The 57,671-nt window shown below is 63.4% G+C and carries 43 protein-coding genes (1 of these 43 running past the window's edge); 15 read left to right on the forward strand and 28 right to left on the reverse strand.

Features of this window, described 5'->3' with window-relative positions:
• Positions 1 to 1,249 precede the first annotated feature (1,249 nt).
• Positions 1,250 to 2,416: a fumarylacetoacetate hydrolase family protein gene (locus tag K288_RS0125990; RefSeq protein ID WP_027582200.1), complete on the reverse strand. Its 1,167-nt coding sequence runs from the start codon at positions 2,414 to 2,416 to the stop codon at positions 1,250 to 1,252.
• 308 nt (positions 2,417 to 2,724) lie between these two features.
• Here K288_RS0125990 and ppk2 point away from each other — a divergent pair, with 308 nt between their 5' ends.
• Entirely contained in the window at positions 2,725 to 3,645 is a 921-nt protein-coding gene (gene ppk2 / locus K288_RS0125995) for a polyphosphate kinase 2 (protein WP_027582201.1), read from the forward strand.
• A gap of 308 nt (positions 3,646 to 3,953) precedes the next feature.
• Entirely contained in the window at positions 3,954 to 4,745 is a 792-nt protein-coding gene (locus tag K288_RS0126005) for an outer membrane beta-barrel protein (protein ID WP_043160725.1), read from the forward strand.
• 309 nt (positions 4,746 to 5,054) lie between these two features.
• Here K288_RS0126005 and K288_RS0126010 read toward each other — a convergent pair whose 3' ends face one another.
• From K288_RS0126010 to K288_RS0126025, 4 genes are all read right to left on the reverse strand, one after another.
• Complete coding sequence (locus K288_RS0126010) at positions 5,055 to 8,171, reverse strand: autotransporter domain-containing protein (protein WP_244443257.1); 3,117 nt, start codon at positions 8,169 to 8,171, stop codon at positions 5,055 to 5,057.
• A 177-nt stretch (positions 8,172 to 8,348) separates the two neighbouring features.
• Complete coding sequence (locus tag K288_RS0126015; RefSeq protein ID WP_027582204.1) at positions 8,349 to 9,305, reverse strand: DMT family transporter; 957 nt, start codon at positions 9,303 to 9,305, stop codon at positions 8,349 to 8,351.
• A 284-nt stretch (positions 9,306 to 9,589) separates the two neighbouring features.
• Positions 9,590 to 10,429 (reverse strand): aldo/keto reductase, encoded by an 840-nt coding sequence (locus K288_RS0126020; protein WP_027582205.1) that lies wholly within the window; start codon positions 10,427 to 10,429, stop codon positions 9,590 to 9,592.
• 111 nt (positions 10,430 to 10,540) lie between these two features.
• Positions 10,541 to 12,025 carry an aldehyde dehydrogenase family protein gene (locus K288_RS0126025; protein WP_027582206.1) on the reverse strand — a complete coding sequence of 495 codons (1,485 nt, stop codon included), beginning with the start codon at positions 12,023 to 12,025 and terminating at the stop codon, positions 10,541 to 10,543.
• Between the two features lie 116 nt (positions 12,026 to 12,141).
• Between K288_RS0126025 and K288_RS0126030 the strand changes: the two genes are divergently transcribed.
• From K288_RS0126030 to K288_RS0126060, 7 genes are all read left to right on the forward strand, one after another.
• Entirely contained in the window at positions 12,142 to 13,227 is a 1,086-nt protein-coding gene (locus K288_RS0126030; protein ID WP_027582207.1) for a substrate-binding domain-containing protein, read from the forward strand.
• Positions 13,228 to 13,307: 80 nt separating this feature from the next.
• Positions 13,308 to 14,054, forward strand: coding sequence for a glutamine amidotransferase (locus K288_RS0126035; RefSeq protein ID WP_027582208.1), 747 nt, complete (start codon positions 13,308 to 13,310; stop codon positions 14,052 to 14,054).
• A 48-nt stretch (positions 14,055 to 14,102) separates the two neighbouring features.
• Complete coding sequence (locus tag K288_RS0126040; protein WP_027582209.1) at positions 14,103 to 15,530, forward strand: NAD-dependent succinate-semialdehyde dehydrogenase; 1,428 nt, start codon at positions 14,103 to 14,105, stop codon at positions 15,528 to 15,530.
• A gap of 317 nt (positions 15,531 to 15,847) precedes the next feature.
• Entirely contained in the window at positions 15,848 to 16,279 is a 432-nt protein-coding gene (locus K288_RS0126045) for a CBS domain-containing protein (RefSeq protein WP_027582210.1), read from the forward strand.
• 497 nt (positions 16,280 to 16,776) lie between these two features.
• Positions 16,777 to 17,523 carry a gluconate 2-dehydrogenase subunit 3 family protein gene (locus K288_RS0126050; protein ID WP_027582211.1) on the forward strand — a complete coding sequence of 249 codons (747 nt, stop codon included), beginning with the start codon at positions 16,777 to 16,779 and terminating at the stop codon, positions 17,521 to 17,523.
• A gap of 3 nt (positions 17,524 to 17,526) precedes the next feature.
• Positions 17,527 to 19,305 (forward strand): GMC family oxidoreductase, encoded by a 1,779-nt coding sequence (locus K288_RS0126055; RefSeq protein ID WP_027582212.1) that lies wholly within the window; start codon positions 17,527 to 17,529, stop codon positions 19,303 to 19,305.
• Positions 19,298 to 20,545, forward strand: a complete 1,248-nt coding sequence (locus K288_RS0126060; RefSeq protein WP_027582213.1) for a cytochrome c — start codon at positions 19,298 to 19,300, stop codon at positions 20,543 to 20,545. The genes K288_RS0126055 and K288_RS0126060 overlap by 8 nt, the downstream gene beginning before the upstream one ends.
• A gap of 20 nt (positions 20,546 to 20,565) precedes the next feature.
• Here K288_RS0126060 and K288_RS0126065 read toward each other — a convergent pair whose 3' ends face one another.
• From K288_RS0126065 to urtA, 7 genes are all read right to left on the reverse strand, one after another.
• The gene (locus K288_RS0126065) at positions 20,566 to 20,907 is read right to left on the reverse strand and encodes a zinc ribbon domain-containing protein (protein ID WP_027582214.1); all 342 of its coding nucleotides are present in this window, start codon (positions 20,905 to 20,907) and stop codon (positions 20,566 to 20,568) included.
• Between the two features lie 89 nt (positions 20,908 to 20,996).
• Complete coding sequence (gene fmdA / locus K288_RS0126070) at positions 20,997 to 22,226, reverse strand: formamidase (protein ID WP_027582215.1); 1,230 nt, start codon at positions 22,224 to 22,226, stop codon at positions 20,997 to 20,999.
• A 28-nt stretch (positions 22,227 to 22,254) separates the two neighbouring features.
• The gene (gene urtE, locus K288_RS0126075) at positions 22,255 to 22,944 is read right to left on the reverse strand and encodes an urea ABC transporter ATP-binding subunit UrtE (protein WP_027582216.1); all 690 of its coding nucleotides are present in this window, start codon (positions 22,942 to 22,944) and stop codon (positions 22,255 to 22,257) included.
• A gap of 188 nt (positions 22,945 to 23,132) precedes the next feature.
• Positions 23,133 to 23,888 (reverse strand): urea ABC transporter ATP-binding protein UrtD, encoded by a 756-nt coding sequence (urtD, locus tag K288_RS0126080; RefSeq protein WP_027582217.1) that lies wholly within the window; start codon positions 23,886 to 23,888, stop codon positions 23,133 to 23,135.
• A gap of 11 nt (positions 23,889 to 23,899) precedes the next feature.
• On the reverse strand, positions 23,900 to 25,039 hold the full coding sequence (gene urtC / locus K288_RS0126085) for an urea ABC transporter permease subunit UrtC (RefSeq protein ID WP_027582218.1): 1,140 nt from the start codon (positions 25,037 to 25,039) through the stop codon (positions 23,900 to 23,902).
• A 17-nt stretch (positions 25,040 to 25,056) separates the two neighbouring features.
• Positions 25,057 to 25,983 (reverse strand): urea ABC transporter permease subunit UrtB, encoded by a 927-nt coding sequence (urtB, locus tag K288_RS0126090; RefSeq protein WP_027582219.1) that lies wholly within the window; start codon positions 25,981 to 25,983, stop codon positions 25,057 to 25,059.
• 124 nt (positions 25,984 to 26,107) lie between these two features.
• Positions 26,108 to 27,370 carry an urea ABC transporter substrate-binding protein gene (urtA, locus tag K288_RS0126095; protein WP_027582220.1) on the reverse strand — a complete coding sequence of 421 codons (1,263 nt, stop codon included), beginning with the start codon at positions 27,368 to 27,370 and terminating at the stop codon, positions 26,108 to 26,110.
• Between the two features lie 175 nt (positions 27,371 to 27,545).
• Here urtA and K288_RS0126100 point away from each other — a divergent pair, with 175 nt between their 5' ends.
• On the forward strand, positions 27,546 to 30,914 hold the full coding sequence (locus tag K288_RS0126100; RefSeq protein WP_027582221.1) for an ATP-binding protein: 3,369 nt from the start codon (positions 27,546 to 27,548) through the stop codon (positions 30,912 to 30,914).
• Positions 30,904 to 31,830 (forward strand): response regulator, encoded by a 927-nt coding sequence (locus K288_RS0126105; protein WP_027582222.1) that lies wholly within the window; start codon positions 30,904 to 30,906, stop codon positions 31,828 to 31,830. The genes K288_RS0126100 and K288_RS0126105 overlap by 11 nt, the downstream gene beginning before the upstream one ends.
• A gap of 140 nt (positions 31,831 to 31,970) precedes the next feature.
• On the opposite strand, the gene K288_RS0126110 is transcribed toward K288_RS0126105, so the two are convergent.
• The 8 genes from K288_RS0126110 to K288_RS0126145 form a co-directional block, all read right to left on the reverse strand.
• Complete coding sequence (locus K288_RS0126110; protein WP_027582223.1) at positions 31,971 to 32,873, reverse strand: SMP-30/gluconolactonase/LRE family protein; 903 nt, start codon at positions 32,871 to 32,873, stop codon at positions 31,971 to 31,973.
• 166 nt (positions 32,874 to 33,039) lie between these two features.
• A complete protein-coding gene (locus K288_RS0126115; RefSeq protein ID WP_027582224.1) occupies positions 33,040 to 35,739 on the reverse strand; it encodes a nitrate reductase in 2,700 nt (899 codons plus the stop codon).
• Positions 35,736 to 36,944, reverse strand: a complete 1,209-nt coding sequence (locus K288_RS46585; protein ID WP_051334728.1) for an FAD-dependent oxidoreductase — start codon at positions 36,942 to 36,944, stop codon at positions 35,736 to 35,738. Before K288_RS46585 ends, K288_RS0126115 begins: the two co-directional genes overlap by 4 nt.
• 10 nt (positions 36,945 to 36,954) lie before the next feature.
• On the reverse strand, positions 36,955 to 37,380 hold the full coding sequence (locus K288_RS0126125; RefSeq protein ID WP_027582225.1) for a globin family protein: 426 nt from the start codon (positions 37,378 to 37,380) through the stop codon (positions 36,955 to 36,957).
• Positions 37,381 to 37,518: 138 nt separating this feature from the next.
• Positions 37,519 to 38,313 carry an ABC transporter ATP-binding protein gene (locus K288_RS0126130; RefSeq protein ID WP_027582226.1) on the reverse strand — a complete coding sequence of 265 codons (795 nt, stop codon included), beginning with the start codon at positions 38,311 to 38,313 and terminating at the stop codon, positions 37,519 to 37,521.
• 11 nt (positions 38,314 to 38,324) lie between these two features.
• Positions 38,325 to 39,221, reverse strand: a complete 897-nt coding sequence (gene ntrB, locus K288_RS0126135; protein WP_027582227.1) for a nitrate ABC transporter permease — start codon at positions 39,219 to 39,221, stop codon at positions 38,325 to 38,327.
• A 62-nt stretch (positions 39,222 to 39,283) separates the two neighbouring features.
• Complete coding sequence (locus tag K288_RS0126140; protein WP_027582228.1) at positions 39,284 to 40,600, reverse strand: CmpA/NrtA family ABC transporter substrate-binding protein; 1,317 nt, start codon at positions 40,598 to 40,600, stop codon at positions 39,284 to 39,286.
• Between the two features lie 415 nt (positions 40,601 to 41,015).
• Entirely contained in the window at positions 41,016 to 41,939 is a 924-nt protein-coding gene (locus K288_RS0126145) for an intradiol ring-cleavage dioxygenase (RefSeq protein ID WP_027582229.1), read from the reverse strand.
• A 134-nt stretch (positions 41,940 to 42,073) separates the two neighbouring features.
• On the opposite strand from K288_RS0126145, the gene K288_RS0126150 reads away from it, so the two are divergent.
• The gene (locus K288_RS0126150; protein ID WP_027582230.1) at positions 42,074 to 43,348 is read left to right on the forward strand and encodes a serine hydrolase domain-containing protein; all 1,275 of its coding nucleotides are present in this window, start codon (positions 42,074 to 42,076) and stop codon (positions 43,346 to 43,348) included.
• 182 nt (positions 43,349 to 43,530) lie between these two features.
• Positions 43,531 to 44,853 (forward strand): dicarboxylate/amino acid:cation symporter, encoded by a 1,323-nt coding sequence (locus tag K288_RS0126155; protein ID WP_027582231.1) that lies wholly within the window; start codon positions 43,531 to 43,533, stop codon positions 44,851 to 44,853.
• 136 nt (positions 44,854 to 44,989) lie between these two features.
• On the opposite strand, the gene K288_RS0126160 is transcribed toward K288_RS0126155, so the two are convergent.
• Positions 44,990 to 45,313, reverse strand: a complete 324-nt coding sequence (locus tag K288_RS0126160; protein ID WP_152535676.1) for a hypothetical protein — start codon at positions 45,311 to 45,313, stop codon at positions 44,990 to 44,992.
• 545 nt (positions 45,314 to 45,858) lie between these two features.
• Between K288_RS0126160 and K288_RS0126165 the strand changes: the two genes are divergently transcribed.
• The gene (locus tag K288_RS0126165) at positions 45,859 to 46,254 is read left to right on the forward strand and encodes a helix-turn-helix transcriptional regulator (protein WP_130581961.1); all 396 of its coding nucleotides are present in this window, start codon (positions 45,859 to 45,861) and stop codon (positions 46,252 to 46,254) included.
• 355 nt (positions 46,255 to 46,609) lie between these two features.
• On the opposite strand, the gene K288_RS0126170 is transcribed toward K288_RS0126165, so the two are convergent.
• From K288_RS0126170 to K288_RS0126180, 3 genes are all read right to left on the reverse strand, one after another.
• Positions 46,610 to 47,692: an isocitrate/isopropylmalate dehydrogenase family protein gene (locus K288_RS0126170; RefSeq protein WP_027582234.1), complete on the reverse strand. Its 1,083-nt coding sequence runs from the start codon at positions 47,690 to 47,692 to the stop codon at positions 46,610 to 46,612.
• Between the two features lie 176 nt (positions 47,693 to 47,868).
• Positions 47,869 to 48,939 (reverse strand): alcohol dehydrogenase, encoded by a 1,071-nt coding sequence (locus tag K288_RS0126175; RefSeq protein WP_027582235.1) that lies wholly within the window; start codon positions 48,937 to 48,939, stop codon positions 47,869 to 47,871.
• Positions 48,940 to 49,191: 252 nt separating this feature from the next.
• Positions 49,192 to 50,373, reverse strand: a complete 1,182-nt coding sequence (locus tag K288_RS0126180; protein WP_027582236.1) for a CoA transferase — start codon at positions 50,371 to 50,373, stop codon at positions 49,192 to 49,194.
• Between the two features lie 229 nt (positions 50,374 to 50,602).
• Here K288_RS0126180 and glgA point away from each other — a divergent pair, with 229 nt between their 5' ends.
• Complete coding sequence (gene glgA, locus K288_RS0126185; RefSeq protein WP_043160729.1) at positions 50,603 to 52,030, forward strand: glycogen synthase GlgA; 1,428 nt, start codon at positions 50,603 to 50,605, stop codon at positions 52,028 to 52,030.
• 92 nt (positions 52,031 to 52,122) lie between these two features.
• On the opposite strand, the gene K288_RS46590 is transcribed toward glgA, so the two are convergent.
• The 4 genes from K288_RS46590 to K288_RS0126205 all read right to left on the reverse strand — a co-directional run.
• Complete coding sequence (locus K288_RS46590; protein WP_043160737.1) at positions 52,123 to 53,358, reverse strand: MFS transporter; 1,236 nt, start codon at positions 53,356 to 53,358, stop codon at positions 52,123 to 52,125.
• A 97-nt stretch (positions 53,359 to 53,455) separates the two neighbouring features.
• Positions 53,456 to 53,923: a PRC-barrel domain-containing protein gene (locus tag K288_RS0126195; RefSeq protein ID WP_027582238.1), complete on the reverse strand. Its 468-nt coding sequence runs from the start codon at positions 53,921 to 53,923 to the stop codon at positions 53,456 to 53,458.
• Between the two features lie 57 nt (positions 53,924 to 53,980).
• Positions 53,981 to 56,182: an amylo-alpha-1,6-glucosidase gene (locus K288_RS0126200; RefSeq protein ID WP_027582239.1), complete on the reverse strand. Its 2,202-nt coding sequence runs from the start codon at positions 56,180 to 56,182 to the stop codon at positions 53,981 to 53,983.
• 64 nt (positions 56,183 to 56,246) lie between these two features.
• Positions 56,247 to 57,671: the 3' portion of an ABC transporter ATP-binding protein gene (locus K288_RS0126205; RefSeq protein ID WP_027582240.1), read on the reverse strand. 339 nt of this gene lie beyond the right edge of the window; only the last 1,425 of its 1,764 coding nucleotides appear in the window; its start codon lies beyond the right edge, outside the window; it ends in the stop codon at positions 56,247 to 56,249.

The following is a 57,671-nucleotide window of genomic DNA, read 5'->3' on the forward strand; positions in this document are numbered from 1 at the left end:
AGACGGCATAGCCTCCAGTCACGCAACCAGGGCCCGCCGGCTCTACGCCGCGCGCCCCGTACAGGATGGATGATGACCGTGCCACCCAGGGGCTGAACAAAGCCGTTTTGTAGATGGGTCTCATCCTCTCAGGCTTCCTCGCCGCAAGCATGCGGAAGGTGGGTACGGATCAAACATCCGACCGGATATGAGGTGATGCAGTGAGCTGCAGAAATCTTCGGAAGCCAATCCTCGCCCGGGGGCCGGTCGTCGCGCTGCGCTATGCATGGCTTCGCGCGCCGCCCTCTCACCGCAAAAAACCGACCCATGCTTGTTCGTTGAGAGCCTTGACTCACAAAGCCCCATATGAGGGTGGGCAAAGGAGCGTAGCGACGTGCCCACCATCCAACACGGTGCTCGCGATGGTGGGCACGCTTCGCTCTGCCTACCCTACAACGTCGTCGCCATCTCTGATTCAAATTTCAAACAGCTCTCCGCTGTCATCGTCCGCGAAGGCGGACGATCCAGTATTCCAGAGGCGCCTGAGCTTAAATTCAGGGGCCGCGGGTTACTGGATGCCCCGCCTTCGCGGGGCATGACGGTGGAGTGTGTGGATGCGAGTCTGCGTTCTCGCGGCACGAACTGCCCGAGCTTTGCGTCTCGTTCCACCCTCGTCGATATCAGAGGGCGCAGGGAAAGCCGGGTGCTGGTTGCACCCGTGGGTCCCGTGCAACAAAAAGCACGGGGGTAGGACCACAGGTTCAACCGAAGCATTCCGGCTTTCCCTGCGCGATGGTGTTACGGCTTACTTCGTGCTCTCCCCGGTGACCGGGCTCTTTTGCCACCGTCACCCTTAGGGATGTTTCCATCCCCCAGGACTTAGCGCCAGCGTCGGGGCGCCAGGACCACACGACTTCGCCGTCCGCTGATGTTGCGTTCGTCTGTCGCAACACCTGCGTCCACCGCATCTCACCGCAACGTTCGTGACGATCGCGACCCGCCCCTCTCTTGGGTGAGACGCGCGGAGTCATAGTGCTGATTTGCCCGACGACGGAAGCGGAATGTTTTTTCCGCGAGGGATGGACAGACTTTTGGGTGATTTGCCCGTCGGGTTGATTTGTCGCACCCGTTGCATCCACATCGCCATTGCGAGCGCAGCGAAGCAATCCATAGCGCCACATATGGAGGCGTGGATTGCTTCGCTCGCAATGACGGCGGAGTTTGAGGCTCGAGAAACGGTGGGTTACGCTTCGCTAACCCACCCTACGAATTATCTGCGCTGCGCGAGGCTCTTCATCAAGGCGGAGATGCCAAACGTCCAGGGTTCGCATTCGTCGCTTGAGCGCATGCGGTTGACGAGTTTGCCGAGCTCGGGGGCAGCGATCGTGACGATGTCGTCGCGCTTGTGGGTAAAGCCCTGGCCCGGCGCATCGCGGTCTTTGACGGGGGCGAACATGGTGCCGAGGAAAAGCGCAAAGCCGTCGGGATATTGATGGACCGGTCCGATGGTCTGCGCCACGAGGTCGGTGGGATCGCGGCTGATCTTGCTGATCGACGAATGGCCCTCGAGGATAAAGCCGTCCGGTCCCTTCACGGTCAGGCCGACATCCATGTTGCGCACATTGTCGAGCGAGAAACTGCGGTCGAACAGGCGAAGCAGCGGGCCGACGGCGCAGGAAGCGTTGTTGTCCTTGGCCTTGGAGAGCAGCAGCGCCGAGCGTCCTTCGAAGTCGCGCAGATTGACGTCGTTGCCGAGCGCGGCGCCGACGATGTTGCCGCGGCTCGAGACCACGAGCACGACCTCCGGCTCCGGATTGTTCCAGGTCGATTTCGGATGCAGGCCGGCATCCATGCCGGTGCCGACCGAGGATAACACCGGCGCCTTGGTGAAGACCTCCGCGTCGGGGCCGATGCCGACCTCCAGATACTGGCTCCAGGCCTGCTGCTCGATCAGCACCTGCTTCAGCCGCATCGCCTCCTCCGACCCAGGCTTGAGCTTGGAGAAGTCGTCGCCGACCAGCCGCACCACCTCTTTGCGAATGGCCTCGGCGGAAGCCGGATTGCCGCGCGCCCGCTCCTCGATCACGCGCTCCAGCATCGAGATGGCGAAGGTGACGCCCGCGGCCTTGAGCACCTGCAGATCGAGCGGCGCGAGCAGCCACGGCTTTTGCGGATCGCGTCGGTCCGGCGGGGTGTTGGCCACGATGCTGTCGAGATCGCCGAGCGGCTCGCCCTTGACGCCGCGCAGCGCCGCGGCCGGATCGCTCTCCTCGCACAATGCGCTGACGGTCGGAAAGCGCGCGGTCACATCGAACACGCCCTCGCCGCGGATCGCGACCACGGCCGGGCCTTCAAGCTGCGGCAACCAGACGCGCCCGACCAGCGTGCCGTTGGTGCCGTCCTCCGGCAGGATGTCTTTGGCGGTCAGCGTGATCATCGAACTATCTCCCATCTCTTTTCGTTGTTGGCCGGCCACAACGGCTGAGGCTTCCCCAGCCGCCGCCTCCACTCCGCCGTCATCGTCCGCGCAGGCGGACGATCCAGTAAACTCCAGCCTCTCAGCCAAGCCACAAGCGTCCGCGTTTACTGGATGCCCCGCCTTCGCGGGGCATGACGGGCAACAGCGGCGCTTCTTAGCACGCCTGCGGCGCCAGTGTAGAGGCGCTCGTCATCCCGATGTCACAGAAGCAGCGTCAATTCCGGCACTCTACATCCCGTCTGTGAGCAGCCGAGAGACAGCACTCCATGACCACATCCAACCCGATCGACGAAGCCGCCCTGCGCGAGCGCATCAACCAGGAAATCGCCGACAATCTCGATGAGGAACTCGAGCTCGAACTCGACGACACGCGGCTGGACGACCTCGACGACGCCGCGCGCGGCGGCATGCCGGCGCTCGATCGCAAGCTCTATTTCCGCGAGCTGTTGCGGCTACAGGGCGAGCTCGTGAAGCTGCAGGACTGGGTGCAGCACGAGAAGAAGAAGGTCGTGATCCTGTTCGAAGGCCGCGACTCCGCCGGCAAGGGCGGCGTGATCAAGCGCATCACCCAGCGCCTCAACCCGCGCATCTGCCGCGTCGCGGCCCTGCCGGCGCCCAGCGAGCGGGAGCGGACCCAGTGGTACTTCCAGCGCTATGTCGCGCATCTGCCGGCCGGCGGCGAGATCGTGCTGTTCGACCGCAGCTGGTACAACCGCGCCGGCGTCGAGCGCGTGATGGGCTTCTGCACCGAAGAGCAATACCAGGAGTTCTTCAAGTCGGTGCCGGAGTTCGAGCGCATGCTGATCCGCTCCGGCACCATCCTGATCAAATACTGGTTCTCGATCACCGATGACGAGCAGCAATTCCGCTTCATGATGCGGATCCAGGATCCGCTGAAGCAGTGGAAGCTGAGCCCGATGGACGTCGAGGCGCGGTCGCGGTGGGAGCAGTACACCAAGGCCAAGGAGACGATGCTGGAGCACACCCACCTGCCCGACTCGCCCTGGTGGATCGTCGATGCCGTGGACAAGAAACGCGCCCGGCTGAACTGCATCTCGCATCTGTTGACCCAGATTCCGTATCAGTCGGTGCAGCACATCCCGGTTGTGCTGCCGCCGCGCGTCCGCAATCCCGACTATCACCGCGGCCCGGTTCCACCGGAGATGTACGTTCCGCCGGTGTTTTAGAGCAGTAATGGCGTTGCCCTGGAGCATGATCCGGAAAAGTGGCCACCGGTTTTCCCTCGCGACAAACCCAAAGCGTTTGCGCGGAGATCATGCTCAAACAAAGAGCTAAAGCGTGACGGCGATTCGAAGAAAAGTCATCACGCTTAGCCGACTAAAACGCTTTCCGCAAAGGAAGAGGTTACCGACGTAATCCATCTGGAAGGAGACGAAATCGTCGTGTAACGCACGAGCCATACACCCAAGTGTGGCAGCGACAGCATCATTGGGGATCTGCGGGCTGCCCGACGTCAAAAACTTGGGGATTTCAGATGAACAGGTATGGTGTTGTGCTCGTGGCCGTCGCCACGACGCTAACGAGCGGCGTTCGCGCCGCGGATCTTCCGGTGCACAAGGCACCCCCGCTCGCGGCCTATCCCGAGGTCTTCACGTGGACGGGCTTCTATGCCGGCATCAACGCCGGATATAAGTTCGACGGCGCCGACGATGTGCATACGGAAGGCCAAGCTGTTCCCAACATCGCTAATATTGCGGGTGGCGCACGGCCAGGCATCGTGTCGCTCAATCGGGACGGCTTCATCGGCGGTGGACAGATTGGTTACAACTACCAAATCGGACAGTTTGTCGCCGGCGTCGAAACCGACATTTCATATACGGACTTTCAGGATTTCAACTCGGTAACGACGGCTCAATTGGTGACCGGCCTTCCGCTCAACAACACTTTCAGGTCCCGCCTGGAATATCTTGGCACTGTTCGCGGTCGTGTCGGCTACGCCTATGAACGCTACCTGTTTTACGCGACCGGCGGTTTCGCCTACGGCAAGTCCGAACATCACGTCGATATGCTCGGCGCGACGGGCAACCTTCAGTTCTCGGGGGACTCAAGCGACGTCAAGACCGGCTATGTGGTTGGCGCCGGCGTGGAATACGCCATCACCAACAACTTTACCGTAAAAGGAGAGTACCTTTACTTCGATCTCGGCGACGACTCGGTGAACGTCGCCGTCATTCCGGGGTCAGGTGGCGCAGGAACCGGCTACAATTCGCATTTCTCCGACAACGGACAGATCGTTCGAGTTGGCTTCAACTACAAGATCAACTGAGCAGTCGGGTCGCATCCGGCCTCTATCCCGAGAGGCCGGATGGAAACCGGTCGAACGGAACCAGGCGATCAACGCTTCCAGCTCGCTCGCCACTTTGGCTTCCCGCGCGATCTTGCCTTGGCATCAACGACACACACGCTCGAGCATTCCGATGACACGTCGATTCCGGCGTAGTGGTTCATGATCGTCTCGCCGCGATGCTCGGAGCAAGCGTTGTAAGGTGAGCAAAGGCGCATAGCGCCGTGCCCACCGTCCACACTCCGCTCTGGATGGTGGGCACGCTTCGCTTTGCCCACCCTACCCTTCTGGCTACCAGGAAAGCCGCACCACGCCCTTGCCGGCATAGGATTGGCTGATGCCGGAGAATTCGCCTTCGAAGGTTCCTGCCGCGGACCAGCCGTTCAGCCACTTCATCTCCAGCGATGCCGTGGTGAGCGCGGAATCATGCGCCTGCGCCGCGCCGTTGACGACGAAGGCTGCACCCGGCAGCGTCTGGAACACGGCGCTCGCGGCGCGGTCCGGATTGAAATCATGCGCCCAGGCGGTGCGGCCGCGCAGCGTCACCACTCCGTCCTCCACGGCGAAGGATTTGTCCGCGCGCAGGCCGAGCTCGGTGCGCATGTCGCTGACGCTCTTGGCGGTGTAGTTCAGCGCGAAGGTGTTGGCGCCGGACACCACGGCTTCAGCGTAGTTCGGCAGATCAAATGTCGTCACCTGCGCCGCGGCGTAGGGCGTGAGGCCCAGCCACGGCGTGGCGTAGCGATAACCAGTCTCGAGCCGGCCGGAATAGGTGTTGGCGTTGAACTCGGCGCGGAGATGATCGACGCCTGCGACGGTGACGAAGCGGTCCGTGGTGACGTCCTGCCAGCCATAGGCCAGCGCCGCCGAGAGATAGGCCGGGCCTGCGGTATAGCGCGCGAACGCGCCGGCCTGGAACAGATCGGAGCGGCCCCAGCCGAGGCCGTTGACGCTGAAATTTGTGCCGCCACCGGCAAGTGCAAAGCCCGCAAGCAGCGACGGCGAGACGCGATAGTCGAAACCGACCGCGGTGCCATAGACGCTGCTGCTCGCGTTATTGGAGCCGAGCACGGCGTTGCCGTCCGTCGTCTGCGAACCGCCGAAGCCTGCGGCCCACACGCTCCAGCGCTGATCGAGGTTCGGTGGCGCAGCGGGCGCCTTGCGATAGACGGCGGCATAGGCATCGCGTTCGCGCTTGCTGCGCGCCGTGCGCGTTGAGGCGTAGGCGTCAGCGCCGTCCATGTCGGCGAAAGGCACGGCGGCCGCGCTGTCGCCAAAGCCGCTATTGCGGCCCGCAACGAATGGATCAGTCAGCAATCCCAGGAACAGGTTCATCGCGTTGAAGGTCGCCTGCTGCGATCCCGTCGCCACCTCGCCGGAGGCTTGTGTCAAGCCGGCCGGCGTCAGCGATGCGAATGACAGGGGAATGCTGCCATTGGCATTGAAGAGATTGGTCAGCGCGTTGGCGACGTTCTGCTGGTTGATGTTGAGATTGGATTTGGCGCCGAAGTCGAGGCCGAACGTCAGATAGACATTGGTCGCATCATAGCTCAGCGCCGCCGTCAGCCCGCCGGGCAAGCCGGCCATGCTGAGGCCGCTGAATGTCGTCCCGCCAAGGCCGCCATCTGCGGTCAGGATCGTATAGGGCCGCTTCGAAACCGAGCTGCCGGGCGCAAGGGCGGCGCCGACGGCGCCGGCGAGCGTTGCGCTGCCGGTCACATGGGCGAAGGAGGACGTGGTGGAGCTGACCTGCACCAGATAGAGCGCGCCGGACTGGAACGCGAGATTGCCGGCGATGGTGGTGGAAGCGCCCGGCACCGCATTGCCCGGCATGAATGCGCCGCCGCTTGCGATCGTGGTGTTGCCGACCGTGCCGATGCCCGAGAGCACGCCGCCCGCACTGACAGCCACGCTGCCGTTGATGACGCCATCGACCGCGAGCGTGCCGCCGAGCACGTTCCAGTCCTGCGCGCCGGTGCCGGTCACGGTCCATTTCGAGCTGTCGATCTTGTTGAATGTCGAGAAGCCATCATACTGATTGCCCGGCCCGATCAGGCTGAGGTCGAACCTGCCTGTGCCGGTGCCACCGAGCTGGAACGTGTCGCCGCCGTTGGCGAGCACCAGGCCGTGGATGACGCTGCCCGGACCGAGCGTCAGCACATTGGGGGTGCCGGGGCTGCAGCCGCAGAATTCGATCGCCGCGAAACCGTTCGCGGCGTTGATGGTGCCTGAGTTGAAGACGGAGCCGCCGCCGCCAACCGCGATGCCGACGGCGTCGCTGCCGACATTGATAGTCCCGGTGTTGATGACCTGGTTGGCTCCGGCAGGTCCGAAAGTCGACACGTCGATGCCGGCGGCGGCAAACGTGCTGTTTCCGACTGTGATTGTGCCCGCATTGACGATGGTGAGGGAATCGCCGACCGCGAAGATCCCTTTGGTGTCGTCGCCGCCGACAATGCTGCCTGTGTTGGTGATCGCGCCGGACGCGCCGAGGGAGAGGGGGAACAAGGCGATGCCAGCACCCAACATGCCGACGTTGATCGTGCCGCTGTTGGTGATCTTCGCGTTGTCGCCGGCTACGCCGATAGCCATGCCCACATCGCCGGTCGTGATCGAGCCGGCGTTGCTGACCAGCGCGTTGTTGCCCTGCACGGAAATGCCCGCGGCTCCCTGGCCAACGGCGATGCTGGCGCCTGCGGTGTTGGTGATCGTGTTGTTGTCGTTGATCGCGAAGATGCCGGCCGCGGGCGAAAAGCTGAAGCCTGTCGTGATCGTGCCGGCGTTGGTCACGGTGCTGTTGCCCGCGACGAAGATGCCGTTGCCGGTGTTGCCGACCGTGATGGAGCCGGCAACGGTATTGGTGATCGTGTTGTTCTGGCCCGCGAAGATGCCGGTGGCTCCGTTTCCGCCGGACAGCGTGCCGCTGTTGGTCACGACGTTGCCGTCGCCGACCGAGATAGCGAATCCGTCCGAGCCGGCGGAGATGGTCCCGTTGTTGGCGATGCTGTTGTTGTTGACGGCGCCGATGCCGATCGCGCTTTCGCCGACCGAGATAATGTCGTTGTTGATAACGGTGTTCGAATTGCCGACGTTCAGGCCGGTCAGGAACGCATCCGCGTTCAGCGTGCCGTTGTTGGCGACGGTGTTGGAATCGTTGAGGCCGATCGCCGCCGTGCCGTTGTCGCCAACGGTCGCTCCTGACTGCACATTGACGGTGAGGTTGTTGACCCCTGCGCCGGCCTCAAAGCCGCCGGGGACGAGGCCGTCGCAGCTGACGGTCTGGCCGCTCGTTGCCGGATCGAGCACGCATTGCGCATTCGCCGCTACGGTGGACAGACACAGGCTCGCCAGAATCGCCACCGCGGCGGCCGTGCGCGCGCCGAGACCAGCAGGCAACCGAAACCACACGCCACGCCCCCTCATTCCCCCGCGCCTTACGGCGCTTCCCTGGAACTCAGGTAGCATGCGGTTTCGCGACGGGTGGCAAGATTCCGGCGGAAGGCGGTTGATCGCTCAGCTTTCGCGGCGCCACTGTGGCGCTGTCGCAACGATTGCGCAGCGATACGTCTCACTCCGCGCACGAAGTCAGGCGTTCGGCGAAGGCTCGCCGGGCACGGTCAAGAGTTGCGAGCGACGGATTCGCTCACGGTGGGCAGTGTAAAGGCCGGAGGCAACGATGAAGGCGGCGCCGGTGATGGTCCAGACGCCGGGCACCTCGCCGAAGATGAAGAAGCCGAGCAGACTGACCCACAGCAATTGCGTGTAGGAGAACGGCGCCAGCACCGAGGCGTCCGCATAGCGGAAGGCCAGCACCACGATCCACTGGCCGGCAGTCGAGGCCACGCCGACCAGGATGCCGAGAAGAATGTCGTGCCAGGTCGGCGTGACCCAGGCGAACGGCACCATGACGGTCATGATGGCGAAGCCTGTGATCGCGGAATAGGTCATCGTGGTGATGGCGGCATCGCGGCCGCTGATCATGCGCGTCATGATCAAGGTCGACGCCCAGCAGAAGGCCGACAGCAGCGGGAAGAACGCGGCGACGTGGAACGCGCTGGTGCCGGGCCGCAGGATGATGAGGACGCCGATGAGACCGAGCGCGGTCGCGATCCAGCGCCGCAGGCCGACTTTCTCGCCGAGGAAAACGATCGACAGCGCCGTGACGAACAGCGGCGACACGAAGCCGGTGGCGGAGGCTTCCGCGATCGGGAGGAAGCGCAGGCCCGAGATGAAGAACAACGACGAACCGAGCAGCGCTGCGCCACGGAGGAATTGCAGCCCGACGCGACCGGTCCGCAGCGCAAAGAGCGGCGAGCCCGGCAGCATCGCCGGCGACATGATCATCGCGAATACGAAGAAGCGGATCCAGGTGATCTCGATCGATGGCAGCGTCGCCGACAGATATTTCGAGGTGACGTCGGACGTGCCGAGGAAAATCGTCGACAGCAGGATCAGCGCGATCCCCTTGAACGGCCGGTCGGCACGAGCGGGCGCTTTACGGAAGGCGGATTTCGTTGCAGACGAAGATTTCTTTGCAGGCAATGGCAACGGAGCGCTGTCCAGCCTGGCGGCTGCGGCGGGGGGCGGTGTCACGGCAATCTCGGAGGCAAAATCCAGCAAATCTGGCGAGGTGTCAGAGAACTCCAATTGAAGCACAACCACAAGGGCTGAAAACAGGACTCCGATATGCGCGAATGTGCGCGGCAGCACGCCACCGCCACTCGCCGTCGCAGGTGCAACACTTTGTTAAGAATCGTGTCCGTGACTTTGTTTTTTAAGCATGATCCGCTTCAGAAAACCGGTGCCCACTTTTCCGGGATCATGCTCTACAGCATTGGCAGGCTTCGCGGCTTCGGGCCGCGCGGAAAAGCCCTATCCAGAGCCTCGATCTCGCCGGCACTGAGCACGAGGTCGCCGGCTGCGGCGTTGTCGGCGGCGTGCGCGTCACTCGACGCTTTGGGAATCGCGAACACGGAAGCCGCACGCGTGAGGAAGGCCAGCGCGACCTGGCGTGGCGTGGCGTTGTGCGCCTCGGCGATCTTCTGCAACACCTCGCCGCCCTTGCTCCGCGGCGAGGGAAAATCATTATGGCCGAACGGCGAGTAGGCGACGACCGCGACGCCATGCTTCTCGCACCAGGGGATCACCGCATGCTCGATCGCGCGCTCCTGCAGGTGATAGAGCACCTGGTTGCAGGCGATCCTGCCCTTGCTCGAGACTTCCAGGATCTCGCCGAGATCATCGGCGTCGAAATTGCTGACGCCCCAGGACCGTATTTTCCCGGAGGCGACCAGTTCCTCGAACGCCGCAACGGTGTCTTGCAGCGGATAGGACCCGCGCCAGTGCAGCAGATAGCAGTCGAGCCGGTCGGTCTTCAGCCGCTTCAGCGAGCGCTCGCAGGCGGCGATGGTGCCGCGGCGCGAGGCGTTGCTGGGCAGCACCTTTGAAACCAGGAACAATTCGTCACGCCGGCCTTGTATCGCATCAGCGATCACGAGTTCGGCGTCGCCATACATCTCTGCAGTGTCGATGTGGGTCATGCCGAGCTCGATGCCACGGCGCAGCGCCGCCACCGCCGCCTTGCGGTCGCCGCGGTCGAGATACCAGGTGCCCTGCCCGATCACGGAGACATTGGGGCCATGGTGGCCAAATTTTTTGGTGCGCATGATCGCCTCGTTCGTCCAGGTGCCGCGGAGCGCGGACCTTAGACGAAACCGACGGCGATGTCGCGGCGGAAGCGGAGGACCTTCCGCCGCGATCACCAACCTCTCACGCCATCAGACGTTGAGGTTCATCCAGACCGCCTTGGGCTCGGTGAAATTGTCGATCGCGGCGGTGCCGTGCTCGCGGCCGAGGCCGGAATCGCGCTCGCCGCCCCAGGGCAGCCGCACGTCGGTGTAGCCATAGGTGTTGATCCACACCGTGCCGGCCCGCGCACGCTTGGCGAAGCGCTGCACGCGGCCGATGTCGCTGCTCCAGACGCCGGCGGCGAGGCTGTAGGCCGTGCCGTTGGCGATCCTCAGCGCATCCGCCTCATCCTTGAACTTGATGACGCTGACGACGGGACCAAAGATCTCCTCCTGCGAGATCCGCATCTCGTGCTTCACATTGGCGAACACGGCGGGGCTGATGAAATAGCCGCGATCGCCGACATGCTCGCCGCCGGTCACGAGCAGCGCGCCTTCCTGCTTGCCGATGTCGACATAGTCGAGAATGGTCTTCATCTGCTTGTCGGAAATCACCGGTCCGAGCGTCGTGGCGCGGTCCTGGGGATCGCCGATGCGCAGTGCGCTCGCACGTGCGGCCAAGCGCTCCACCACCTCGTCATAGACGCTCTCCTGCACCAGCACGCGCGAACCGGCCGAGCAGACCTGTCCGGCGTTGAAGAAGATGCCCGCGGCGGCCGCTTTCGATGCAGCATCGAGGTTCGCGTCGTCGAAAATCACATTGGCCGACTTGCCGCCGAGCTCCAGCGATACCCGTTTGAAATTGCCGGCCGCGCCGCGCATGATTCCGCGCCCGACACCGGGCGAGCCCGTGAACGTGACCTTGTCGACATCAGGGTGATTGACCAGCGCCTCGCCGGCGATACGGCCCGGTCCGGTGACGATGTTGAGCACGCCGCGCGGCAGGCCGGCTTCAAGCGCGAGCTCGCCGATCCGAAGCGCCGACAGCGAGGTCAGCTCGGCCGGCTTCATGACGACGGTGCAGCCGCACGCCAGCGCCGGCGCGAGCTTCCACATGCCGACCATCAGCGGAAAATTCCAGGGCACGATCGCCGCCACCACGCCGACCGGCTCGCGGACGGTGTAGGTCAGCGCATCGTCGCGGGTGTTCACGACGTCGCCGCCGATCTTGTCGGCCCAGCCGGCGTAATAGGTCAGCGTGTCGATCGCCGCCGGAAAATCCTGCCGCAGCACGGCCGCGATCGGCTTGCCGGCATCGAGGCTTTCGAGCTCGACGATCTCCTCGGCATGCTGTTTCAAGAGCTCGGCCCATTTCAAGAGGATGTGGCCACGCTCGGCGGCGCGCATGGTGCGCCACGGTCCCTCGAAAGCGCGGCGCGCGGCGGCAACGGCGCGGTCGACATCCGCCGCTCCGCCTTCCGAGATCGTCGCGATCACTTCCTCGGTCGCGGGGTTGAGAGACTTGAATGTGCGCCCGGAGACGGCCGGGACGCGGGCGCCATCGATCAGCAGCAACTCGTCCCTGAGCGCGGAACGGCCGGGAGCCTCCCGCGCATAGTCATATGCAATCGACATCATATTTCCTCCTGTCTGGTATACCAAAGCTAAGAGGATATGCCGTGCAGTAAATATGATATCTTCTGCCGATGACTAACGATAATATGAATTCAATTTCATAAGAGGATACGCCGATGCTGCACATCGAAATCGAGACCATCTGGCGATTTCACCGCGAAGGCAGCCCGCAGACGGCGGTGGTGCTGCTCGGCATCCTCAACGAGATCCGCAAGACCGGGAAAATCTCCAGTGCGGCCAATGACGCGCATCTCTCCTATCGCCACGTCTGGAACCTGATCGACCAATGGTCGGAGTTCTTCGGCGTGCCGCTGGTGGAGACCCAGCGCGGCAAGGGCTCGAAGCTGACGCCGTTCGGCGAGAAGCTGGTCTGGGCCGGCGAGCGCATGCAGGCTCGCCTCGGCCCGCAACTCGAAAACCTCGCGCAGGAACTGGCCACGGAGATCAAGCCGTTCCTGCACCAGCGTCCCTCGGTGATCCGCGTTCATGCCAGCCACGGCTTTGCCGTCTCCAAGCTGCGTGAATTCCTCGACCGCGAGCCCGGCATGGGTGTCGACCTCCGCTATGTCAGCAACCAGAACTCGCTGGTCTCGCTGGCGCAGGGCGCCTGCGACCTCTCCGGCGTGCACCTGCCGCACGGCGAATTGCGCGCGCAAGGCATCAAGGCGTGCCGCGAATGGCTCGATCCGCGCGAGGACCGCGTGATCAATTTCGTCACGCGCGAAATGGGCCTCATGGTCAAGCGCGGCAATCCGCTCAAGCTCAACTCACTGAAGGATCTGGTCGATCGCAAGGCGCGCTTCGTCAATCGCGATCACGATTCAGGCACCAGGCAGCTCTTCGATCAGCTCCTGGCGCTGCACCGGATTCCTGAAAGCCGGATCAACGGCGCGCAGCAGATGGAGTTCACCCATGCCGCCGTTGCCGCCTATGTCGCCAGCGGCATGGCGGATGCGAGCTTCGGCGTGGAAGCGGCCGCCCGTCAATTCGGCCTCGATTTCATCCGGCTGCTTACGGAAGACTATTTCTTCGTCTGCAAGAAGGCGTTCCTTGAAACAGAGCCGATGCAGCGCGTGCTTGAGATCATGAAGAGCCGCAACTTCCATGAAGCGATCGACGCCCTTCCCGGCTACGTTGCCTCCGAAACCGGCAAGGTCAGCGGCGTGAAGGATTTCCTGGAGCGGATGCACAGCGATCGCTGAGGCATACCTCCCGTTCGCTGGACTCCTCCGGCCCGGATACGTTATATTTGTGATTACATAACGCGTACTCGGATTCCCGGATGTTTCGACAGCGTCGTTCCGCCATCGCCATACGCCATGTGGCTTTCGAGGATTTGGGGCTCCTTGCCCCGATCATGGAGCGCGAAGGCTGGAGCGTGTCGTTCTGTGATGCACCGGTCGACGACCTCTCGGATCGATCGATCAGGAACGCCGAGCTCCTGATCGTGCTGGGCGGGCCGATCGGAGTCTACGAGGCCGACAACTACCCGTTCCTGAACGCCGAACTTGCGCTGCTCGAGCACCGGCTGCAGCGCGATCTGCCGACGCTCGGGATCTGCCTCGGCGCCCAGCTGATGGCACGCGCGCTCGGCAGCCGGATGTTCGCCGGCCCCGCCAAGGAGATCGGCTGGGGGACCATCGACCTTACGCCTGAGGGCGTGTCGTCCTGCCTGCGCCGCCTCGGGAAAGATCCGACCGTGCTGCACTGGCACGGCGACACCTTCGACCTTCCGCAGCAAGCCTCAAGGCTCGCCTCGAACGCCAATTACGAGAACCAGGCCTTCGCCTACCGGCAGAACGCTCTCGCGCTCCAATTCCATCTCGAGGCGGACCCGCGCCAGTTGGAAGAATGGTATGTCGGCCACGCGGTCGAATTGTCGGCGGCGAAGATATCGATCCCTGACCTCAGGGCCACAACGCTGAAGCTTTCGAAGACCGTCGCCGCGCAAGCTGAGCAGGTCTTCACCGAGTGGCTGCACGGCATCCCGCAAGCCGGCGTCACGCTTCAATCCGGCGCGAGCGCATAACGCGCCAGCTTCCGCACGTCTTGCCGCCAAGAACAACAGGGAACCACCATGGCAAACTATCCCGAGATCGAGCTCTATATCGACGGCCGCTGGAAACGCTGCAGCGGGCAGCCTGTCATCAATCCTGCCGACGAAACCACGCTCGGCACGGTGCCCACGGCGACGCGAGCCGATCTCGACGACGCGCTGGACGCCGCCGAGAAAGGATTTGCGATCTGGCGCAAGACGGCGCCGCTCAAGCGCGCGCAGATCATCCTGAGGGCAGCCGCCCTCATTCGCGAACGCATCAATGAGATGGCTGTCGCGATGACGCTCGAGCAGGGAAAGCCGATCGAGCAGGCAAGGCTGGAAATCCTGCGGGGTTGCGACATCATCGAATGGGATGCAACGGAAGGACAGCGGCTCTACGGTCGCGTGATCCCAAGCGAGCCCGGAATGCGGCACACCGTGCTGCGGCAGCCGATCGGTCCGGTAGCAGCATTCTCGCCCTGGAATTTTCCGATGAGCTCGCCGGCGCGCAAGGTCGCCGGTGCGCTGTCGTCGGGATGCTCGATCATTCTCAAGGCGTCCGAGGAGACGCCGGCCGGCGCCGTCCAGCTCGTGCGCGCCTTCCACGATGCGGGCCTGCCCGCGGGCGTGCTGAACCTCGTTTTCGGCAATCCGGCGGAGATATCAGACTATCTGATCCCGCAATCGCGCATCCGGCTGGTGACGTTCACGGGCTCGATCCCGGTCGGCAAACATCTGGCCGCGATGGCAGGAACTCACATGAAGCCGGCCATCATGGAGCTGGGCGGCCATGCGCCCGTGATCGTCTGCGACGACGTCGATCCGGTTGCGACGGCCGCGACCTCGGTGATCGGCAAGTCGCGCAATGCAGGACAGGTCTGCGTCGCGCCGACGCGCTTCTTCGTCCAGGAATCGATCTACGATCGATTTGCCAAAGCCTTTGCCGAGAAAGCGAGCGCGCTGAAAATCGGCAACGGATTGGGCCCGTCGAACCAGATGGGACCGCTCGCCAACTCGCGGCGGATCGATGCGATGGAAACGCTGGTTGCCGACGCCAAGGCCAAAGGTGCGCGCGTGCTTGCGGGCGGACACCGATTGGGCAATCGCGGTTACTATTTTCCGCTCACGGTGCTCGCCGACGTGCCCGACGACGCCCGCGCCATGAACGAGGAGCCGTTCGGTCCCCTCGCCCTCGTCAACCCTGTCAAGACGCTCGACGAAGCCATCGAGAAAGCCAATTCCCTGCCCTACGGTCTCGCGGCCTACGCATTCACCCGTTCGGCTGAGAACGCCGAGCGTCTTGCCGATGGCATCGAGGCCGGAAACCTCTCGATCAACCACTTCGTGGCGTCGGTCGCCGAAACACCCTTCGGCGGCGTCAAGGAGAGCGGCTACGGGCGCGAGGGCGGCACCGAAGGCCTGCAGTGCTACACGGTGGTCAAGAACGTCTCGCACAAGACGGGCTGATCGGTCGCTCCTTGGATGCAACGATCTCAGGTCCGGACGATGGGACCGGACTTCGGTCAGCTTCGCTTCCAGGCATTCTTCGAAGGAGCGCTCAAGCTAATCGTCGGATGGGGTTGAGAGCACAAGAACGACGACTTCAAACAGACGAACGAACGCCCCTGCCGTTGTTGCACCGCCGGCCCCGATACTCGCTGACTGCTTCCTGCCGATATGATAGGCTGATGCTCGTTGTCGAGGAGAATGGATGCCATGGTATGTGGCTCCCTGTTGCGGGGCGAGATGAAATAGGCGGCTAGGCCACACGATGGGAGGAAACGATGACCATCGAAAGCATTCTGAGGCGGAAGGGCACCGAGGTCACAACAATAGCTCCGGACGCCAGCATCAAGAGGGCAGCAGACTGGCTCCGCGCAAAGAATATTGGCGCCCTCGTGGTGACGAGTGAGAACTCAGTTCTCGGCCTGATTTCCGAACGTGAAATCGTTCACGCATTTTCTCGCTATGGCGAGACAGCCGGGACGATGCTTGTGAAGGAAATCATGCAGTGCGGTGTGACCACCGTGTCTCCGGACGAGAGTGTCAATCGCGCGATGAAGCTGATGACGCACCACCGCGTTCGCCACATGCCGGTACTGCGCGGCGGCAAGCTGGTCGGTATCGTCAGCATCGGCGATGTCGTCAAAGATCGACTTGAGAATCTGGAGCTTGAGACGAACATCCTGCGCGATGTCTACAAAGCCGCGCGTTGACGGTTCCGGCGCCGCTCATAGGCCCGCTGCCAATCGTCGTGCTCGCGTTCATATGGACGTTGCCGGCCCCGCCGCCTTGGCGCCGTGATCAAAAGTACTTCCTAAGACTTTCGACAATGTCGAGACGTCGGAGGCTGGAAAGCTCAATGGTTGCATTGCGCAGTGCAACATTCCGTGCACGGGCGCTTCCCACCGGCCGCTGCAGGTTCCACGACCTTAGAGCATCAGTCAGGCGTCAGCGTCGCGCTGTCGCTTAGCATCTCGAAAAAATGCAATCGTTCGCTTTTGGTAGACGCGCAAAGCCGGTTTACGCGATCCTCACGCAACGCTGGTCAGTTTCGCCAGATGAAAATCCTGCATCAGCAAATCGCAGGGATTTCACTTCCATCGATGCTTAGTCCGAAGCTAGAGACCCGAGGCCAAGAAAATCCTCAACAGGAAATGCCCGCGGCATTCTTAAGCGACGTGACTGCGTGTTGGATCGAAGGGAAACAGAGATGAAATCGTCCAACCCAACTTGGTTCGTCATTCGGCGCAGGGAATTTCTTGCGGGCACTGCGATGTTCCTGTTCGGCGCGACGCGCGTGCGCGCTGCCACCATCGCTGGGCAACTGCCCTGGACACCGAACGCGGGAGCCCCGCCTTCGCGAGCAAAGCTCGGGCCGTGGGAATTTTTCACTGGGGAAGAAGGGCGGGCAATGGAAGCGCTGGCTGACTGCATCATTCCGCCGGACGCGGAGACACCCGGCGGCAAGGACGCCGGTTGCGCCGTATTCGTCGATCGTCAGTTGGCGGGACCTTACGGCAGGCGGGAGGGACTTTACGTCCGTCCTCCGTTCCAGGCTGGCACCAAGAGTCAGGGACCCCAATCCGAGAAGGGACCCGCGCAACACTATCGCGAAGCGCTCGCCGCGCTTGATCGCGGCTGCAAGGCGAAATACGGCGAAAGGCCGTTTGCAGACCTGCCTGTCGCCGACAAGGACGAGGTCCTGAGAGAATTGGAAAAGGGCGACTTCAAGCTGGACGGCATCGATGGCCAGTCGTTCTTCGAGCAGGTCGTCAAGGATGTACAGATGGGATTCTTCGCAGACCCCATCTACGGCGGCAATCGCGACATGGTCGCATGGAAAATGATCGGCTATCCCGGCGCGCGCTACAATTACCTGGATTGGGTCAGCCGGCACAACGAGCGCTTTCCGTTGCCACCTGTCGGCATCACTGGCAGCGCGCAATGGACGAGGTGAGAGATGCCGCGCAGACTTCCGAAAAAGGATGTTGTGATCATTGGCTTCGGTTGGACTGGAGCCATCATGGCCAACGAGCTCACCGACGAGGGCCTCGATGTCATCGCTATAGAACGCGGCCCGTGGCGGGATGCGCCGACGGATTTCCCGCCGACCTATATGCAGGACGAATTGCGCTATCGCGTTCGTCATGAGCTTTTCCTGAGACCCGACCAACTCACGTTCACATTCCGCAACATGATGAGCCAGACGGCTCTGCCGATACGGAGTTGGGGCGCTTTCATGCCGCCCAACGGCGTTGGCGGTGGTGGCACGCATTGGAACGCCGAGATGTGGCGGTTCCTGCCGTCGGATTTCGTATTGAGGACACACCTCACCGAGCGCTATGGCGCGTCTTTCCTGCCGGCGGATATGACCATTCAGGACTGGGGCATCACCTACGACGAACTCGAGCCCCATTATGATCGCTTCGAGTATCTTTGTGGAACGTCGGGGCAGGCGGGAAACCTGAAAGGCAAGATCCTGGAAGGCGGCAATCCGTTCGAAGGACCACGCTCGCGGCCCTATCCGACGCCGCCACAAGCCCAGCCTTTCAGCCACACCTTGTTCGGCAAGGCCGCGCAGGAATTGGGTTACAAGCCGTTCCCGCAGCCATCCGGAAACCTGTCGCAAGCCTATACGAATCCCCTCGGATTGCGCCTCGGGCCATGCACCTATTGCGGGTTCTGCGAGTGGTTCGGCTGCAGCAACTATTCCAAGGCCAGTCCGCAGACGACCCTGATCCCCTACCTGATCCGCAAAGCGAATTTCACCGCGCGCGACAATTCCGAGGTGATCAGGATCAACCTCGACCGATCCGGGACGCGCGCGACGGGCGTGACGTTCGTCGACACCAGCGGAGAGGAATGGGAGCAGCAGGCCGACCTCGTCATTCTGTCGGCGTTCGCCTTATTCAACGTGCAGCTGCTTCTGCATTCCGGAATTGGAAAGCCATATGACCCGGTTGCCAACACAGGCGTGGTCGGACGCAACTACACGCATCAGACGATTTCGACGGTGAACGGCTTCTTCGACAACAGGAAGTTCAACTTCAACCCATTCATCGGATCGGGTTCGATCGGGATGTGCATCGACGAATTCAACGGCGACAATTTCGACCACGGTCCTCACGGCTTTGTCGGCGGCGGCTATATGGGGCAGGTGCAGACCGGCGGCCGGCCCATCGAAAGCACGCTCGTGCCGCCCGGTACGCCCAAGTGGGGTGCGGACTGGAAGAAGGCAGTCAAGGACAACTACCTGAGCACGGTAAAGCCCGGCACCGGCGTGCACGGCAGCTTCTATTCCTATCGAGACGTCTATCTCGACCTCGATCCCACCTATACCGACCGTTTCGGGCGCCCGCTGATGCGGATCACGATGGATCTCAAGGAGAACGAGATCAAGCAGAACAAATTCCTGACCGACAAGTTCGCCGAGATCATCAAGGCGATGGGCGCCGAGAAGCTTGCCGTGCAGTATCGCAAGGGGCCCTACGACATCACCACTTACCAGACGACGCACGTCAACGGCGGCGCTGTCATGGGCACCGATCCCAACACCAGCGCACTCAACAGGTATCTGCAAAGCTGGGACGTGCCGAACCTGTTCGTGCTGGGCGCGACCGCCTTCCCGCAGAATCCCGGCTACAATCCGACATTGACGGTGGGAGCACTGGCCTACTGGGCGGCGGCCGCCATCCGGGGCAAGTATCTCAAGAATCCCGGGAGGCTGGTCGATGCCTAACTCCCGCAAGCCCGTCTTTCTAATTGCCGTTCTTCTTACCCTGCTCACCGTTTCACCGGCATTTACCGGCGAACCGGATCCGCAGGAGTTCACGCAGATCGAACACGGCCGCTATCTGGCGACGGCTGCCGACTGTATCAGCTGCCACACCATTCCCGGGAGCAAGCCTTTCGCGGGCGGCCGAGCGATCGAGACACCGTTCGGCAATATCATTTCAGCCAACCTCACGCCGGATCTCGATACGGGCATTGGTGCATGGAGTGACGAGGCCTTCGACGCTGCTGTCAGAAAGGGCATCGGGCGGCACGGAGGATTCCTCTATCCAGCGATGCCGTACACCGCCTATGCCAAGCTCTCGCGCGACGACGTGCTGGCGATACGCGCCTATCTCGGCAGCATCGAGCCGGTCCGAAACAATGTGCCGCCCACGAGCCTGCCCTTCCCCTTCAACATCCGCTCCGGCATGCGTCTATGGAACGCGCTTTATTTCGATCGATCCGAATTCAAGCACGATCCGTCCAAGTCTGCCGAGTGGAATCGCGGCGCCTATCTTGTCGATGGTCCTGCGCATTGCGGGGCTTGCCACACCGCCAAGACATTTCTGGGCGGCGACAAAACCGATCAATACCTGCAGGGATCATATCTTCAGGGATGGTATGCGCCCAATATCACGAACGACAAACGCCTTGGCTTGGGAAATTGGACTGTCGAAGACATCGACGCCTATTTGAAGACGGGCCACAACCGGATCACGGCCGCAACGGGACCGATGGCGGAAGCCGTGTCATTGTCGACGTCGCATATGACGAACAAGGACACCAAGGCGATCGCCACGTATCTCAAGTCCCTGCCGGGAAAAACCGAAAGTGTAGCGCCGTTGCCGAAGAATTCCGCGACAATGGTTGCGGGCGGTGCAATCTATCGCGACCAGTGCTCCGCCTGCCACGGGCTCGATGGCCGCGGCGTTGCCAATCTGTTTCCCGCGATCGCCGATGCCTCCGGCGCCAGATCGAACGATCCAACGACGTCGATACGAATCGTATTGCGGGGCGCCCGAAGCGTCGCGACCGCCCGCGAACCGACATCGCCCGGTATGCCATCCTACAGTTGGCAGCTCGACGACACCCAGGTCGCTGATGTCCTCAACTACATCAGGAATTCCTGGGGTGGGGCTGCGTCGCCGGTTGAGGCAAAGGACGTCAGCCACGTCCGGAGCGATACCGCAGCGCGCGGAGACTGAGGTCAAGGTGAGAATGCGTTCTAATGGCTGATCATCCAGGGGCGCGCAGTCGGAAAACCCTTGGCGCCGGTCTTGCTCTTGGTCATCAGGCGCGCCGGCTTCTTGCCGGAGCAGCAGCCGCAGCCGGGGCCGTGCGCGGCCTTGTACTGATCGATCGTCTTCGGCGCGTGTGCGCTGCGCTCATTGGTGGCGTGCGCCTTGCGCCTCTCGGAGGGCATGCAGAAGAAGCTCGGCGCAGTCAGGATGACGCGCGGCGATTCCGCTTCGCATTGCGGGCAGTCTTGCGGCAGGTCGCATTCGGACATCGGCCGCATGTCCTTGAACGGGCCGCACTCGTCGCAGAGATATTCGTAGACGGGCACTCTTTCCTCCTTGCGCAATCAGGCTTGAAACTTGCGGCGGATGCGGGGCGGCCAATACGCGCCGTCCCGCACCCTTTCGTGCAGGGAGCCTACTTGTCCGGTGAGATCGGCATCTGGATGTCGCCCGTGATGTGCTTGATCGGGCCGGCCGACGACGGCATCACGTCGAAGTCAAAGATCTCCGTCGGCAGCCATAGCGTGGCGCAGGCGTTTGGCACGTCGACGACCCCGGAGATGTGACCCTGGCACGGCGCGGTGCCGAGAATCGAGTAGGCCTGCGCGCCGGAGTAACCGAACTTCTTCAGATACTCGATCGCGTTCAGGCAGGCCTGGCGATAGGCGATGTGGACGTCGAGGTAATGCTGCTTGCCGGCTTCGTCGACCGAGATGCCCTCGAAGATCAGAAAGTCCTTGTAGTTCGGCGTGATCGGCGACGGCTTGAAGATCGGGTTCTTGATGCCGTATTTCGCCACGCCGTCCTTGATGACGTCCACCTTGATGTGCAGCCAGCCGGCCATCTCGATCGCACCGCAGAAGGTGATCTCGCCGTCGCCCTGGCTGAAGTGGAGATCACCCATCGAGAGGCCGCCGCCGGGCACATAGACCGGGAAGTAGATCTTCGAGCCGCGCGAGAGATCCTTGATGTCGCAATTGCCGCCATGCTCGCGCGGCGGCACGGTGCGCGCGCCCTCCGCGCCGATCTTGGCCTTGACGTCGTCCTTGGCGCGGCCGGCATGCGCGGTCGGCGCGAACGGTGGGTTGGCGAGACCGGGGACACGGGTCGGGTTGGTCGCGATCAGCTCGGCCTCGCGCGCATTCCAGGTCGAGAGCAGTTTTGGATCGGGCAGGCAGCCGATCAGGCCCGGATGGATCAATCCCGCGAAGTTCACGCCGGGCACGTGGCGCGAGGAGGTGTAGAGGCCCTTGATGTCCCAGATCGATTTCTGCGCCAGCGGGAAATGATCAGTGAGGAAGCCGCCGCCGTTCTGCTTGGAGAAGAACCCGTTGAAGCCCCACAGGCTCTCCTTGAGCGGGCCGACATCGAGCAGGTCGACGACCAGGAGGTCGCCGGGCTCGGCGCCCTTGACGCCGATCGGGCCGGAGAGGAAGTGCACGATCGACAGATCAATGTCGCGCACGTCATCGGCGGAATCGTTGTTCTTGATGAAGCCGCCGGTCCAGTCATAGGTCTCGATGATGAAATCGTCGCCGGGATTGACCCACGCCACGATCGGGATGTCCGGGTGCCAGCGGTTATGCACCATATCGTTGGTATAAGCCGATTTGGTGAGATCGACCTTGATGAGTGTTTCTGGCATCAAAAGCTCCCCTTTTTACTAGCCTTGGTTAGACGGACAGATATTTCGAGATCTGCGCGGCATCGACGGCATCGCGCGGATCGTCGCGGACGATCTCGCCGTTCTCGATGACAAGCACGCGGTCGGCGATATCGAGGGCAAAGCTCAGGACCTGCTCGGAGACCACGATCGACAGGCCGCGCTCGTCACGGATACGCTTCAACGTGCGCGCCATCTCCTTGATGATCGACGGCTGGATGCCTTCGGTCGGCTCGTCCAGCAGCAGCACTTTCGGCTTGGTCGCGAGCGCACGCGCGATCGCGAGCTGCTGCTGCTGGCCGCCGGACAGATTGCCGCCACGGCGGTTCTTCATTTCGAGCAGCACCGGGAACAGCTCGTAGATGTCGCCGGGCACGTCGGACTCGCCGTGCACGACAAGGCCGGTCTCGATGTTCTCCTTCACGGTCATGGTGGAGAAGATCATGCGGCCCTGCGGCACATAGGCGAGCCCCTTGGCCACGCGCTCATAGCTTTCGAGCTTGTTGAGCTCCGTGCCGTCCATGCTCACCGAGCCGCTCTTGGCGGGCAGGATGCCCATCAGCGACTTCATCAGCGTGGTCTTGCCCATGCCGTTGCGGCCCATGATCGCCACGATCTCGTTGGGCGCGACTGACACGTTGAGCCCGTGCAGCACCTCGCTCTGGCCATAGGCGACGTGAAGGTCCGAAATTGCGAGCATGATCGCCTCCTAGAGCCGGTGGCTTTTCTTCACCTCTCCCACAGGGAGAGGTCGGCGCGCAGCGCCGGGTGAGGGGATCAGGTCCCACGAGAGGCCGAAACCCCTCACCCGAATTGCTTCGCAATTCGACCTCTCCCTATGGGAGAGGTGGGAGGATGCGGCGGCTGCTGTGCGAAAGATCGTCATGTTCAATGCCCGAGATAGACTTCGATGACCTTGGGGTCGTTCTTGACGTGCTCCATCGTCCCCTCGGAGAGGATCTGGCCCTGGTGCAGCACGGTGACCTTGTGGGCGATGTCCTCGACGAATTTCATGTCGTGCTCGATGACGAGCACGGAGCGGCCCTTGATGATGCGGTTGAGCAGTTCGGCGGTCTTGGCGCGCTCGGACACGCTCATGCCGGCGACAGGCTCGTCGAGCATCAAGAGGTCCGGGTCCTGGATCAGGAGCATGCCAATCTCGAGCCATTGCTTCTGGCCGTGGCTCAATTGATCCGCATAAGTGTCGAGGCGATCCTTCAGGAAGATCATCTCGGCGACTTCCTCGACGCGTTCCTTCACCGCCGCGTCGCGCTGGAAGGTGAGCGAGCCGAACACGGTGCGGCCGCGAGGAAAGGAAATCTCCAGATTCTCGAACACGGTGAGGTCTTCGAACACCGAGGGCGTCTGGAATTTGCGGCCGACGCCGGCCTGCACGATCTCGTTCTCGCGCAACTTCGTCAGCTCCTGGCCGCGGAATTGAATCGAGCCAGATGTCGCTCTGGTCTTGCCGCAGATCAGGTCGAGCACGGTGGTCTTGCCGGCGCCGTTGGGGCCGATGATGACGCGGATCTCGTTGTCCTCGACATAGAAGGAGAGATCGTTGACCGCCTTGAAGCCGTCGAAGGAGACGGTGAGGCCGGAGACCGCGAGCAGGAAATCCTTGGGCTGATGACCGATGAGCATGACCCCTCTCCTCACTCCGCCGGTGCGCCGTCGGCGACGGGGAAGCCGTTGCCGGGTTTCGACTTACGCGAGGCCAGCAGGCGATCGATGTGCGGCTGGACGTAGTCCTGCCAGATGCCGGAGAGCCCGTTCGGGAATGCCAGCACGACTGCGATGAAGAGCGCGCCTAGGCCGAACAGCCAGAGTTGCGGGAAGGATTCCGACAGGCTGGTCTTGGCGAAGTTGACCAGCAGCGAGCCCCAGACTGCGCCGAAGATCGACATGCGCCCGCCGACCGCGGTGTAGATCACCATCTCGATCGACGGCACGATGCCGACGAAGGATGGCGACATGAACCCGACTTCGAGCGTGAACATGGCGCCGCCGATCGCGGCGAAGATCGCGGCGGCGCAGAAGGCGAAGATCTTGAAATTGGCGACGCTATAGCCGGAGAAGCGGACGCGGTCCTCCTGCTCACGCATCGCCACCAGGATGCGGCCGAGTTTCGTCAACCGGATGAACTGCGCGGCGATGATGCAGCCAAACAGCAGCACGACCTCGACGAAGTAGAGGATGAACTTGGCATGATCAGTGCGGATGTCCCAGCCGTGCAGCGTGCGCAAATCGGTGATCCCGTTGATGCCGCCGGTGTAGCCTTGCTGTCCGACGATCAGGATGGTCATGATCGCGGCGATCGCCTGGGTGATGATCGCGAAATAGACGCCGCCGACGCGCCGCTTGAACATCGCGGCGCCAATGATGAAGGCGAAGATGCCCGGCACCAGGATGATGGCGAGCAGCGTGATGGGAAAACTGTGGAACGGCTTCCAGAAGAAGGGGAGTTGCGTGAGCTGGTTCCAGTCCATGAAGTCGGGAATGCCTGGAGTCGACTGAATCTTGGTGTTCGCGACGCTGGAGGCTTCCAGCTTCAGGTACATCGCCATGCAGTAGCCGCCGAGGCCGAAGAACACGCCCTGCCCCAGGCTAAGGATTCCGCCATAGCCCCAGCACAGCACCAGCCCGATGCCGACGAAGGCGTAGGTGAGATATTTGGCGACCAGGTTGAGGCGGAAGATATCCAGCGACAGCGGCAGGATGACGAAGAGGAGTAGCGCGAGCGCGACGAAGCCGATCAGCTCGGTGCGGTTGAAAAAGCGCGAGTTGATGATCATGACATGCCTGCTTGTTCTTATTTGCGGACCTTGAGTGCAAACAGTCCCTGCGGCCGCACCATCAGGATCGCGACGATTGCAAGCAATGTCAGCACCTTCGCCATCGAACCCGACAGGAAGAACTCCATGGTCGACTGCGCCTGCGAGATGGTGAAGGCGGAAGCTATGGTGCCGACCAGCGAGGCGGCGCCGCCGAATACGACGACCAGGAAGGTGTCGACGATGTAGAGCTGGCCGGCGGTCGGCCCGGTCGAGCCGATCATGGTGAAGGCGCTGCCCGCGATGCCGGCGATGCCGCAGCCGAGGCCGAAGGTGTAGCGGTCGACCTTCTCGGTGTTGATGCCGACGGCCCCCGCCATCACGCGGTTCTGCACGACGGCGCGGACCTGGCGGCCCCAGCGCGACCAGAACAGCACATAGGCGACCACGATGGTGATCAAGACCGTCAGCGCCATCACGAACATGCCATTGATCGGGATCTGGATCGCGTCAGTCGCCTGCCAGGAGCCCATCATCCACTCGGGAAGCTCGACGCCGACCTCGCGCGCACCGAACACCGAGCGATAGGCCTGCTGCAGGATCAGGCTGAGCCCCCAGGTCGCGAGCAGCGTATCCAGCGGGCGCTTGTAGAGATGGCGTATCAGCGCCCACTCGACGAGCATTCCGAGCGCGCCTGAGGCTATGAACGCCAAGCACATCGCGATGAAGAAGTAGCCGGGAAACAGCGAGGGCAGATATTGCTGGAAGGCGCTCGACGTCATCCAGGTGACGTAAGCGCCGAGGATCATGAACTCGCCATGGGCCATGTTGATGACGCCCATCTGGCCGAAGATGATGGCGAGCCCCAGCGCCATCAGCACATAGACCGAGAACAGGATCAGTCCGGCGAAGCCTTGCATCGCGAAGATGGCGCCGAGATCGCTGAGCGAATAGTCACCGAACATGATCCGTCCTCTGAATGGGTCGGGCCTGCGCCCACGCGCGGCGCGTGCGTCTGGGGTGGCGCGGGCCCTGCGGCCCACGCCGATGTCATGAGAGTTGAGACCCGGCCTCAGCCGAGGCGCGTTCTCACTGGTAGCCCTTCGGGAACGGATCGGGCTCGACGAGATCGGCGGTCTCATAGATCAGTTCATACTGGCCGTCCGCCTTGGCGCGGCCAACGCGCGTCTTCGACCAGAGGTGATGGTTCTCGTGGATGCGGACATAGCCTTCCGGCGCGCCCTTGAACTCGACGCCGGGCGATGCCGCCGCGATCTTGTCGATGTCGAAGCTGCCGGCTTTCTCCACCGTCAGCTTCCACAGCCACGGGCCGAGATAGGCGGCCTGCGTGACGTCGCCGATCACGGTCTTCTCGCCCCACATCTTCTTGAAGGCGGCGACGAAGGCCTTGTTGTTGGGATTGTCGAGCGACTGGAAATACTTCATGCAGGCATAGGCGCCCGCGATGTTCTCGCCACCGATGCCGTCGATCTCGTCTTCGGTCACCGAGATCGTCAGCAGCGTCTGCTTGGAGAGGTCGATGCCGGCCGCCTTGAGCTGCTTGTAGAAGGCGACATTGGAGCCGCCGACGATGATGGCGTAGATCACGTCCGGCTTGGTCAATTTGATCTTGTTGATGACCGAATTGAACTGGGTGTGGCCGAGCGGGAAGTATTCCTCGCCCACGACCTTGGCGCCCTGCAAATGGCCTTCGATGTGCTTGCGCGCGATCTTGTTCGAGGTGCGCGGCCAGATGTAGTCGGAGCCGAGCAGATAGAAAGTCTTGGCGCCCTTGGTCTTGTTGACCCAGTCGAGGCCGGCGATGATCTGCTGGGTGGCTTCCTGGCCGGTGTAGATCACGTTCTTGGACTGCTCGAGGCCTTCGTAGAAGGTCGGGTAGTAGAGCATGCCGTTATATTGCTCGAACACCGGCAGCACCGCCTTGCGCGAGGCCGAGGTCCAGCAGCCCATCACGGCCGCGCATTTGTCGTTGACGAGGAGCTTCTTCGCCTTCTCGGCGAAGGTCGGCCAGTCGCTGGCGCCGTCCTCCTGGATGAACTTGATCTTGCGGCCGAGCACGCCGCCTTCCGCATTGATCTGCTCAATTGCCAGTTTTTCCGCTTCCACCGATCCGGTCTCCGAGATCGCCATGGTGCCGGTGACAGAATGCAGGATGCCGACGGTCACTTCGCTATCCGTGACGGCAAGGCCGGTGGTGTTGACCGCGGAAGTTGGGGGCGCCTCCGCGAACGAGGTTCGCGGCAGCAGCGAGATGGCCGGCAGCGCCGCCATTCCCATCAGTAGCTTGCGCCGAAGCGGCGACCGCAGGCCCGGTTTCTTTTCGTCTGACATGAGCACCCCACTGGTTCGAGAACGCGCTTAATGGTGAGGCGAGGATTGCCTAGAATTGTGCAGCGCACTGATACGCAAGATTGCGTATACTGCACCGCAAAATAGCGACGTAGGTTTTGGTACGGGATTTGCGAGCCAACCAGGCGGGACCAGCGTCGGCTCAGGAGGTGGGGATTTGGCAGGGCGGCAGCGGATAGACCGCGTCAGGCGCCAGTATAATCAGTGGGTTGCCAACCAAACGCTGGAAGATTACGCGCTGCGCTTCACCGCAAAGAGCGCGCGCCGCTGGTCCGCCGCCCGTGTCGCCAACACCGCGCTCGGCGCGATCTCGTTCCTGGCGCTGGAAGCGATCGGCGGCACCATCACGCTGAACTATGGCGCGATGAACGCAACCGCCGCGATCCTCGTGGTCAGCGCCATCATCTTCTGCTGCGGACTGCCTATCGCCTATAACGCCGCCAAGTTCGGCATCGACATCGATCTGCTGACCCGCGGCGCCGGCTTTGGCTATATCGGCTCGACCATCACCTCGCTGATCTACGCCTCCTTCACCTTCATCTTCTTTGCGATCGAGGCGGTGATCCTGGCGACCGCGCTCGAAATGTGCTTCGGCATTCCGCGGCCGATCGGCTATCTCATCAGCGCAGTCGTGATCATCCCGCTGGTGGTCTACGGCATCACCCTGATCAGCCGCTTCCAGTTGTGGACGCAGCCGATCTGGATCGTGCTGCACATCCTGCCCTTTGCCGCGATCGCCTATGCCCATCCGCGCTCCTTCATCGAATGGCGCAATTTTGCCGGCGAGCATGGCGACCCCTCCGGCCAACTCGACCTCCTGCTGTTCGGCACCGCGGCGTCCGTGGTGTTCTCGCTGGTGGCGCAGATCGGCGAGCAGGTCGACTTCCTCCGCTTCCTGCCGCGCGACCGGCGCACCTCACGGCGAGCATGGTGGATTGCGCTGCTCAGTGCCGGTCCCGGCTGGATCGTGCTCGGCGCGCTGAAACTGCTGGCCGGATCGTTCCTCGCCTTCTTTGCGCTCAGCCATGGTGTCTCCTATGAGCACGCCGCCGAGCCGGCGAACATGTATCTGGAAGCGTTTCGCTACGTGCTGTCGCAGCCCGATCTCGCACTGGCGCTGACCGGCACCTTCGTGATCCTCTCGCAGGTCAAGATCAACGTCACCAACGCCTATGCCGGCTCGATCGCCTGGTCGAACTTCTTCTCCCGCCTCACCCACAGCCATCCCGGCCGCGTGGTCTGGCTGGTCTTCAACGTGATCGTCGCGCTGCTGTTGATGGAGATCGGCGTCTACAAGGCGCTGGAGCAGACGCTCGCGCTCTATTCCAATGTCGCCATCGCCTGGGTCGGCGCGCTGGTGGCCGATCTCGTCGTCAACAAGCCGCTGGGACTGCGGCCGCAGCACATCGAGTTCAAGCGCGCCCATCTCTGCGACATCAACCCGGTCGGCGTCGGCGCGATGCTGATCGCGACCATCGTCTCGATCAGCGCTTTCTATGGCGTGTTCGGTCCAACCGCGAAAGCGCTCTCCGCCTTCGTCGCGCTGGCGGTGGCATTCGTCACGGCGCCGCTGATCGCCTGGGCTACCGACGGCAAATACTACATCGCGCGCAAGCCGAAGCGGAGTTGGCAGAACCTCGAGCAGATCCAGTGCTGCATCTGCGAGCATTCCTTCGAACCCGAGGACATGGCCTCCTGCCCCGCCTATGCCGGCCCGATCTGCTCCTTGTGCTGCTCGCTGGATGCGCGCTGCCACGATCTCTGCAAGCCGCATGCGCGGATCCAGGCGCAGGTGTCAGAGACGCTGGGCAAGTTGCTGCCGCAGCCGATCTATGCCCGCATCAATTCCCAGCTCGGGCATTATCTGGGCGTGTTCGCGGTCTCCGCGGGCCTGGTCGGGCTGGTGCTCGGCCTGATCTATCTGCAGACCTCGGCGACGGTTGAAGCCGGCGACCTGTTGTCGGACGTGCTGTGGAAAGTGTTCTTCGCGCTGACGATCATCATCGGCGTGGTCGCCTGGCTGTTCGTGCTGGCGCAACAGAGCCGGCGCGCGGCCGAGGAAGAGACCCGGCGGCAGACCGCGCTCCTGATCCAGGAAATCGACGCTCACAAGCGCACCGACGCTGAACTGCAGCGTGCCAAGGAAGTCGCTGAATCCGCCAACCTTGCCAAGAGCCGCTATGTCGTCGGCCTGAGCCACGAACTGCGCTCGCCGCTCAACGCGATCTCCGGCTATGCGCAACTCCTTGAGCAGGACAACAGCCTGCAGATGCGGCCGCGCGAGCAGGTCCGCGTGGTCCGCCGCAGCGCCGACCATCTCTCCGGACTGATCGACGGCATTCTGGACATCTCCAAGATCGAGGCCGGCCGGCTGTATCTCTCGCGAGACGAGGTGCGCCTGAATGATTTCCTCGACCAGCTCGTTGGCATGTTCCGCCTGCAAGCCGCCGCGAAAGGCATCGAATTCGTGTTCAAGCGGCCTGCCGTGCTGCCGGTCGTGGTCTATGCCGACGAGAAGCGGCTGCGGCAGATCCTGATCAATCTGCTCTCGAACGCGATCAAGTTTACGCAAACCGGCCACGTGCAGTTCGTGGTGCACTACCGCAGCCCGGTCGCCGAATTCGAGGTGATCGACACCGGGCCGGGCATCCAGCCTGATGATCTCGAGCGCATCTTCGCGCCGTTCGAACGCGGCGCGCTCGGCGCTTCGCAGCCGCAGACCGGGACCGGACTTGGGCTGACCATCAGCCGACTGCTGGCCGGCGTGATGGGAGGCGACATCAAGGTGATCAGCACAGTCGGCGCCGGCAGCACGTTCCGGGTCAAGATATTGCTGTCGGAGGTCACCAACCCGCGTCGCAGCGCGCCGACCGATGCGCCGGTCTATGGCTACCACGGGCCGCGCAAGACCATCCTGATCACCGACGACGATCCGACGCACCGCGATCTCTTGCGCGAGGTGCTGGCGCCGCTCGGCTTCATCCTGCTCAGCGCGCCCGACGGTCCCGGCTGCCTGGCATTGGCGCAGCATTGCCGGCCCGACCTGTTCCTGCTCGACATCTCCATGCCCGGCATGGACGGCTGGATGGTGGCGGAGGCGCTGCGTTCGACCGGCCATCACCAGGCGCGCATCCTGATGATCTCGGCGAGCGCGCTGGAGGCGCATGGCGCGCCGCTCGCGCAGCCGTTCCATGACGGCTACCTGATGAAGCCGATCGATATCCCGCGCCTGCTCGGAACCATCCGCCTGCTGCTCAAGCTCGAATGGCAGCACGACGCCGACGAGGCGCCACTGCCGCAGTGGCGGCCGGAGAGCGGCTCGCGGCCGCCGGTGAAATATATCGAGGAACTGATCGGCCTCGGGCAGTTGGGCTACATCCGGGCGATCCAGCTCAAGCTCGACGAGATCGGAACCGAACATCCCGAGCATGCGGATTTCGTCACGCAGATGCGTTCATTGGTCGATCGCTTCGACCTCGATCAGTACATGGCGACCCTGAAGGCGCTGCACAGCTATGACCACTGAAAGCAAGAAGCGCGACGTCGCGCTGGTCGTCGACGACTCGCCGGAGACGCTGCGGCTTTTGACCGACGCGCTCGACGGTGCCGGCATGACCGTGATGGTGGCGCTCGACGGCGCATCCGCGATGCGGATCGTGGACCAGATCACGCCCGACATCGTCCTCCTCGACGCGGTCATGCCCGGCATGGATGGGTTTGAGACCTGCCGTCGGCTAAAGCGTGATGCCGGGCTGGACAATGTGCCGATCATTTTCATGACCGGCCTCGCCGAGACCGAGCACATCGTGCGCGGGCTGGAGGCTGGCGGCGTCGACTACGTGACCAAGCCGATCGTGGTGCAGGAGATGCTGGCGCGCATCCGCGTCCATCTCGCCAACGCGCGGCTGACGCAGAGCGCGCGCGCCGCGCTCGACGTCTCCGGCCGCTATCTGCTCGCGGTCAACGATCACGGCAAGGTCTTGTGGGCGACGCCGCAAGCGCAGAGGCTGCTGTCGGACACGCTGGCGGAAGACGGCGATGACGTCGTGCTGCCCGATCCGATCCCGCAATGGCTGGAGCAGGCGCAAAAGGGCAAGACGGCAGCGAAGACCACGACCATGGCCTCGTTTCCGGGTAACGAGCAATTGCGGCTGCAATATATGGGCAAGCTCGGCGCCAACGAATTCCTGTTGCGGCTCGCCAAGGACACCAGCGCCGACATGCCGGCGGAATTCTCCAGCGAACTCGGCCTCACCACCCGCGAGGGCGAGGTGCTGTCATGGCTCTCCAAGGGCAAGACCAACCGCGACATCGCGCAGATCCTGGGGCTGAGCCCGCGCACGGTCGACAAGCATCTGGAGCAGATCTACTCCAAGCTCGGCGTGGAGAACCGTACGGCGGCGGCGGCGATCGCGGTGAATGCGAAGAACCGGAGGTCGTGAGGCGGCTTACGCGATCCCATCTATCCGTCATCGCCCGGCTTGACCGGGCGATCCAGTATCCACCGAAGGCCGTGATCGAGCCGAGACGCCGCCGGTTACTGGATGCCCCGCCTTCGCGGGGCATGACGGAGGGAGATTGTCTAGCGATCGAGCACGCTGATGTCAGCCACCAGCACCGTGCCCGTGGCCGACTCCGTGATGTAGAGCCGGTCGCGGCTGGCGCCGCCGATCGCGACGTTGGTGACCGCATTGCCCGCGCAGGACTTGATGCGCGCGATCAGTTCGCCTGATGGCGCGAACACGAAGACGTGGCCGAGCGAGACATGGGCGACGAACAGCCGACCGGCTTTGTCCATCGTGATCCCATCGGGGCCGCCGGGGCCGAACATCGAGCAGAAGCGGCCGACCTTGGATACGCTGCCGTCCTTCATGAACGGCGCGCGCCACACCGCGTTGTCGCGCGTCATCGCGACGAACAGCACGGCCTCGTGCGGATCGAGCACCAGCCCATTGGGGCTGACACCGGTGTCGATCAGGCAATCGAGCTGGCCGCTCGCCCGCAGGCGGTAGACGCGGCCGCTCGGATCGTGCAGGCCGGTCTGGCCCTGGTCGGTGAAATAGATGTCGCCGTTGGAGCCGATGTGCAGATCGTTGCAGCCGCGGAAGGATTCCGAATTGCGCGAGGTCAGCACCGGAAGCATCCGCCCTGCCCGCGCGTCGAGCTCCATGATGCCGTGCCTGTAATCGGCAACGAAGATGCGGCCCTTGGAATCGATCTTCAGCCCGTTCGGCCATCCCTGATATTCGGCGGCCAGCGACCATTTTCGGTCAGGCGAAATCTTGAAGATGCGGCCGAACGGAATGTCGACGATGTAGAGATTGCCGTCGGCGTCGAAGGACGGGCCTTCGATGAAGCAATCGGTCGGCTGACCCGGGCGATTGGCATCGGCCCATTCGGTTGACTGCTTGCGCCGGAATTCGTCCGGCATGGCGGAGAAGATCGTGGTCTCGATCAGTTTCGGCGGCGTTTCCAGATACAGCATTTCTTGGTTCACCCGTTAGCGGAACGGGCGGCACCATAGAGGACATCGAAGTCGGCGTCGATTGCCTCCCCACCGTCATTGCGAGCGGAGCGAAGCAATCCATGCTGCCACCTGCTGAAGCATGGATTGCTTCGTCGCTTCGCTGCTCGCAATGACGTGAAGAGAGTTAGTTCGCAACTGCCAACGGATGTTGATCTGGGCTGGACGCTCCCGTCTGCGCGATCAGCCGCTTCAATTCCGGGATGCAGGAGCCGCAATTGGTGCCGGCCTTGAGCTTCGCGCCGATCTCTGCCGGCGAACGCGCGCCGCCGGCGATCGCATCGCAGATCGTGGCACGGCCAACGTCGAAGCAGGCGCAGACGACCGGGCCGGCATTGGCAAGGCCGTCTGCCGATTTGCCCGACAGCAGCATGCGGCGTTGCGCATCGCTGAGCGCATCGGCGACAAACAGGCTTTTCACCACGTTCCAGTCGCCGGCATCATCAGCGGGGCCGATGAACAGGCAGGTCTCGATATGGTCGTCCTTGAAGGAGGCGCCGCGGTAGATGCCGCCGCCGAAATCCTTGTATTCGGCGAGATCGCCCTCGGTGCTCATCCTGAGCCAGAGCTGCCAGCCCAACAGGTCGGCGTTGTCAGCGAACAGATAGCCGTGGCCGCCATTGACCGCAACGCGCGCGACCCAGGCATGAACAGGCAATTGCAGCGGCTGGCGCGACAGCGCGAAGCCGCGGAACACATATTCGTACGGCGCGATCGAGGCCGGCGTCGCCTTGTTCTCGGGCTGGCCGGAGAACGGATCGGTGAAGGGCGCAACCAGCGATCCGACGCGGGCGCCGGTCGCGGTGGCCTCGCTCCAATGGATCGGTGCGAACAGCATGCCGCGCTGCTGGCGCTCGCTGACGACGACGCGGAGCGTGCATTGCCCGTAATCGGTGGTGACGCGGGCAAAACTGCCGTCGGCAACGCCGTAGCGCAGCGCATCATCAGGGTGAACCTCCACGAACGGCTCGGGCAGATGCTGGCCGAGCCTCGGGCTCTCGCCGGTGCGCGTCATCGTGTGCCACTGGTCGCGGATGCGACCGGTGTTGAGGCGCAACGGCCGCGCTGGCGTCGTCTCGGTCCGCAGCGCCGGAATCTCCGGCGCGACGAAGCGCGCCTTGCGATCGTTGGCGAAGAAGCCGCCTTCGGCGAAGAAGCGCTGCTGCGGCGACGCATCCTGTCGCATTGGCCATTGCACCGGCGCCATCGCGTCAAAAGCATCGTCCGACAACGACGTCAGCGCGCCGATATCGAAATCTCTGATGCCATTGTTCTCGAACGCCGACAGCGCCGCGTGCTCGCGGAAGATGTCCGCGGCGGACTTGAAGTCGAAGGCGGAACCGAAACCGAGCCGCCTTGCGACCTCGCAAAGGATCCACCAGTCCGGCTGCGCTTCGCCAGGAGACTCGAGGAACGCGCGCTGGCGCGAGATGCGGCGCTCGGAATTGGTCACTGTCCCGGATTTCTCGCCCCAGGCCTGCGCCGGCAACAGCACATGCACCCCGGCATCGACGGTGTCGTTGGAGCGGACATTCTCCGACACCACCAATAATTCGAGCTTCTTCAACGCTTCGCGCGCGGCATCGGCATCCGGAAGCGAAACCGCCGGGTTGGTGCCCATCACCCACAACGCCTTGATCTCGCCGCGCCTGATCGCCTCGAACATCTGCACCGCTTTCAGGCCCTCATGGGTGGCGATGCGCGGCGCCTTCCAGAACCGGCGGACGCGGTCGATATCCGGCGGCGTGAATGCCATGTGGGCGGCGAGCTGGTTGGCGAGACCGCCGACTTCGCGCCCGCCCATCGCATTTGGCTGTCCCGTCAGCGAGAACGGCGACGCGCCGACCTTGCCGATGCGGCCCGTGGCGAGGTGGCAGTTGAGGATGGCGTTGACCTTGTCGGTGCCCTGCGCCGACTGGTTGACGCCCTGCGAATACAGGGTCACCACGCGGGGCGTGTTGGCGAACATCTTGAAGAACGCGGCGACGTCCTGCTCCGAGAGGCCGGTGGCGAGCGCCGTCGCGGCGGCGCTGCCGGCCATGCCGCGGGCGCGGGCCAGCGCCTCGTCGAAGCCGCTCGTGTAGTGGTCGATATAGGTTTGATCGAGCGCGCCGGCATCAGTGAGATGCACCAGCAGGCCGCAGAACAGCGCGGTGTCGGTGCCGGGCTTCAGGCCGAGGAACAGGTCGGCATCTTCTGATGTATCGGTGCGGCGCGGATCGATCACCACAATGCGCGCGCCGCGCTGCTGCTTGTTGGCGAGCATGCGCTGGAACAGCACCGGATGGCACCAGGCGGCGTTGGAGCCGACCAGCACCAGGAGGTCAGCCTGTTCGAGATCCTCGTAACAGCCGGGCACAGTGTCGGCGCCAAAGGCACGGCGATGGCCGGCCACGGAGGACGACATGCACAGCCGCGAATTGGTGTCGACATTGGCGCTGCCGATGAAGCCCTTCATCAGCTTGTTGGCGACGTAGTAATCCTCCGTCAGCAACTGCCCGGAGAGATAGAACGCGACCGCGCCGGGGCCATCGCGCGCGATGATGTGCTTGAAGCGGTGCGCAACATGGTCGAGCGCGTCGCTCCAGGCGATGCGCTCCATCCCCTTGTCGCAGCGGATCATCGGATGAAGCAGCCGGTTCGACAGCCCGAGTGTTTCGCCGAGCGCGGAGCCCTTCGAGCAAAGCCGGCCGAAATTGGCGGGATGATCGGGATCGCCCGCGATCGCGGCGCCGCCCTTGCCGTCCGGCGTCGCCAGCACGCCGCAGCCGACGCCGCAATAGGCGCAGGAGGTCTTGACGGTGTGAAGCGCTGGATCGGCGGTCATGCCGCCTCCGCCAGCGAACGGCCGAACATCATGTCGCCGCGGATCTTGGCAATCGGCCTCCCGCTGCGGATCAGGTCGAGATACCAGAGCGCATCTGACGTGTCGCCGATCAGGACCGCACCGGTCAGCCGCCCGTCTGCAATCACCAGCTTCTTGTAGGTACCGTGGTTAACGTCGCTGAACACGATGCTCTCGCTGCCTTCGGCGCCCATGAAATCGCCGGCGGAAAACACGCTGACACCGGACACTTTCAAATTGGTTGCGACGATGCTGCCGCCATAGGCGACATCCTGGCCGGCAAGATGCCGCGCCAGCACCCGCGCCTGCTCATAGGCGGGCTCGACCAGGCCATAGCAGATGCCCCGATGTTCGGCGCATTCGCCGATCGCAAACACGCCTTCCGCAGCGGTCTGTAAGCAATCGTCAACCACGATGCCGCGATTGACGGCAATGCCGGCTTCCTTTGCCAACGCGATGTTGGGCCGGATGCCGGCGGCAAAGATCACCGCGTCCGCCTTGATCAGGCGTCCATCCGCAAGCTCGACGCCTTCGACGCGGCTTTCGCCATGGATGCGCGCTGTGCTGGCCTCGAGCAGGATCTCGATGCCCTTCTGCTCGACCAGCGATTTCAGGAGCGCGCCTGCCGGAGCATCGAGCTGGCGCTCCATCAGCCGGTCCATCAGGTGCACCAGCGTCACCGGCGCGCCGGCCTTTGCAAGCCCATAGGCCGCTTCAAGCCCGAGCAATCCGCCGCCGATCACGACCACGCGCGTCTTGCGCGCGGCGAGCGCGAGCAAGAGGTCGACATCGCGGCTGTCGCGAAACGTGTGCACGCCGGCGAGATCGGCGCCGGGCACGTTGAGCCGCAGCGCCGACGAGCCGGTGGTCAAGACCAGCTTCGAGAAGGCGATGCTCTCCTCGCCTTCGATCTTCAGCTCGCGGCGGCCGACATCGATCTCGGTGGCGATGCAGCCATATTTCAGCGTGACGCCGCGGTCGCGCCACCACGAGGCCGGCTGCAGCTCGATATCCTGCGACGTGGTCTCGCCGGCAAGGACCGAGGACAGCAGCACGCGGTTATAGGCCAGCCGTGGCTCGCTGCCGATCACGGCGATGGCGTAGCGTCCGAGCGCCACCTTCGACAATTCGTCGACCAGGCGCGCGGCCGCCATCCCGTTGCCGACAATGACCAGCGGTTCGCTCACGGCACTTCCTCTAGTTGGCGGCCTGAGTGCCGCCGTAGGCTTCCGAAATCATGTAGCCGGACAACGTGCCATAGGCCGCGATCCAGGCTTCGGCGACTTCCGACGTCCAGGCGTCGCCGAGCCCTTTCTCCAAGGTCCACAACAGCGCGCCACCGACAACCGGATAGTGCTCCGGCTTGGTCCCGTAGCTCACATGCCGCTTGGCGAGCGCGCTTGCGGCGGGCAGCACGGCTTGCAGATTGCTGAGGCCGTTCACCACCACAGCCAGAACCGCCATCAGTTTCTTGCGCTGCTCGCTCATGTCGTCCGGAAACATCGCCCTCACCGTCGGCGCGACCTCGAACAGGCGATCGTAGAAGATCATCGCGGCCTGCTCGGAGATCGGCGCAACTTTCGAGAAACTCTCCTGCACCAGTTTGACCTGCTCCGGTGTCATTGCTTTCTCCATCTCCACTCGTCATGTGCGGGTTTGACCCGCGCATCCATCGCAAAGAATCTTCCGCCTTCGATGGATTGCCGGGTGATTTGTGCGAAGACGCGCTTCGCGCTCCAGCCCGCCAATGACGACTGCGGACTACGCCGCCTCGACGAAGCGATGCCGCTCGTAGAGGAATTCCAGCACGCGCTGCCGGCATTTGAGGTAGCCCGGATTGGTCGCGAGCTCGAGCCGCTTGCGCGGCCGCGCCAGCGGCACTTCCAGCACTTCACCGATCCGTGCGCTCGGACCGTTGGTCATCATGACGATGCGGTCCGACAACAGCACCGCCTCGTCGACGTCATGGGTGATCATCAAAATGGTGTTGCCGAGCTTCTGGTGCAGGGCCATCACGGAATCTTGCAGATGCGCACGGGTGAGCGCGTCGAGCGCGCCAAAGGGCTCGTCGAGCAGCAGCACCTTCGGCTCCATGGCGAGCGCCCGCGCGATGCCGACGCGCTGCTTCATGCCGCCGGAGATTTCGTTGGGGCGCTTGTCCTTGGCATGCGCCATCTGCACGAGGTTGAGATTGTGCATCACCCAGGCATCGCGCTCAGCCCGCGTCTTGGTCCTGGCGAACACCTTGTCGACACCGAGCTTGACGTTCTCGTAGACCGTCAGCCACGGCAGCAGGCTGTGGTTCTGGAACACGACGGCGCGATCCGGCCCCGGCGAGTTGACTTCGCGGTTCTCGAGCAGCACGCCGCCACGCGTGGCGCCGGTGAGGCCAGCCACGATGTTGAGCAGCGTGGACTTGCCGCAGCCGGAATGGCCGATGATCGAGACGTACTCGCCCTTGTCGATCGTCAGGTTGATGTCCTTCAGAACCTCGGTGGTGGCATTGCCGCGGGTGAAGGTCTTGTCGATGTGGTCGAGCTTCAGATAGGCCTGCATGACATTTCCCCTCAGTTCACGGCGGTGCCGCGGGTCACGATCTTCGCGAGTCCCGCGATCAGGCGGTCGAGCACGAAGCCGATGATGCCGACATAGAACAGCGCCAGGATGATTTCGCTGATGTGCGAGGAATTCCAGGCATCCCAGATGAAGAAGCCGATGCCGACGCCGCCGATCAGCATTTCCGCCGCAACGATCGCCAGCCACGACAGGCCGATGCCGATGCGAAGACCGGTGAACATATATGGCGCGGCCGCCGGGATCATGATTTTGGTGAAGAACTCGAGCGGATTGAGCTGCACGACCGCGGCGACGTTGCGGTAATCCTGCGGGATGTTGCGGATGCCGACCGCGGTGTTGATGATGATCGGCCACACCGAGGTGATGAAGATCACGAAGATCGCCGACGGATGACCGTCGCGGAAGGCGGCGAGCGACAGCGGCAGCCAGGCGAGCGGCGGAATCGTGCGCAGCACCTGGAACAATGGATCAAGCCCGCGCATCGCCCAGACCGATTGTCCGACCAATGTGCCGAGCGCAATGCCGACGATCGCTGCGATCGAATAGCCGTAGGCGACGCGCTGCAGGCTCGCCGACAGGTGCCAGAACAGACCCTTGTCGATGCCGCCATGATCGAAGAACGGATCGAAGATCAGTTCCCTGGTATCGCTGAACACGCGCGAGGGCGGCGGCAGTGCCGAGCCGGCGCGCCGGCAGATCAGTTCCCAGACCACGAGCAGGAGCGCGACGACGATCAGCGGCGGCACCACGCGCACCGCAGCCTCCCTCGCCATTTTGATATACTTCTCGGACTGCGGCGCACGCTTCGGCGTCATGGTCACGACCGGTGCGGACGCGACCGGAAGCGCCGTCATCGCGGCGTCGGTTTTCACTGCAGGCATAGACATCGAAAATCTCTCTCCGTGTTCAGATGGCAGGCCACGCGCGGATGCGCGCTGGCCCGCTCGGATCAGACGTCAACACGCTTGATGGACAGCGACTTCAGATAGGCCGACGGATTCTCGGGATCGAACACCTTGCCGTCGAAGAAGGTCTCCTTGCCGCGCGAGGTCGAGGTCGGAATTTCGGACGCGGGCACGCCCATTTCCTTGGCCGCCTCGCGCCACATATCTTCGCGATTGACCTTGGCGATCAGCGCCTTGGTGTCGAAGCCCGCTTCATATTTGCCCCAGCGGATGTCTTCGGTGAGGAACCAGAGATCGTGACTCTGGAACGGATAGGACGCGAAGTCGCGCCAGTACTTCATGATGTGCGGCGAGTTCTCGACCACCTTGCCGGGGATGCCGTAGTCGAACTTGCCCGCGCTGCGATCATAGACGTCCTCGACGGGGCAATTCATCCATTGCCGCTTGCCCATGATCGAGGCGAGTTCCTGCTTGTTCTCCGCCTTGTCGGACCATTGCTGAGCTTCCATCACTGCCATCAGCAGCGCCTTGGCGGCTTTCGGATATTTGTCGACGAAAGCGGCGCGCATGCCGAACGACTTTTCCGGATGCTTATTCCATATTTCCCCGGTCGTGACGGCGGTGTAGCCGATGCGCTGGTGGATCAACTGCAGATTCCAGGGCTCGCCGACGCAAAAGCAATCCATGGTGCCGACCTTCATATTGGCGACCATCTGCGGCGGCGGGACAACGATGGTCTCGATGTCCTTGTCCGGATCGATGCCACCGGCCGCGAGCCAATAGCGAATCCAGAGATCATGGGTGCCGCCTGGGAAGGTCATGGCCGCCTTCACGGCCTTGCCGGAAGCTTTCTTCTTTTCCAGCGCCGCCTTGAACGGCGTGGCGTCGACGCCGAGCTTGAGATCGGCGTATTCGGCGGCGACCGAGATGCACTGACTGTCGAGGTTGAGCCGCGCCAGGATGTACATCGGCGTCGGCTGGTTGTTCTGCGTCACCTTGCCAGCCGAGATCAGGTAAGGCATCGGGGTGAGGATATGCGCGCCGTCGATACCGTTGCCCTCAGAGCCGAGCACGAGATTGTCGCGCGTCGTGCCCCATGAGGCCTGCTTCTGCACGTCGACATCGGGCATGCCGTATTTGGCGAACATGCCCTTGTCCTTGGCCACGAACAGCGGGCCGGCGTCACTGAGCGCGATGAAGCCGAGCTTGGCGCCCTTCACCTCGGGACCCGCGCCTTGCGCGAACGCGCCGGCCGGGAAATTCAATCTCGCCGCGGCCAGCAATGCGGCCGTTCCGCTTGCCGCCTTCAGGATCTGGCGGCGGCTGACGCCACGGGAGGTCTCGTTGGTCGGCTTCGTCATGGGTGCAAATGTCCTTTGCGTCTGCATGCCCGTCCGCTTTGTGGCGCCGCCCCGAAAGCGCACGGGGTCACGTCCTGGGGAGGCCCCAGTCTGGCGGTGTCACAATTCGGATGATTGGTTTCGAGGGACGGCTTCAATGGCGTCGCAACATAGCTATTCAAGCTTCGTGCCAAGCCGCGACGTTGGAAAAATTCTAAGAAATATAATGGGTTGCGAGTTGCATCGGTCAGCGCGGCTCGCCCGGTTCCGCCGCCAAATTTTGCGATTCGCTCAATCCTTGTGCGCCGCACAAGAATTGAGCAGGCCCTGCTTGAGCCGTAGCCCGGGTGGAGCGGAGCGCAACCCGGGGACGCCTGCACGCGTGGTTACGAGTGATCCCGGGTTTCGCTGCGCTCCACCCGGGCTACACGTCCCCCTAGGCGTCTTCAGAGACCTTCTCGGCCTTGACGCCGAGCGGCGCCGGCGGCGTTCCCTCGCCTGGCTTGATGCGGAAGTCGTAGGTCATCAGGTGCCACGGCTCGCTCGTCTTCGTGCCGTCGGGCATGACCGGATCGGTGCGCTTCTCGATCTTCGCGACCAGCTCGTCCTTGACGCCGAACACCACGTCGGAGTCGAGATATTTGTCGCCCTCCATGAAGACGTGGGTGATCAGCGGCTCATAGCCCTTCGCCGCGACCAGGAAATGGATGTGCGCGGGCCGCATTGGATGGCGCCGTGTCTGCATGATCATCTCGCCGACCGGGCCATCGGTCGGGATCGGATAGCTGCAGGGCAGGATGGTGCGGAAATGGAAGCGGCCATCATCGCCGGTGATGAAGCGCGCCCGCGACGACGGGCCTTGCGTCGCATAGCTCGCCTTCTGTGAATCGTAGAAGCCATCATCATCGGCGTGCCAGACGTCGACCGGTGCGCCCGCGACCGGCTTGCCGTCGAGATCGGTGACGCGCGCCTGCACGTAAAGCCGCTCGCCCGGCAGCGTCGACGAGATGTCGGTGCCATCAGGCGTCACCTTGTGCTCGCCGACATAGAACGGACCGAGCACCGTGGTCTCGGTGGCCCCATCGCGATCGCGGTGGTTGACCGCATCGACCAGCATGGAGACGCCAAGCACGTCGGAGAGCAGGATGAATTCCTGGCGGATATCGGTGCATTTGTGGCCGGTGCGGGTCAGGAAATCGATCGCATATTCCCATTCCTCGAAGGTGAGGTCGGTGCGGCGGACATAGTCGTGCAGCGACTTCACCAACTCCTGAAGCAGGAATTTGGCCCGCGGGCTTGGCGTTTCCTCGAAGCTCTGGATGACGGCAGCGGTCAGCTCGGTGTCGTTGAATTGCGGCATTGCTTCCATCCCTGCGAAATCGGCATCGCTTGGCTTCAGCCTACACGATGGCCCACTGCGGCGTAAGCGCCAGGTGATTGGAACATGGGACACTTTTCGGCTATCAAGGCCCGCCTCACAACCGGAGAAGAGCGATGCTTGCCCCCACCCCCGCTTCCCCCGAATCCGCCGGCATGTCGCAAGCGGCGCTCGATCGCCTCGAAGACCACCTGAAGCGGCGCTACATCGAGGCCGGCCGGTTTCCGGGCACCCAGCTCCTGATCTATCGCCGCGGCAAGATCGTGCATTCGACCGTGCAGGGCTTTGCGGATGTCGAGCGGAAGGTGCCGGTCAAGGACGACACCATCTTCCGTATCTATTCCATGACCAAGCCGATCACCTCGGTCGCCTTCATGATGCTGGTCGAGGAAGGCCTCGTGGCGCTCGACGACCCGGTCCACAAATATATCCCGGAATGGAAGAACCTCGGTGTGTTCCAGGCCGGCACCGCGCCGGCGTTCCTGACCAAGCCGCCGTCACGGCCGATGCAGATCGTCGACCTGCTGCGGCACACTTCTGGACTCACCTACGGCTTCATGCAGCGCTCCAACGTCGATGCCGCCTATCGCGAGAACAAGATCGGCGACGTCGTCAAGGCCGGTACGCTCGACAGCATGATCGAGGATCTGGCAAAAATCCCGCTGGAGTTCTCGCCGGGCGAGGCCTGGAATTATTCTGTCGCCACCGACGTGCTCGGCTATCTCGTGGGCAAGATCAGCGGCATCCCGTTCGAGCAGTTCCTGAAGCAGCGCATCTTCAATCCGCTCGGCATGAACGATACCGATTTCTTCGTCCCGGCGGAGAAAGCCCATCGCTTCGCCGCCTGCTATTCCGCAGACCCGCAGGGCGGCATCACCTTCCATCCGACTGAGCGCAAAGGCGGGCTGACGCTGCAGGATGACCCGGCCACCAGCTCGTTCCTGTCGCCGCCCTCGCTGATCTCCGGCGGCGGCGGATTGTGCTCGACAGCGGCCGACTATCTCACCTTCTGCCGCGCGCTGCTCAATGGCGGCGAACTCGGTGGCGTGCGGCTGATCGGACCGAAGACCCTGAAGCTGATGACGTCGAGCCACCTGCCCGGCAATGTCGACCTGCCGACGATGTCGCGCTCGCTGTTCTCGGAGGCGGGCTATAACGGCATCGGCTTCGGCCTCGGCTTTGCAGTGACCATGACCCCGGCGCAGACCCTGCTCGCCGGCAGCCCCGGCGAATACAATTGGGGCGGCGCTGCAACCACGTCGTTCTGGATCGACCCGGCCGAGGAGCTGATCGCGATCTTCATGACGCAGGTGCTGCCCTCCAGCGCCTACCCGCTCCGGCGCGAGCTGCGCACCATGGTGTACGCGGCGATCACCGACAGCAATCTTTAGATCCTTCTTTTGACGCGTTTTCTTCACGCGAACCGGTGTCCACTTCGCTCGAAAGCGCTCTTCCGTATTGTTCCGCGGCGTATCGCAAGACGCGCCGCGGAACTTCGACGGCGCGCGAATCGTCATGACGCGTGCTTGGCACGCAAGTTGCTACGCATGGGCGAACCCCATCGGAGCAGACCATGTCGAGCATCGCCGCAACAGCAGCCACCGAAACCCGCAAGCCGCTCTACACATCCCTTTTCGTCCAGGTGCTTGCCGCGTTGCTGCTCGGTATCGCGCTCGGCGTGGCAGCCCCCGACTTCGCGATCGGGCTGAAGATCTTCAGCGACGCATTCCTCAAGCTGATCTCGATGATCGTGGCGCCGATCGTGTTCTGCGTGGTCGTGCACGGCATTGCCGGTGCCGGCGACCTCAAGAAGGTCGGCCGCGTCGGCGTCAAGGCGCTGATCTATTTCGAGGTGATGACGACGATCGCGCTCGTCGTCGGCCTCCTGCTCGCCTATCTGTTCGGGCCCGGCCATGGCATGAACATCGACGCTGCAACGCTCGATGCCAAGGCGCTCAACACCTATGCCGACAACGCCCACAAGCTGCAGGGCGGCGGTATCGGCGCTTTCCTCCTGAACGTCATTCCGTCCACCTCCTTCGATGCGCTCTCGCGCAACGACGTGCTGCAGGTGCTGTTCTTTGCGGTGATCTTCGGCGTCAGCCTGGCGCTGGTCGGCGGCGAAAAGGGCGAGAAGGTCACCTCCCTGATCGACGCGGTGTCGGCGGTGCTGTTCCGCGCGATGGGACTGATCGTGCGCGTGGCGCCGCTCGGCGTGCTCGGCGCGGTGGCCTATACGGTCGGCAAATACGGCGTAGGCTCGCTCAAGCAACTGGTCTCGCTGGTCGCGCTGTTCTACGTCTCGGTCGCGATCTTCGTGTTCGGCGTGCTCGGCGGCGTCATGGCCCTGGCCGGCATCAACCTCCTCAAATTCCTGGGCTACCTGCGCGAGGAATTGACCATCGTGCTGGCCACCGCCTCGTCCGATGCGGTGCTGCCGCAGATCATGCGCAAGCTGGAGCGATTGGGCGTCAAGGACTCCGTCGTCGGGCTCGTGATCCCGACCGGTTATTCATTCAACCTCGACGCCTTTTCGATCTATCTCACCCTGGCGGTGGTGTTCATCGCGCAGGCCACCAACACGCCGCTGTCGTTCGGGGATCTGTTGCTGGTGCTCGGCGTCTCGCTGATCACCTCGAAGGGCGCGCACGGCGTGCCAGGCTCGGCGATCGTGATCCTGGCGGCGACGCTGAACGCTGTGCCGTCCATTCCCGCCATCGGCCTCGTGCTGGTGCTGTCGGTCGACTGGTTCATCGGCATGGCCCGCGCGCTTGGCAACCTGATCGGCAACTGCGTTGCGACAGTCGTGGTGGCGGCGTGGGAAGGCGATCTCGACCGCGAGAAGGCCCGCCGCGTCCTCGACGGTGCCGAACTGGTCGACGTGACGGCGGGCTAGAGCATGACCCGGAAAAGCGAGCACCGGCTTTCCGAAAAAGATCATGCTCAAACAAACAGCTAAAGCCGGATGACGATTCGAAGAAAAGTCATCACGCTGTAGAGCGAAGCGCAGCTTGGCGCTCGCGCCGGCCGCGCTATTTGACCAGTTTCAGGTAAGGCGGCAGCGGCCTGCCGGAGACCGACCGCACTTCCTGCGGCGGTCGCTCTTCCGGAGTCATCAGATCGCACAGCGCCTTGAGCTCGGCGTCGGTCACCTGATGCAGTTCCATCCTGAGTTCAAGGATTGCCAGCGACAGCAAGCGCGCTGTTTCCGGACTTGCCTTGTCCGAGAGGAAGTCCCTGCACTCCTCTAGCGTCGCAAGCAGTGAGAGCAACCGTTCTTCGGTATGGGCAACCGGCATTTCGAGTGCTCCCGAACTTGCGAGATAGATCCGTGGCGTTTCAGTTCTTCGCTTCATGAGCCTCTCCACAAAGGTCTGCGGGTGGTCGGGCGCGTGAACCTATAGATGATCCAGAAATTTTGCGAAATTGTCCAGCGGGTGATTGTTCGTCTGTTTTCCTTCTAATGCGCGTAGCGCGCGGGAGGGATGCGCCACGTGGCTACGTCCGCTGTCAATTTTTGGCGAGATCCGAGCCGTTCAGGTCCCGTACAAGTACGGGGTGTAGGACTACGTATGCACGGGGGAGGTAGTAAGCATGCACTCAAAATCTGTGTCGATCCAACCCGTAGTAGTTGTGGTTTGTCCAATATTTTGCCAAATGTATATTGCGGGATAGCGCAAGTTATCCCGGGCGTTGACGACTTTAGGTAGTCTGAAGGCGCCGGTACCCGGATACTTCCAAAGCGCGTGGCGTTTGGCTACCATTCGCAGTCTGCTTGGAATGCCGTGGTTCGCAAGACGAACTCACGATCCGGACAATGTTAAAGCGGAAGTATGGAAGTATGGACGAATCCCTGACCAATCTGCGCAGGGCCTCCCGATTTGAAGGACGGGTAACCAGAATGAACAGATCAGCAGCAAAGAAGATGAAGCAGCGCAGTGCCGGCAAGCCCGACATTGAGTTGGGCAAGCGGATTCGCCTGCGGCGTGTGGAGCAGAAGATCTCGCAAGCTGAGCTGGGCGAAAAGCTCGGCGTCAGCTTCCAGCAGGTCCAGAAGTACGAGAAGGGCGTGAACCGCGTTGGCGCTGCTCGCCTTCAGCAGATCGCTTCCGCGCTCGACGTGCCTGTCACGTTCTTCTACGACGGCGACAACAAGTCGCGCGAGGTCGAAAGCCTCCTGTTCCTGGACAGTGCTTTCAGCCTCAGGTTGCTGCGAGCCTACAGCAAGATCAAGGACCAGACGGTTCAGCGCCAGCTGGTGTCCTTGATGGAATCGATCGCCGCGAACGAAGGCTGAGCATTCAACCTTTCTTCGTTTCGTGGCGCGGACCGCATCGATCCGCGCAAGCGCGTCGAACCGTGGCATAACGTTGCACCGGACTATGCGTTGGTTCGGATCGAGGCTTTGCTAAAGCGCTGCCATCGAGATGGCGGCGCTTTTTGCTTTTGAGGCTGTGGCCCGATGCGATGCGCAGCGGCGCGTTTGTTCCAGGCATTGACTCGGGGGAGCGACAATTGGTCGCGCGATCACCGGCGCCGGGGAAAGCGATTTAGAGCGTTTTTGAGCGAAGTGGACACCGGTTCGCGTGAAGAAAACGCGTCAAACAACAATCTAGAGCTTCGGTTCTGATTCAATCAGAACAGAAAATGCTCTAGAGCAGCGCCAGCACAGCCTTGGCGATGTCGGCGGTGCCGTTGCTGCCGCCGAATTCGGTCGGCTTGATGCCGCCGGCATAGGCCTTGTCGACGGCGCGCTCGATTCGCTCACCGGCTTCCGCCGCGCTCTCCAGCCCATGCTTGTCGGCAAGCCAGTCCAGCATCATCGCGACCGAGAGGATCATCGCAGTTGGATTGGCCTTGCCCTGCCCCATGATATCGGGCGCAGTGCCGTGGCAGGGCTGAAACACCGCGTAGCGGTCGCCGATGTCAGCCGACGGCGCCATGCCCATGCCGCCGATCAGGCCGGCAGCAAGATCGGAGAGGATGTCGCCGAACATGTTCTCCGTCACCATGACGTCGAAATCCCAGGGACGCTTCACCAATAGCGCCGAGCAGGCATCGATATAGAGGTGATCGGCCCTGACATCCGGATGCCGCTTTGCCGTCTCGTCAAAGATCCCGCGGAAGAACGCGAAGGCCTTGAACACATTCGCCTTGTCGACGCAGGTCAGCCCGCCGCCAACGCGGCCGCGCGCCTTGCGGCGTTCGGCGAGGCGGAATGAGAACTCGAACAGGCGCTCGGAGGTCCTGCGTGTGATGACCATGGTCTCGCGCGCCTCATCCTCGGTGACGACGCCCTTGCCCATCGAGGCGAACAGGCCCTCGGTCGATTCCCTGATCACGACGAGATCGATGCCGCGCTGCTCCGCGCCGACGATCGGGCTTGGCACGCCAGGAATCAGCCGCGCCGGCCGCACGCCGGCATAGAGATCGAAATGGAAGCGCAATTCGATCTGTGGCGCGATCTCGGTGTTATCGGGGTAGCGCACCGACGGCAGGCCGCAGGCGCCGAGCAGGATGGCATCCGCCTCCTCGCATAGCCGAACCGTCGATTCCGGCATCGAGGTGCCGCTCTCTCTATAATGGTTGGCGCCCGCGGGCGCCTCGGTGAAGCGGAACCTGAGCTCCGTCGTGGCCTCGATCTTGCGCAACACCTCGAGTGCCGGCGCCATCACCTCCGGACCGATGCCGTCGCCGCCGAGCACGGCGATATGGAGTGCGTCGTTTGCGGACATGGGTTGCCTCTTGCCAGCGGAAGGGTGCGATAGGTGATCCGTCATTGCGAGCGGAGCGACTTGTCCGTCGTAGCCCCACGGGCGAAGGCGGAAGCAATCCATCTCACCGCTTGCGGAGCCATGGATTGCTTCGTCGCTATCGGTCCTCGCAATGACGGTAGAGGCGCGGACGCGCCCTACGGCGTCAGCACGGCGCGGCCAACCAGCTTGCCCTTCTGCAATTCGAGCAGGGAGTCATAGGCCTTGGCGAGCGGAACGGTCGTCACCGGGATCGGCGCGATCTTCTTGGTCCGGACCAGGTCGAGCAGTTCCTGCGTCTCGCGGAGGTTGCCGACATAGCTGCCCTGGATCGTGATCGCCTTGATCGGGATCAGCGGCAGCGCAAAGGTCGCGCCGCCGCCGAACAGGCCGACGATCACGAGCTTGCCGCCCTTGGCGAGGCAGTCGAAGCCAAGCTGCGTGGTCTGGGCATTGCCGACGAGGTCGATCACCGCGCGGATCGGCCCGCCCGCCTTCTTCGCCAATTGCTCCAGCGCATCGGGCGCCTTGCCGTCGACGGTGCCGAGCGCGCCGGCGGCTTCCGCCGCTTCGCGCTTGCGCGCGTCGATATCGACGACAATAGCACCCTTGCCGCCCATCGCCTTCAGCAGCGACACCGCCATCAGGCCGAGGCCGCCGGCGCCGATGATCACGATCGGCGAATCAAAAGCGAACTCGACCTTCTTCAGCGCGCTGTAGGTGGTCACGCCCGAGCAGGCGTAGGGCGCGGTGGTGACGGGATCGAGCCCCTTGAGGGTCAGAAGGTACTTTGGATGCGGCACCAGCATGTGATCGGCGTAGCCGCCGTCGCAATAGACGCCGAGCGAGTTCGGCTTGACCGCGCACATATTCTCATCGCCGGCAAGGCAGGTCGGACATTTGCCGCAGCCGAGCCAGGGATAGACCAGCGCGACGTCGCCGGCCTTGAGGCCGCCGGTGTCGCCCGGTTTCACGTCCGGCCCGAACGCCACCACCTCGCCGACGGTCTCATGCCCCATCGTGCGCGGCAGCGAGACGCCGCGATCCTTCAGCGACAGCGGCTTGCGCCCGTGGCCGAGATCGTAGCCGCCTTCCCAGATATGCAGATCGCTGTGACAGATGCCGGCCGCTTTCACCTTGATCAGCACCTGCGTCCCGGTCGGCTCCGGCGTCGGCTGGTCGACTTCCTTCAAGGGGGCGTTGAACTCGGCAACCTGGAAACTCTTCATCCTTGTTCTCCCAACATTCTTTGTTGTTACGGCAACATTGCCACGTCTGCCGACGCGAGACAAACCTTAGGCGTTGCAATGGATGCTGCGCTCCCTCTCCCGCTTGCGGGGGAGGGCTGGGGTGGGGGTGTCTCCACGATTCATGCTGTCCGATCGTGTGGAGAGAGCCCCCACCCGGCGCTTCGCGCCGACCTCCCCCGCAAGCGGGAGAGGTGAAGGAACGCGCGGCCCGGTTCAAATGCGCATCATCCGCTAGCCGGCGAATGCGGCAATCTCCGCTTCGGACAGACCCGCCTCCTTGAGATAGCCGCGGGTGTGCTCGCCGAGCGTCGAGACTCGCTTTACGGCTGCAACCTTCGCGCCGGACATCCGGAACGGCAGGTTGACCACCTTGAAGGTCCCGCCGCCGTCCTCGACCTCGGCCAGGGCGCCGCGATGCGCAAGCTGCGGATCGGCCAGCGCCTGCTCCACCGTGCGATAGGCGGATGACGGCACGCCCTTCTCATTGAGCGCGGCGAGGCATTGCTCCGTCGTCACCCGGCGCGACCAATCCTCGACGCCATCCATCAAGGCCGCCCAGTTTTCCCGGCGGTCGGAATATTTGGCGAATCGTGGATCGCTCACCCATTCGGGACGGCCGATCACCTGCATCAGGCTCTGAAACGTCTTCTCGCTGGCGATCGCCACCATGACGTAGCCGTCGGAGGTCTCAACCGGGCCGAACATCGGCCGCGCCGTCGGCTGCACCTTGAACTGCGCCCACTGCACCTCATTCAAGGTCAGGCTCAGCATCGCTTCGAGCATGGAGACGTCGATGTGCTGGCCCTCCCCGCTGTGGTGCCGCTGATGCAGCGCCGCTCCGATCGCGCCGAACGCATAGACGCCGCTCAGCACGTCGGCAGTGTAGATGCCGCAATAGTCGGGCCTGCTCCGCCCGGCCTGGTAGGCCAGATGCGCCATGTCGTAGCCGGAGGCGGCGTGGATGACCGGGGCATAGGCGGGCAAGCCGGCCGACGGCCCGGTCTGGCCGTAGCCGGAGATCGAGCAGTAGATCAGGCGCGGGTTGAGCCCGCGCAGGCTGGCATAATCGAGCCTCAGCCGCTGCATCACGCCCGGGCGGAAGTTCTCGACCAGGATGTCGGCGGTCGGAACGAGTCGGCGGACCACCTCCGCTCCTTCCGCCGACTTCAGGTCAAGCGTCAGGCTCTTCTTGCCGACATTGAGCTGGCCGAAAGCAGTAGAGCAACGGTTGCGCACCGGCGGGCGGGTACGCATCATCTCGCCTTCCGCAGGCTCGATCTTGATGACTTCCGCTCCGAGGTCGGCAAGCATGCGCGTGCAATGAGGGCCGGCGATCGTGGTCGAAAAATCAAGCACGCGAAGGCCATCAAGGCTCTTTGTCAAATAGCCCTCATCGTTCTCGACTATCGTCATTCGCAAAGCTCCTTCGGCCGCACCTGTTGTCGGCGCGGCGCGAACCTAGAGCATGATCCGGAAAAGTGGAAACCGGTTTTCCGAAAGGATCATGCCCAAAGAAGGTGGAGCGGCTTCTACAGGGAAGCGTCTGATCCAGACCGGACTGGGCGGGCCCTTTGATTTTGGTCAAAGGCAAACTGGACCCATTTTTGCATAGTCGTTTACAGGTTGGAGCGAGGCGCTTTTTTTGAGGGTCTTATTCATCACCACTGAGATGGACGATTTCGTCCGCGTCGGCGGCCTTGCCGCTGTTTCCGCCGCCCTTCCCCGAGCCCTGCGTCCCCTGAGCGATGTCCGGATCATGCTTCCCGGATATAGGGACGTGGTCGAGCAACTCACTCATATTGAAATCGTTGGCGAATGCGCGCCGCTTGCGGAGATGCCGGCATGCACGATCGGCCGCGCCGCGACTCGCGACGGCATGCCGGTCTACGTCGTGCTCTGTCCTCACCTCTACGACCGGCCGGGCAACCCTTACGGCGATGAGAGTGGATGCGACTGGCCGGACAACGACATCCGCTTCGGTCGCTTCGCGTCCGCCGCGGCAGAACTCGCCGCAGGCAGTCTGGACAAGAATTGGGCAGCCGACCTCGTCCACGCCAATGACTGGCAGGCTGCACTGGCGCCGGCCTATCTGGCCTGGCGCGGCGCGCGCATCCCGTCGATCCTGACCATCCACAACCTCGCCTATCAGGGGCTCTTCCCGAAGGAGTCGTTGCGGCGGATTGGCGCGCCGGAAAACTCCTTCCACATCGACGGACTCGAATTCTACGACAAGCTGTCCTTCCTCAAGGGCGGCATCGTCTATGCCTCGCATCTGACGACCGTCAGCGCGACCTATGCCAAGGAGATCACGACGCCGGAGCTCGGCTGCGGGCTCGAGGGCCTGCTCCGCATCCGCTCCAACGCCGCGCAGCTCACCGGCATCCTCAACGGCATCGACGAGAGCTGGGACCCGCGCTTTGACGCCAAGCTTGCGCAGCAGTTCAGCGCCGGTGACTGGGTCGGCAAGCAGGCCAATGCGGATTACGTCCGCAAGCAGTTCGGCCTTGCCGTCTCCCGCGGACCGATGTTCGGCCTGGTCGCCCGCCTCGTGCACCAGAAGGGCGTCGACCTCGTGCTGTCTGCGGCCGACGAGATCGTCGCGGCCGGCGGACAGATCGTCGTTACCGGCTCCGGCGAGCCCGCGATCGAGCAGGCGCTGGTGGAGGCGCACCGGCGGCGGCCGGACGCGATCGGGGTCGCGATCGGCTTCAACGACGCGCAGGCGCGGAGGATCTTTGCCGGCAGCGATTTCACGCTGATGCCGTCGCGCTTCGAGCCCTGCGGCCTCAGCCAGATGTATGCGCAGCGTTTCGGCTCACTGCCGATCGGCCACCAGACCGGCGGGCTGGCCGAGACCATCAAGGACGGCGAGACCGGATTTCTGTTCGCACAGCCGTCGGCGGCATCCTTCCTCGGCGGCGTGCGCCGGGCGTTCGATGCGTTCGTCGTCAAGGACCGGCTCGACACCATGCGCCGCAGCGCCATGGCGCGGAGCTTCAGCTGGAGCATCTCGGCCGCCCTGTACGGAGCGCTCTATCGCAAGCTGGCACTGCCGCAGGTCATCTCGTAGCCCGGGTGAAGCGAAGCGCAACCCGGGAGCCCCTGCATCCATAGTTCACCAGCGGTCCCGGGTTACGCTGCGCTTCACCCGGGCTACGGGAGTCACGCTGGCGCCGTTCGTCGCGTCTCGGGCATGATCAGCAGGATCATCAGGAGGCCGAGCGCGGCGATGCCCGCGAGGCCCAGGAAAGCGATATTGCTGCCGAACTTGTCGCTGACATAGCCGGCGATCACCGTGCTTAGCGATGCGCCGATCCCGACCGCGGTGCCGACGATGCCCTGCGCCAGGTTGAAATGCCCGCTGCCGAAGGCGACGTCGGCCACGATCAGGGGCACCATGACGCTGAACACGGCCGCAGTAATGCCGTCGAAGATCTGCACGGCCACCAGCAGATAGGGATCGTGCACTGTCGCAAACAGCACGCCGCGGATCACGAGCGCGCCGAAGGCCAGCAGCAGCAAGGGACGCCGGCCCCAGGCCTGCGCCTTGCGCCCGACTGAAGGTGAAGCAAGCGCCACGATCGCCTGCGGCACAATGATGCAGGCCGCGATCAGGACCGGCGCCCACTGGCTGGATCGCATCGTCACCACGCCCGCCATCAGCGGCAGCATCGCCGCGTTCGCGAGCTGGAACAGGAGCATGCTGACGGCGAAGATCAGCAATGCCCGCTTGCTGCACAAAGCGAGCACGCTGGTCGCTTTCTTGTCGGGCACCTCGCGCACGACCGCACCATGGGCCTGCGCGACGTCGATCTCCTTCTCGCGGATCCGCGACAGCGCGATCAAGGTCGGCATCGCCAGGATGAAGGTGACCAGGAACACGGAGCGGCTCGAGACCAGGTAACCGGCGGCGCCCATCAGTGCTGCCGCCGAGCCATTGCCGAGCGAAGCGAAACGGGCATTGCGCCCGAGCCGCTCGCTGATCGCGAACGGCCCCACCAGGCCGAGGCTGATCGCCGCGATCGCCGGGCCGAGCACGCAGCTTGCGAGCGCGTGCAGGGTCGCCGCCGCCACCACGATCGGGAAGATCGGCCACACCGCATAGGCCAGCGCGGCGCAGCCGATGGTCGCGACCGCGAGCCCGGCGACCATTTTTTCGGAGCGCGCCGCATCGACGATGGCGCCGCCCGGCATCTGCCCCAGCAACGCGATGATGCCGCCGATCGAGAGCACGAAGCCGATCTCGACCTGGGTCCATTTCTGCGTGGTCAGATAGACCGCCACGAACGGGCCGAACCCGGTCTGCACGTCGGCCAGGAAGAAGATGAACCAGTCGAGGCCGCGCTGGCTCTGGGATGAAGGTTGGCGCGACGGCTCTGGACTCGGCAACTCCGGCACCAGCGGGGCGCCGTGATCGTCCGCCGTCGACCGCCTGCGATCGCCGCCAATCCTGTCCGTTAACGAGGAGGGACGAGCGATCAATGTATCTCCGACTTTAATGGTCATATTGCCATGGACGCAAACTGCCGGCAGCGCCGAGCACGATGAGGGGCGTATCCTCCTTGTATTCCGGCGCCGCGCTCACCTGCTCCTTGGTCAGTTCGAGCGTGATACTGTCGCTCTTGTTGGCGACCTTGCCGAAATGCAGCGCGTTCCAGTCAACGACGATCTTGCGGCTGCCGACACCGAGGAAGCCGCCGAAGTCGATCACGGCGGCGCGCACGGTGCCCTCGCGATCGACGATGACGTCGACGATCCGTCCCATGTCCTCATTGGCGGCGCTGCGCACGTCGCGCCCGAGAATGCCATGCGCATCCCTGGCGCCGATCACCGTCACCGAGGGCGGAGGCGCCGGTTCCTTTTGCGCAGCCGGGGGTTTGGCCGGCGGCGGTGCCGCCGGATCATCGGCCGCTTGTGCGGCCGCAATTGCGGCAAAGGCCGCAGCAATAATTGTCATCACCATGCTCGCCCACATTGGGGGCCTCCAAACCAGGAAAGAAGGTAGACATTTGGCCGACATTCAATGCGTCAGCACGATCGACACCTGGATTTGACCGCGTGTACGCAACACTTCCAGCGACACTTCGCCATCATGGCGGCGGACTCTCAGGTCGACGCTGGAGGCGCCGAGCTGCAGGTCGCGCAGGATCGCCTCATTTAGGAATTCCGGCAAGCGCGGATCGCGCAGCCTGATCTCGCCGCGCGCGGCGTCGAATTCGAGCCCCAGAGCCGCCTCCACCAGCGTGAAGGGGGTCGCGCTCGCCCAAGCCTGCGGCGCACAGGCTACCGGATAGAGCACCGGCCCGCGCCGCCGTTCGCGCTGGAACCCACAGAACAATTCGGGCAGCCGCCGCAAATCCATGTAGCTGGCGGCGTCGAACAGGCCCTTGAACAGATGCGCCACCGAATGCTTCAGCCCGTAGCGCGCGAAACCGAGCGCGATCAAGGCATTGTCGTGCGGCCAGATCGAGCCGTCGTGATAGGACATCGGATTGTAACGGACCTCGTTCCTGCCGACCGTGCGGATGCCCCAGCCCGAAAAGAAGCTCTGGCTCATCAGGTCGGCTGCGACCAGCCGCGCGCGGTCTTCCCGGACGATGCCCGTGAACAGGAGCTGGCCGGCATTCGAGGTCCGCACCCGGCACGGTTCCTTCTTGCCGTCGAGCGCCAGCGCATAGGTCCCGAGTTCCTCGCACCAGAAGGCGTCCTCGAAGCGCTGGCGCAGCGTCTCGGCCTCCTTGTCGAGCTTATCCGCCCTCTCGGCATAGCCGAGCTGGCGCGCTACCCTGGCCAGCAGCCGCTTGGCCGCGAACACATAACCCTGCACTTCGCAGAGCGCGATGTAGCCTTCCGCCAGCCTGCCGTCGGCATGGAAGATGGCGTCGAAGGAATCCTTCCAGCCCTGGTTGGCGAGGCCCTGCTCGGTCGCGCGCTGATATTCGATGAACCCGTCGCCATCGGGATCGCCGGGGCCGTCGATCCATTGCAGCGCCGCCTCGATCGAAGGCCAGAGTTCCGCAAGCGTCGCTGCGTCGCCGGTGCGCTCGAAGTAATGGCCGGCCAGCAGCACGAACAGCGGCGTCGAGTCGACGCTGCCGTAATATTGCGCGAACGGCACCTCGCGCAGCGCCGCCATTTCGCCGCCGCGCATCTCATGCAGGATCTTTCCTGGCTCCGCATCGGAAAGCGGATCGACGCTCTTGGCCTGGAAGAACGCGAGCCGCTTCAACACCCCTTTCGCGATGCGCGGATCGATCCACAGCATCTGCAGCGCGGTGATCAATCCATCGCGGCCGAAAGTCGTGGAGTACCAGGGGATGCCCGCATAGGGATAGCGGCCCTGCGGCGTCTCCGTCATCAGCATGTTGAGGTCGGCCATCGCCTGGCACAGCACCTCGTTGAAGATGTTGTTCGAGGTCTCGATGGTCCCGGCCCCTGCCGTCGAGCGCCGCATCTCGCGGCGATGCGCGAGCAGGCCGCGGAAGAACGGCACCGGCTTGTGCATGATCGGCTTGTTGCAGGACACCGCGATGAAGAGCGAGGTGACCGCCTTCGGCGCCAGTTCGAAATGATAGGTCGCGGCATTGACCGCCAGCCGCGTCGGCTTGGGATCGAAATGCAGCGCCGTGACCCGTGACTGTTCGTCCAGTCCGACGTATTCGAGCACGACGTCGGTCGGGCCGAGCAATCTGCTTGAGCCGATGCCGCGCCGCGGCCGGCGCTCGCCGCGCACTTCGAACAGATCGGCGAAATCATTGTCGAACAGCAAGGTGAGATCGAAGCTCGCCAGCCGATCGCCGTGATTTTGCAGGCCGATGCGCTGATAGGCGGTGCCGCGCCACAGGAAGATCGAGCGCACGATGTGCAGCGTATCCTTCTGCAGCATCAGCCGGCCGTTGCGATAGACATCCGAATTGGTGAGATCGACGGTCAGCGCCGAATTGTCGTCGCGCATGTTCGACCCGAGCAGCAGCGGCTGCACGTCGTCGAGCACCATTTCCAGCCGCGCGAGGTAGCGCGTATCGGCGTTGAACAGGCCATCGGGGCCACCGGCGGAAGCGCCGATGTCGCCATGGCTGTCGAGCACGATGAAAGTGTCGTCATGCTTGAGCGACCGCCGCGGCCTCGCGGCGGGACCGGTCATCGGAATGTAGAAAGGCGATTCCGCGATTTGCTCGACGACGCGCGTGGTCGAAATTTGCGTAACGATCTCCGCTGCCATTTAGACCTCGAGCGCTTCTCTCTCGGGTTGCGATGGACGCCGACTAATACGCAACTACCGTGGATTAGGCCGCCTGAGTGGCGAGGCGGCCCATTTCGCGCACGACCAGTTCGCGGTATGGCCCCCTGCCCTGCACGAGGATATCGGGCGGCCCGTCCTCGACAATGCGGCCGCCCTGCAGCACGACCACGCGATCGAAGCTGCGCAGCGTGGCCAGACGATGGGCGATCGCGACCACAGTGCGCCCGCGCATCAAGCGCGACAACGCTTCACGTATGGCCTCCTCGGACTCGCTGTCAAGCGCCGCAGTCGCTTCATCGAGCAGAAGGATCGGCGCGTCTTTCAAGAACGCACGGGCGATTGCGATGCGCTGGCGCTGGCCGCCCGACACTTTGATGCCGCGATCGCCGACGATGGTGTCCATGCCCTCCGGCAAATTCTCGATGAAGTCGCAGCGCGCCGCGATGGCCGCGCGCAGCACCTCGTCATCGGTGGCGTTCGGCCGTCCGTAGCGGATGTTTTCCAGGATCGAGCGGTGGAATAGCGAGATGTCCTGCGGCACCACCGAGATCGCTTCGCGCAGGCTCTGCTGGGTGACCCGCGAAATATCCTGGCCGTCAATGGTGATGCTGCCGCGCTCCACGTCGTAGAAGCGCTGCAACAGCGTGAACAGCGTCGATTTGCCGCCGCCGGATTGCCCGACCAGCCCGACCCGTTGGCCAGGCTGGATACGCAGGCTGAACTTGTCGAACACCTGCATGCCGCCGGGATACTGGAACGAGATGTTGTTGAAGGCGATTGCGGCTCCGCTCTTCATCAGCGGCTCGGCCTCCGGGTGATCCTTCAGTTCGTGCGGCACGAGCAGCGTCGCAAGCGCCTCCATCAGGCGGGCGACATGCTGGGTGGCATCGACCAGCGCCACGGCCAGATCGCGCGTCGCGCTCAGGATGCAGATCCCGAGCGTGCAGACCAGCACCACGTCGCCGGTGGTGGCGGTGCCCTGCTGCCAAAGGTTGATCGCCCAGGCCAGCATGCAGATGGTGAGGACCACGGTCACCCCCGCATGGGTGAGCCGCAGCTTTTCGAGATAGCGCAGGCTGCGTCCGCGGGCGGTCAGTTCCCGGTTCACGGTGGCATCGAACCGGGCGTGCTCGAAGCTCAGTCCGCAGAACGCGCGCACCAGCGGCATGTTGTTGATCACGTCAACCATCTCGCCATCCACGGCGGCGGCCTTGTTGGCAAAATCATCGTGCAGCGGCCGGCCGGCGGCCGCCATCCGGAACATCCCGAACACCATGGTTCCCGCAATGACGATCAGCACCGCCGACATCGTCGCGCTCACGGTCGCTATCAGCGCGATCGCCGCGAAGGTGGCGACGCAGGGTGGCAGCACGTTCCAGACAAACATGTTCTCGACCGTGTAGACCGCGTTCGAGGTCGCGGTGATGCGGCTGGTCAGCATGCCCGGCAGGCGGTCGCTGAAATAGCT

Source organism: Bradyrhizobium sp. Ai1a-2 (assembly GCF_000426245.1).
Lineage (GTDB): Bacteria > Pseudomonadota > Alphaproteobacteria > Rhizobiales > Xanthobacteraceae > Bradyrhizobium.

Excerpts from the sequence above, each read along its gene's own strand:
- urtC (WP_027582218.1), bottom strand. The coding sequence starts at position 25,039 with ATGATCATCAACTCGCGCTTTTTCAACCGCACCGAGCTGATCGGCTTC.
- ppk2 (WP_027582201.1), top strand. The coding sequence starts at position 2,725 with ATGACCACATCCAACCCGATCGACGAAGCCGCCCTGCGCGAGCGCATC.
- K288_RS0126155 (WP_027582231.1), top strand. The coding sequence starts at position 43,531 with ATGTCGAGCATCGCCGCAACAGCAGCCACCGAAACCCGCAAGCCGCTC.
- K288_RS0126020 (WP_027582205.1), bottom strand. The coding sequence starts at position 10,429 with ATGCGCACCAAAAAATTTGGCCACCATGGCCCCAATGTCTCCGTGATC.
- K288_RS0126045 (WP_027582210.1), top strand. The coding sequence starts at position 15,848 with ATGACCATCGAAAGCATTCTGAGGCGGAAGGGCACCGAGGTCACAACA.
- urtE (WP_027582216.1), bottom strand. The coding sequence starts at position 22,944 with ATGCTCGCAATTTCGGACCTTCACGTCGCCTATGGCCAGAGCGAGGTG.
- urtA (WP_027582220.1), bottom strand. The coding sequence starts at position 27,370 with ATGTCAGACGAAAAGAAACCGGGCCTGCGGTCGCCGCTTCGGCGCAAG.
- K288_RS0126130 (WP_027582226.1), bottom strand. The coding sequence starts at position 38,313 with ATGCAGGCCTATCTGAAGCTCGACCACATCGACAAGACCTTCACCCGC.
- fmdA (WP_027582215.1), bottom strand. The coding sequence starts at position 22,226 with ATGCCAGAAACACTCATCAAGGTCGATCTCACCAAATCGGCTTATACC.
- K288_RS0126145 (WP_027582229.1), bottom strand. The coding sequence starts at position 41,939 with ATGCCGCAATTCAACGACACCGAGCTGACCGCTGCCGTCATCCAGAGC.
- K288_RS0126150 (WP_027582230.1), top strand. The coding sequence starts at position 42,074 with ATGCTTGCCCCCACCCCCGCTTCCCCCGAATCCGCCGGCATGTCGCAA.
- K288_RS0126050 (WP_027582211.1), top strand. The coding sequence starts at position 16,777 with ATGAAATCGTCCAACCCAACTTGGTTCGTCATTCGGCGCAGGGAATTT.
- K288_RS0126105 (WP_027582222.1), top strand. The coding sequence starts at position 30,904 with ATGACCACTGAAAGCAAGAAGCGCGACGTCGCGCTGGTCGTCGACGAC.
- urtB (WP_027582219.1), bottom strand. The coding sequence starts at position 25,983 with ATGTTCGGTGACTATTCGCTCAGCGATCTCGGCGCCATCTTCGCGATG.
- K288_RS0126055 (WP_027582212.1), top strand. The coding sequence starts at position 17,527 with ATGCCGCGCAGACTTCCGAAAAAGGATGTTGTGATCATTGGCTTCGGT.
- K288_RS0126025 (WP_027582206.1), bottom strand. The coding sequence starts at position 12,025 with ATGTCGATTGCATATGACTATGCGCGGGAGGCTCCCGGCCGTTCCGCG.
- K288_RS0126180 (WP_027582236.1), bottom strand. The coding sequence starts at position 50,373 with ATGACGATAGTCGAGAACGATGAGGGCTATTTGACAAAGAGCCTTGAT.
- K288_RS0126030 (WP_027582207.1), top strand. The coding sequence starts at position 12,142 with ATGCTGCACATCGAAATCGAGACCATCTGGCGATTTCACCGCGAAGGC.
- K288_RS0126125 (WP_027582225.1), bottom strand. The coding sequence starts at position 37,380 with ATGACACCGGAGCAGGTCAAACTGGTGCAGGAGAGTTTCTCGAAAGTT.
- K288_RS0125990 (WP_027582200.1), bottom strand. The coding sequence starts at position 2,416 with ATGATCACGCTGACCGCCAAAGACATCCTGCCGGAGGACGGCACCAAC.
- ntrB (WP_027582227.1), bottom strand. The coding sequence starts at position 39,221 with ATGTCTATGCCTGCAGTGAAAACCGACGCCGCGATGACGGCGCTTCCG.
- K288_RS0126160 (WP_152535676.1), bottom strand. The coding sequence starts at position 45,313 with ATGAAGCGAAGAACTGAAACGCCACGGATCTATCTCGCAAGTTCGGGA.
- K288_RS0126110 (WP_027582223.1), bottom strand. The coding sequence starts at position 32,873 with ATGCTGTATCTGGAAACGCCGCCGAAACTGATCGAGACCACGATCTTC.
- K288_RS0126195 (WP_027582238.1), bottom strand. The coding sequence starts at position 53,923 with ATGGTGATGACAATTATTGCTGCGGCCTTTGCCGCAATTGCGGCCGCA.
- K288_RS0126140 (WP_027582228.1), bottom strand. The coding sequence starts at position 40,600 with ATGACGAAGCCGACCAACGAGACCTCCCGTGGCGTCAGCCGCCGCCAG.
- K288_RS0126200 (WP_027582239.1), bottom strand. The coding sequence starts at position 56,182 with ATGGCAGCGGAGATCGTTACGCAAATTTCGACCACGCGCGTCGTCGAG.
- urtD (WP_027582217.1), bottom strand. The coding sequence starts at position 23,888 with ATGCTCATCGGTCATCAGCCCAAGGATTTCCTGCTCGCGGTCTCCGGC.
- K288_RS0126175 (WP_027582235.1), bottom strand. The coding sequence starts at position 48,939 with ATGAAGAGTTTCCAGGTTGCCGAGTTCAACGCCCCCTTGAAGGAAGTC.
- K288_RS0126005 (WP_043160725.1), top strand. The coding sequence starts at position 3,954 with ATGAACAGGTATGGTGTTGTGCTCGTGGCCGTCGCCACGACGCTAACG.
- K288_RS0126035 (WP_027582208.1), top strand. The coding sequence starts at position 13,308 with ATGTTTCGACAGCGTCGTTCCGCCATCGCCATACGCCATGTGGCTTTC.
- K288_RS0126040 (WP_027582209.1), top strand. The coding sequence starts at position 14,103 with ATGGCAAACTATCCCGAGATCGAGCTCTATATCGACGGCCGCTGGAAA.
- K288_RS0126165 (WP_130581961.1), top strand. The coding sequence starts at position 45,859 with ATGAACAGATCAGCAGCAAAGAAGATGAAGCAGCGCAGTGCCGGCAAG.
- K288_RS0126170 (WP_027582234.1), bottom strand. The coding sequence starts at position 47,692 with ATGTCCGCAAACGACGCACTCCATATCGCCGTGCTCGGCGGCGACGGC.
- K288_RS0126115 (WP_027582224.1), bottom strand. The coding sequence starts at position 35,739 with ATGACCGCCGATCCAGCGCTTCACACCGTCAAGACCTCCTGCGCCTAT.
- K288_RS0126060 (WP_027582213.1), top strand. The coding sequence starts at position 19,298 with ATGCCTAACTCCCGCAAGCCCGTCTTTCTAATTGCCGTTCTTCTTACC.